The sequence below is a fragment of the Kribbella sp. NPDC049227 genome, assembly GCF_043197265.1.
Taxonomy (GTDB): domain Bacteria; phylum Actinomycetota; class Actinomycetes; order Propionibacteriales; family Kribbellaceae; genus Kribbella.
In genome coordinates this window covers 357,520-414,464 of record NZ_JBICST010000007.1, presented here as the reverse complement: position 1 = coordinate 414,464, position 56,945 = coordinate 357,520, and the positions used below count along the sequence as shown (strand labels likewise).

The 56,945-nt window shown below is 69.0% G+C and carries 51 protein-coding genes (2 of these 51 only partly in view); 17 read left to right on the top strand and 34 right to left on the bottom strand.

Going from position 1 to position 56,945, the window contains the following annotated elements:
* The 4 genes from ACGFH6_RS31490 to ACGFH6_RS31475 form a co-directional block, all read right to left on the bottom strand.
* Positions 1 to 1,229 carry the 5' portion of a ribonuclease E/G gene (locus ACGFH6_RS31490; RefSeq protein WP_393391200.1) on the bottom strand. Its footprint begins 2,053 nt before the window's first position, so only the first 1,229 of its 3,282 coding nucleotides appear in the window; its start codon is at positions 1,227 to 1,229; its stop codon lies off the left edge, out of view.
* Between the two features lie 150 nt (positions 1,230 to 1,379).
* Positions 1,380 to 2,207, bottom strand: a complete 828-nt coding sequence (locus ACGFH6_RS31485; protein WP_393391198.1) for a TIGR03936 family radical SAM-associated protein — start codon at positions 2,205 to 2,207, stop codon at positions 1,380 to 1,382.
* A 109-nt stretch (positions 2,208 to 2,316) separates the two neighbouring features.
* A complete protein-coding gene (locus ACGFH6_RS31480; RefSeq protein ID WP_393391196.1) occupies positions 2,317 to 2,817 on the bottom strand; it encodes a DUF1772 domain-containing protein in 501 nt (166 codons plus the stop codon).
* 100 nt (positions 2,818 to 2,917) lie between these two features.
* Entirely contained in the window at positions 2,918 to 5,179 is a 2,262-nt protein-coding gene (locus tag ACGFH6_RS31475) for a M64 family metallopeptidase (protein ID WP_393391194.1), read from the bottom strand.
* A gap of 148 nt (positions 5,180 to 5,327) precedes the next feature.
* Between ACGFH6_RS31475 and ACGFH6_RS31470 the strand changes: the two genes are divergently transcribed.
* Genes ACGFH6_RS31470 through ACGFH6_RS31460 form a run of 3 tightly spaced genes read left to right on the top strand, consistent with a single transcriptional unit; the run spans position 5,328 to position 8,083 of the window.
* The gene (locus ACGFH6_RS31470; protein WP_393391192.1) at positions 5,328 to 6,131 is read left to right on the top strand and encodes a lysophospholipid acyltransferase family protein; all 804 of its coding nucleotides are present in this window, start codon (positions 5,328 to 5,330) and stop codon (positions 6,129 to 6,131) included.
* A 39-nt stretch (positions 6,132 to 6,170) separates the two neighbouring features.
* Positions 6,171 to 7,049 (top strand): prephenate dehydratase, encoded by an 879-nt coding sequence (locus ACGFH6_RS31465; protein ID WP_393391190.1) that lies wholly within the window; start codon positions 6,171 to 6,173, stop codon positions 7,047 to 7,049.
* A 41-nt stretch (positions 7,050 to 7,090) separates the two neighbouring features.
* Positions 7,091 to 8,083: a GNAT family N-acetyltransferase gene (locus ACGFH6_RS31460; protein ID WP_393391188.1), complete on the top strand. Its 993-nt coding sequence runs from the start codon at positions 7,091 to 7,093 to the stop codon at positions 8,081 to 8,083.
* A 149-nt stretch (positions 8,084 to 8,232) separates the two neighbouring features.
* Here the strand turns inward: ACGFH6_RS31460 and ACGFH6_RS31455 are convergent, their stop codons facing one another.
* A complete protein-coding gene (locus tag ACGFH6_RS31455) occupies positions 8,233 to 11,784 on the bottom strand; it encodes an alpha-glucuronidase family glycosyl hydrolase (RefSeq protein ID WP_393391186.1) in 3,552 nt (1,183 codons plus the stop codon).
* 184 nt (positions 11,785 to 11,968) lie between these two features.
* Between ACGFH6_RS31455 and ACGFH6_RS31450 the strand changes: the two genes are divergently transcribed.
* Positions 11,969 to 12,970 carry a LacI family DNA-binding transcriptional regulator gene (locus ACGFH6_RS31450; RefSeq protein WP_393391184.1) on the top strand — a complete coding sequence of 334 codons (1,002 nt, stop codon included), beginning with the start codon at positions 11,969 to 11,971 and terminating at the stop codon, positions 12,968 to 12,970.
* 53 nt (positions 12,971 to 13,023) lie between these two features.
* Positions 13,024 to 14,955: a TIGR03960 family B12-binding radical SAM protein gene (locus ACGFH6_RS31445; protein WP_393391182.1), complete on the top strand. Its 1,932-nt coding sequence runs from the start codon at positions 13,024 to 13,026 to the stop codon at positions 14,953 to 14,955.
* Positions 14,956 to 14,967: 12 nt separating this feature from the next.
* On the opposite strand, the gene ACGFH6_RS31440 is transcribed toward ACGFH6_RS31445, so the two are convergent.
* A complete protein-coding gene (locus tag ACGFH6_RS31440) occupies positions 14,968 to 15,420 on the bottom strand; it encodes an Lrp/AsnC family transcriptional regulator (RefSeq protein WP_393391180.1) in 453 nt (150 codons plus the stop codon).
* Positions 15,421 to 15,499: 79 nt separating this feature from the next.
* On the opposite strand from ACGFH6_RS31440, the gene ACGFH6_RS31435 reads away from it, so the two are divergent.
* A complete protein-coding gene (locus ACGFH6_RS31435) occupies positions 15,500 to 15,910 on the top strand; it encodes a DUF2000 domain-containing protein (RefSeq protein ID WP_393391178.1) in 411 nt (136 codons plus the stop codon).
* 88 nt (positions 15,911 to 15,998) lie between these two features.
* Entirely contained in the window at positions 15,999 to 16,742 is a 744-nt protein-coding gene (locus tag ACGFH6_RS31430) for an alpha/beta fold hydrolase (RefSeq protein ID WP_393391177.1), read from the top strand.
* 37 nt (positions 16,743 to 16,779) lie between these two features.
* Here the strand turns inward: ACGFH6_RS31430 and ACGFH6_RS31425 are convergent, their stop codons facing one another.
* From ACGFH6_RS31425 to ACGFH6_RS31405, 5 genes are all read right to left on the bottom strand, one after another.
* Entirely contained in the window at positions 16,780 to 17,157 is a 378-nt protein-coding gene (locus ACGFH6_RS31425; RefSeq protein WP_393391175.1) for a hypothetical protein, read from the bottom strand.
* Positions 17,158 to 17,203: 46 nt separating this feature from the next.
* Positions 17,204 to 18,544 carry an HAD-IA family hydrolase gene (locus ACGFH6_RS31420; protein WP_393391173.1) on the bottom strand — a complete coding sequence of 447 codons (1,341 nt, stop codon included), beginning with the start codon at positions 18,542 to 18,544 and terminating at the stop codon, positions 17,204 to 17,206.
* A 4-nt stretch (positions 18,545 to 18,548) separates the two neighbouring features.
* Positions 18,549 to 19,871 (bottom strand): M20/M25/M40 family metallo-hydrolase, encoded by a 1,323-nt coding sequence (locus ACGFH6_RS31415; RefSeq protein WP_393391172.1) that lies wholly within the window; start codon positions 19,869 to 19,871, stop codon positions 18,549 to 18,551.
* Between the two features lies 1 nt (position 19,872).
* Positions 19,873 to 20,049, bottom strand: a complete 177-nt coding sequence (locus tag ACGFH6_RS31410) for a hypothetical protein (protein WP_393391170.1) — start codon at positions 20,047 to 20,049, stop codon at positions 19,873 to 19,875.
* 110 nt (positions 20,050 to 20,159) lie between these two features.
* The gene (locus ACGFH6_RS31405) at positions 20,160 to 22,511 is read right to left on the bottom strand and encodes a M43 family zinc metalloprotease (RefSeq protein WP_393391169.1); all 2,352 of its coding nucleotides are present in this window, start codon (positions 22,509 to 22,511) and stop codon (positions 20,160 to 20,162) included.
* A 263-nt stretch (positions 22,512 to 22,774) separates the two neighbouring features.
* Between ACGFH6_RS31405 and ACGFH6_RS31400 the strand changes: the two genes are divergently transcribed.
* Positions 22,775 to 23,323 carry a hypothetical protein gene (locus tag ACGFH6_RS31400; RefSeq protein WP_393391167.1) on the top strand — a complete coding sequence of 183 codons (549 nt, stop codon included), beginning with the start codon at positions 22,775 to 22,777 and terminating at the stop codon, positions 23,321 to 23,323.
* 147 nt (positions 23,324 to 23,470) lie between these two features.
* Here ACGFH6_RS31400 and ACGFH6_RS31395 read toward each other — a convergent pair whose 3' ends face one another.
* The 9 genes from ACGFH6_RS31395 to ACGFH6_RS31355 form a co-directional block, all read right to left on the bottom strand.
* Entirely contained in the window at positions 23,471 to 24,214 is a 744-nt protein-coding gene (locus ACGFH6_RS31395) for a hypothetical protein (protein ID WP_393391165.1), read from the bottom strand.
* Between the two features lie 123 nt (positions 24,215 to 24,337).
* Positions 24,338 to 25,504: a rod shape-determining protein RodA gene (gene rodA / locus ACGFH6_RS31390; protein WP_393391164.1), complete on the bottom strand. Its 1,167-nt coding sequence runs from the start codon at positions 25,502 to 25,504 to the stop codon at positions 24,338 to 24,340.
* 10 nt (positions 25,505 to 25,514) lie between these two features.
* Complete coding sequence (mrdA, locus tag ACGFH6_RS31385) at positions 25,515 to 27,569, bottom strand: penicillin-binding protein 2 (RefSeq protein WP_393391162.1); 2,055 nt, start codon at positions 27,567 to 27,569, stop codon at positions 25,515 to 25,517.
* The gene (gene mreD / locus ACGFH6_RS31380) at positions 27,566 to 28,099 is read right to left on the bottom strand and encodes a rod shape-determining protein MreD (RefSeq protein ID WP_393391160.1); all 534 of its coding nucleotides are present in this window, start codon (positions 28,097 to 28,099) and stop codon (positions 27,566 to 27,568) included. Before mreD ends, mrdA begins: the two co-directional genes overlap by 4 nt.
* Before the next feature lies 1 nt (position 28,100).
* Positions 28,101 to 29,051 (bottom strand): rod shape-determining protein MreC, encoded by a 951-nt coding sequence (gene mreC / locus ACGFH6_RS31375; protein WP_393391158.1) that lies wholly within the window; start codon positions 29,049 to 29,051, stop codon positions 28,101 to 28,103.
* 20 nt (positions 29,052 to 29,071) lie between these two features.
* The gene (locus tag ACGFH6_RS31370) at positions 29,072 to 30,088 is read right to left on the bottom strand and encodes a rod shape-determining protein (RefSeq protein WP_131352455.1); all 1,017 of its coding nucleotides are present in this window, start codon (positions 30,086 to 30,088) and stop codon (positions 29,072 to 29,074) included.
* 203 nt (positions 30,089 to 30,291) lie between these two features.
* Positions 30,292 to 30,702, bottom strand: a complete 411-nt coding sequence (gene ndk / locus ACGFH6_RS31365) for a nucleoside-diphosphate kinase (RefSeq protein ID WP_393391156.1) — start codon at positions 30,700 to 30,702, stop codon at positions 30,292 to 30,294.
* Between the two features lie 47 nt (positions 30,703 to 30,749).
* Positions 30,750 to 31,082: a DUF4233 domain-containing protein gene (locus ACGFH6_RS31360; protein WP_393391154.1), complete on the bottom strand. Its 333-nt coding sequence runs from the start codon at positions 31,080 to 31,082 to the stop codon at positions 30,750 to 30,752.
* Positions 31,079 to 32,440 carry a bifunctional folylpolyglutamate synthase/dihydrofolate synthase gene (locus tag ACGFH6_RS31355; RefSeq protein WP_393391153.1) on the bottom strand — a complete coding sequence of 454 codons (1,362 nt, stop codon included), beginning with the start codon at positions 32,438 to 32,440 and terminating at the stop codon, positions 31,079 to 31,081. The genes ACGFH6_RS31360 and ACGFH6_RS31355 overlap by 4 nt, the downstream gene beginning before the upstream one ends.
* 50 nt (positions 32,441 to 32,490) lie before the next feature.
* Between ACGFH6_RS31355 and valS the strand changes: the two genes are divergently transcribed.
* Entirely contained in the window at positions 32,491 to 35,055 is a 2,565-nt protein-coding gene (gene valS, locus ACGFH6_RS31350) for a valine--tRNA ligase (RefSeq protein ID WP_393391151.1), read from the top strand.
* 143 nt (positions 35,056 to 35,198) lie between these two features.
* Positions 35,199 to 35,942 carry a hypothetical protein gene (locus tag ACGFH6_RS31345; RefSeq protein WP_393391149.1) on the top strand — a complete coding sequence of 248 codons (744 nt, stop codon included), beginning with the start codon at positions 35,199 to 35,201 and terminating at the stop codon, positions 35,940 to 35,942.
* Between the two features lie 4 nt (positions 35,943 to 35,946).
* On the opposite strand, the gene ACGFH6_RS31340 is transcribed toward ACGFH6_RS31345, so the two are convergent.
* Positions 35,947 to 36,873 (bottom strand): AEC family transporter, encoded by a 927-nt coding sequence (locus ACGFH6_RS31340; RefSeq protein ID WP_393391147.1) that lies wholly within the window; start codon positions 36,871 to 36,873, stop codon positions 35,947 to 35,949.
* Between the two features lie 171 nt (positions 36,874 to 37,044).
* On the opposite strand from ACGFH6_RS31340, the gene ACGFH6_RS31335 reads away from it, so the two are divergent.
* Together ACGFH6_RS31335 and ACGFH6_RS31330 are read left to right on the top strand one after the other, a co-directional pair.
* Positions 37,045 to 38,343, top strand: coding sequence for a phosphodiester glycosidase family protein (locus ACGFH6_RS31335; protein ID WP_393391145.1), 1,299 nt, complete (start codon positions 37,045 to 37,047; stop codon positions 38,341 to 38,343).
* 64 nt (positions 38,344 to 38,407) lie between these two features.
* Positions 38,408 to 38,944 (top strand): YbhB/YbcL family Raf kinase inhibitor-like protein, encoded by a 537-nt coding sequence (locus tag ACGFH6_RS31330; RefSeq protein WP_393391143.1) that lies wholly within the window; start codon positions 38,408 to 38,410, stop codon positions 38,942 to 38,944.
* A 6-nt stretch (positions 38,945 to 38,950) separates the two neighbouring features.
* Here ACGFH6_RS31330 and ACGFH6_RS31325 read toward each other — a convergent pair whose 3' ends face one another.
* The gene (locus tag ACGFH6_RS31325; protein ID WP_393391141.1) at positions 38,951 to 42,970 is read right to left on the bottom strand and encodes a S8 family serine peptidase; all 4,020 of its coding nucleotides are present in this window, start codon (positions 42,968 to 42,970) and stop codon (positions 38,951 to 38,953) included.
* A 155-nt stretch (positions 42,971 to 43,125) separates the two neighbouring features.
* Between ACGFH6_RS31325 and ACGFH6_RS31320 the strand changes: the two genes are divergently transcribed.
* Positions 43,126 to 43,902: a TrmB family transcriptional regulator gene (locus ACGFH6_RS31320; protein ID WP_393391140.1), complete on the top strand. Its 777-nt coding sequence runs from the start codon at positions 43,126 to 43,128 to the stop codon at positions 43,900 to 43,902.
* Complete coding sequence (locus ACGFH6_RS31315) at positions 43,902 to 44,405, top strand: winged helix-turn-helix domain-containing protein (RefSeq protein WP_393391139.1); 504 nt, start codon at positions 43,902 to 43,904, stop codon at positions 44,403 to 44,405. The genes ACGFH6_RS31320 and ACGFH6_RS31315 overlap by 1 nt, the downstream gene beginning before the upstream one ends.
* Here ACGFH6_RS31315 and ACGFH6_RS31310 read toward each other — a convergent pair.
* The gene (locus ACGFH6_RS31310; RefSeq protein ID WP_393391137.1) at positions 44,399 to 44,929 is read right to left on the bottom strand and encodes a hypothetical protein; all 531 of its coding nucleotides are present in this window, start codon (positions 44,927 to 44,929) and stop codon (positions 44,399 to 44,401) included. The two genes, ACGFH6_RS31315 and ACGFH6_RS31310, sit on opposite strands and share 7 nt — an antisense overlap.
* 88 nt (positions 44,930 to 45,017) lie before the next feature.
* Between ACGFH6_RS31310 and ACGFH6_RS31305 the strand changes: the two genes are divergently transcribed.
* Both ACGFH6_RS31305 and ACGFH6_RS31300 read left to right on the top strand, forming a co-directional pair.
* Complete coding sequence (locus tag ACGFH6_RS31305; RefSeq protein ID WP_393391135.1) at positions 45,018 to 45,524, top strand: sigma-70 family RNA polymerase sigma factor; 507 nt, start codon at positions 45,018 to 45,020, stop codon at positions 45,522 to 45,524.
* Positions 45,521 to 46,135 (top strand): anti-sigma factor family protein, encoded by a 615-nt coding sequence (locus ACGFH6_RS31300; protein ID WP_393391133.1) that lies wholly within the window; start codon positions 45,521 to 45,523, stop codon positions 46,133 to 46,135. The genes ACGFH6_RS31305 and ACGFH6_RS31300 overlap by 4 nt, the downstream gene beginning before the upstream one ends.
* A gap of 1 nt (position 46,136) precedes the next feature.
* Here the strand turns inward: ACGFH6_RS31300 and ACGFH6_RS31295 are convergent, their stop codons facing one another.
* The 4 genes from ACGFH6_RS31295 to ACGFH6_RS31280 all read right to left on the bottom strand — a co-directional run bounded on the left by ACGFH6_RS31295 (position 46,137) and on the right by ACGFH6_RS31280 (position 49,830).
* Complete coding sequence (locus ACGFH6_RS31295; RefSeq protein ID WP_393391131.1) at positions 46,137 to 47,396, bottom strand: hypothetical protein; 1,260 nt, start codon at positions 47,394 to 47,396, stop codon at positions 46,137 to 46,139.
* 7 nt (positions 47,397 to 47,403) lie between these two features.
* On the bottom strand, positions 47,404 to 48,939 hold the full coding sequence (locus ACGFH6_RS31290; protein WP_393391129.1) for an alkaline phosphatase D family protein: 1,536 nt from the start codon (positions 48,937 to 48,939) through the stop codon (positions 47,404 to 47,406).
* 145 nt (positions 48,940 to 49,084) lie between these two features.
* The gene (locus ACGFH6_RS31285) at positions 49,085 to 49,459 is read right to left on the bottom strand and encodes a DUF1304 family protein (protein WP_393391128.1); all 375 of its coding nucleotides are present in this window, start codon (positions 49,457 to 49,459) and stop codon (positions 49,085 to 49,087) included.
* Positions 49,456 to 49,830, bottom strand: a complete 375-nt coding sequence (locus ACGFH6_RS31280) for a cupin domain-containing protein (RefSeq protein ID WP_393391126.1) — start codon at positions 49,828 to 49,830, stop codon at positions 49,456 to 49,458. Before ACGFH6_RS31280 ends, ACGFH6_RS31285 begins: the two co-directional genes overlap by 4 nt.
* A 149-nt stretch (positions 49,831 to 49,979) precedes the next feature.
* Here ACGFH6_RS31280 and ACGFH6_RS31275 point away from each other — a divergent pair, with 149 nt between their 5' ends.
* A complete protein-coding gene (locus ACGFH6_RS31275; protein WP_393391124.1) occupies positions 49,980 to 51,020 on the top strand; it encodes a helix-turn-helix transcriptional regulator in 1,041 nt (346 codons plus the stop codon).
* On the opposite strand, the gene ACGFH6_RS31270 is transcribed toward ACGFH6_RS31275, so the two are convergent.
* The 7 genes from ACGFH6_RS31270 to ACGFH6_RS31240 form a co-directional block, all read right to left on the bottom strand.
* Entirely contained in the window at positions 51,021 to 52,133 is a 1,113-nt protein-coding gene (locus ACGFH6_RS31270; protein ID WP_393391122.1) for an N-acetylglucosamine-6-phosphate deacetylase, read from the bottom strand. It abuts the gene before it with no gap.
* On the bottom strand, positions 52,124 to 52,867 hold the full coding sequence (locus ACGFH6_RS31265; protein WP_393391121.1) for a sugar isomerase domain-containing protein: 744 nt from the start codon (positions 52,865 to 52,867) through the stop codon (positions 52,124 to 52,126). Before ACGFH6_RS31265 ends, ACGFH6_RS31270 begins: the two co-directional genes overlap by 10 nt.
* On the bottom strand, positions 52,860 to 53,600 hold the full coding sequence (locus ACGFH6_RS31260; protein ID WP_393391734.1) for a 6-phosphogluconolactonase: 741 nt from the start codon (positions 53,598 to 53,600) through the stop codon (positions 52,860 to 52,862). Before ACGFH6_RS31260 ends, ACGFH6_RS31265 begins: the two co-directional genes overlap by 8 nt.
* A complete protein-coding gene (locus ACGFH6_RS31255) occupies positions 53,600 to 54,436 on the bottom strand; it encodes a fumarylacetoacetate hydrolase family protein (RefSeq protein ID WP_393391120.1) in 837 nt (278 codons plus the stop codon). Before ACGFH6_RS31255 ends, ACGFH6_RS31260 begins: the two co-directional genes overlap by 1 nt.
* A complete protein-coding gene (locus ACGFH6_RS31250) occupies positions 54,433 to 55,962 on the bottom strand; it encodes a hypothetical protein (protein ID WP_393391118.1) in 1,530 nt (509 codons plus the stop codon). The genes ACGFH6_RS31255 and ACGFH6_RS31250 overlap by 4 nt, the downstream gene beginning before the upstream one ends.
* Positions 55,963 to 56,023: 61 nt before the next feature.
* A complete protein-coding gene (locus tag ACGFH6_RS31245) occupies positions 56,024 to 56,932 on the bottom strand; it encodes a carbohydrate ABC transporter permease (protein ID WP_393391116.1) in 909 nt (302 codons plus the stop codon).
* Positions 56,932 to 56,945, bottom strand: the 3' portion of a protein-coding gene (locus ACGFH6_RS31240; protein ID WP_393391114.1) for a carbohydrate ABC transporter permease. The gene runs 868 nt beyond the window's last position; only the last 14 of its 882 coding nucleotides appear in the window; its start codon lies off the right edge, out of view; its stop codon occupies positions 56,932 to 56,934. The genes ACGFH6_RS31245 and ACGFH6_RS31240 overlap by 1 nt, the downstream gene beginning before the upstream one ends.

The window sequence follows — 56,945 nt, the reverse complement described above, 5'->3', positions numbered from 1 at the left end:
TCGTCGGAGTCGGCCGACGCGTCCTGCTCGTCGTCGGAGCCGGACTCGGCGTCCTGCTCGTCGGCTTCGTCGTCGTCGGCGTGCTCGTCCGAGCTGTCCTCGGCGCCATCGGCGTCACCGGACTTGCGGCGGCGACGGCCACCGCGGCGACGACGGCGACGACGTGTGCCCTCGCCACCTTCCTCGCCGTCCTCGGACTGCGCGTCCGGCTCCGGCTGGGCGTCCGCGGACTCGTCCTCGGCTGCCTTGTCCACCGGGACAGCGGTCTGCTCGGTGCTGGTCTCTTCGGCGGTGGCCTCACGGGCCTCCGCGTCACGACCGCGACGACTGCGGCGGCGCCGCGTGGTCGTCGGCTGCTCGTCGGCACCCGGCTCCGGAGTCGCCTCCGGGGTCGCCTTGGCAATCTCCGGGGTCGCCTTGGCAGTCTCCGGAGTGGTCTCAGGGGTCGTCGTGGCGGTCGCCTCGACCGGGCTGGTCGCCGCCGCCTGGGCGGGAGCCTGGGTCGGTACGTCGGTGGGCGCCTGGAACAGGACTGCGGCAGCAGCCGGAGCACGCCGGCGGGTACGACGCGTGGTCGGCTCCTCAGCCGGGGTCTCGGCCTCTTCCTCAGCCTTCGGGAAGATCGTGCTGGGCGCCTCGTCGGAGGCGGTGGTCGGCGTCGTGGTCTTGGCACCGCGGCGGCGAGACGACCGCTTCGCGGCCGGCGCAGCATCGGCCGCGGCGCCGGACGGGTCCACGGCGTCGGCGACGGGCCCGTCGGTGACGGGCGAATCCGTGCTGGTCAGGTCGGTCGCGGCAGCCTTCCTCGAGGTGCGCTTCCGGGTGGTCTTCTTCGCCGGCGCCGGAGCGTTCTCCACGACCGGGCCGCCGTCGGCGGGGGTCGTGTCGGGCGCGGCGTTCTCGCTCAGCTCCGGGAACGTGTCCTGGGCGGCGGTCTTCTTCGCCGGGCGCTTGGCGGTGGTCTTCTTCGCGGCGGTCTTGGCCGCGGCCTTCTTCACCGGGGTCTTCTTGGCGGCAGCCTTCTTGGCGGCCGTCTTCTTCACCGGAGCCGGGTCGGCGGCCTCGCCGTCGGACTGGGTGGGGACCTCCTCGGCGGCGGCCGTCTTGGCCGTGCGCTTGCGGGTGGTCGTCTTCTTGGCGGCAGCCTTCTTCGCGGTCCTGCCGGTGCTGGGCTGCTGGGCGGTGGCAGCCGTCTCGGCTGCCTCGGTAGTCGGCTCGTTGTCGAGCATGCGGTACGGGTCTCCTCAAGCCTTCCGGTGCAGCCTGCGACCCCTGTCACGGGTCCGGCGCAGCCACTCCGAAAGACGGTCACGGTTCGCCGTGCGGCACATCGTCGGTGCCGGCGCGGCGGAAGCCTGCTGGATCCGCTCCGCCCGCGCTCAGGGCACAGAGGGAGCGGCGGCGTCGCCCTCCGCTGAATGCGTCTGGTGGGGACCTACCTGGCCGGTCGCGGTCGCCTGGGTGGCGTCGCGGTCACGAGCGAGCGGGTCGTCCACCGTGCCGGTGGCCGCGATGAGCGGGCCCTGGGCGAGCCTGGTCAGAAGAGCCGGGCCCGTCACCGGGAGCGTCGCTACCTCTAGCACGCCGGCGAGAACGTCGTCGGGTCTCACGGCCGGGGTTCCGTGCCGTAACACCACTTGCAGTATCGCACACGTCGCAACCGGCGCCGGTTCGTGCGCGACGGTGAGTCGCAGAACGGCACCCCGACAGTCGAACGAGCGAAGACCCCGTTTGGTCATGCGCTCGACCAGAATTTCCTCCCGGGCCAGGAACGCCTCCACCGCCGCGGCGGCCACCTCGGGATCCACCCCAGGCAACGCGATCCGCCACTCGCTCGCCTCCAGCCGCTCGGCCAGCGCTCCGGGGCCTGCGACAACCACCTCGAGTACGTCGAGCCCGGGCGGCAGCGCCTCGTCCAGCGCGGCCCGGACCTGCTCGGCGTCCCGCTCGTGTGTGAGCGAAATCTCCAGGTACTCCGCCTCGGACGCGGCTCCGGTCGGCGCGGCACCGGCGTACGAGATCTTCGGGTGCGGGCTGAAGCCGTGCGAGAACGCCACCGGGAGTTCGGCGCGGCGGACGGCGCGCTCGAACGCCCGCTGGAAGTCGCGGTGTGAGGTGAATCGCAGCCGCCCACGCTTGGCGAACCGGACCCGCAGTTTCTGGACCGCGGGAAGTTGCTGCGACGGCGGAGCTTGAACAGGTGCCACGCCGCCATCCTCTCAGGATCCGATGGCGGGTTGTTTCACCGCTGACGGGTTCTAACCGGTCAGCGGTGAAACAACTCGCCAGGGAGCATCCGGGAATGCGCTTTCCGGGTTAGGGCTGGGCGGCGGACTTGCCGGTGAGGTAGAGGGCCCAGCCGAGGAGGCCGAAGGAGACCAGCATCAGCAGGGTGCGGAGGAGGTTGAACGCGCGCCACCGGGCCTCGTCGAAGGCGGCTCGGGCGGCGGCGACGTCGATGGTGGCCGGGTCACCGGCCGCCTTGAGGGCGTCGTTGAGCGGGACGTTGACCGCGATCGTCACGATGATCGTGATCAGGTTGAAGGCGAAGGCCACCGCGAGCCACGGCAGCGCCGGCTCCTTCAGGCTGAGCAGACCGGCCAGCAGCGCGAACACCGCCGAGCCGACGAAGCCGAGGAGCAGGAAGACCGGGTTGAGGATGGCCCGGTCGACCGCCTGGAACGCGCCGACGAAGGTTTTGTCGTCGGTCGTGGCCAGGCCGGGCATGAAGGCGTTCGAGTAGATCGCGTACACGCCCGCCATCAGCCCGGTGGTGATCGTGGCCGCCATCAGCGCCGCCACCCGCAGTCCGTTCATCTCTCTCCTCCAGCACGGCGGGAACGCCCCGCACCGGAAAGCTATGGCACCGCGGAGCCCACGGACATGTCAGCGAATCTCACGTCCATGTCCGCGCAACTCACAACCGCGCGCACTGCCCGGAACGCGGCCCCGAGACCTGGTTGGGCGCCTGCAGGTTCACCGGCGCCGGCGCGTTCCCCGAGCAACTCAGCGGCCCCTCGACCGTGTTCCCAGCCAGTACGGCGGCCTCCGTCGTACGTCCCCTGGTCACGGACACCGGCCCGTCGACCGAGGACCCGACCGCAACCATGCTCCGGGTCACGCCATCGGCGGTCACCGGTCCGCCGACTGTGCTCCGCAGCAACTGGAGATCGGCTGCCCTGTCGGCCCGGACCGGTCCCGCGATGCGAGTGCCGGTGGCAACCAACGACGCGCCTGACTGGACCTGCACCGGGCCGTTGATCGTGGCATCGACCAGGCAGGTGACGCCGGATCCCACCACCAGTGGACCGTTGTGGACTCCGGTCACGGTCGACGTACAGGCCGGAGCCGGCCGCAGCAGGGTCACCGCGAACCGCCGCGGTGTCCCGATGTTGCCGGTGGCATCGATGGCCCGGTACTCGACCTGGTGCCGACCGTACCCCGGCGGTACGTCGTCCCAAGGCACCACTCGCGGCACCCCGAGCTTGCCGTAGACGAGCTGGTCGATCTCGGTCCCCTCGGCCGTGAACCGGAACGGCGCGGATGCGTCCGTCGGCCAGCCGAAGTAGTTGTACCAACCGTCCCCGTCGACCCGGAACTCCGGAACGACGTACCCGGCGCTGTCGTCGGTCGCGGCCAGACCCATGGTGAACGCGTCGTTGTAGATGTACTCCGGGCCGGTCGGCTTCTGAACGGTCAGCAACGGCTTCGACAGCGTGGACTTAACCACCGGCTCGACCCCGTCGACCGACCAGGTCAGCGTCTGGTCGCCGACGCTCGCGGTCAGCGTGTGCCGCCCGGTCAGGTGTAGCGGCTCGAGGTCGAAGTCCCGGTCATTGCCCGGGTTGGCGACCGGCGCACCGTCCAGCCGCCACGTGATCGAGGGCTGCTCGGTCGAAGACTGCGTCGTCTCGGCGTACACCACCTCGTCGGCGCTCACCGGATGCTCTGTCGAGGTCGACCCGGTGAACGTCACCGGCTCCGCCGCCGGGGACGCCGTCATCGTCGTGTTCACGGTCCAGGAGCGGCTCGCAGTCGGACGTACGGCGGGATCCCGGATGTACTCGGTGGGGTCGACGACCTTCGCGGTCAGCGTGTGTTGCCCGGGCGTGAGGTCGAGGGCCGCGAGGTCCACGGCGCGGGCGTTCGCGGTCGGGAGCGCCGTACCGTCCAAGGTCCAGGTCACGTCGAGCTCGTGGCTCAGCGGGTGCAGGGTCTGCAGCCAGACGACCTGGTCTCCGGCCACCTGACCGACCGGCGTGCTGTCCTGGAAGAGGTTGGTCCGGGACGAGATCCGCTGCGTCATCCGCTCGCGGGACACCTGGTCGAAGTAGTAGCCGAGCGCCTTCATCATCGAGTGCCGGCTGGGTCGCCAGACCCCGGACCCGGCGTACATGCCGCCCTCGTACCGGCCGATCGTGCCGCCGGACTCTGACGGCTCACCGAGCCAGCGGTACCACTTCTTCTGCTGGTCCCGCATCTGCTGCTCGGTCAGCATGGTGTGGTGGATCGAGGACGGCTCCGGCCCTTCGTACGGCGCTCCACGCTCACCGCGGGCGTAGTAGTCGTACTCGTCCTGGAGGCCACCGAGCGAGTGGCCGAGCTCGTGCGGGGTGATCAGTGCGGAGAGCGCGTTGCCGCCGGACGCGGTCGCGTAGGTGCCACCGGCGCCGCCGTACGTGTCGCTGTTGCCGATAGCAAGGATCTGGCGGTTGGCGCCAGTCGTGCCGGGGACCAGGTCGGCGTACTGGGTGGCGGCGTCGGAGTCGACGGTGAGCAGGCGCTGGACGCTGCCCGGGTTGCAGCCACCCCAGAAGCCCATCTGCAGTGGGGTTTCGACCTGCGGCGAGGTGAGGTCCGGGTCGCAGTCGACGCCGCTCTCCGGCGAGGTGATCTCGACGGCGTACACATTGAAGTAGTCGCGGTACGACTTGAACGGCTCGATGCTCCACAGGATGTTGAGGTGCTTGTCCACCTGTTCGCGGAACTTCGGTAGTTCGGCGGCGGTGTAGCCGTCGCCCATCACCACCAGGTTGAACCGGGACGCCGCTGGACCGGTGACCTGGATCGGGACGACGGTCGCCGAGGCCTCCGTCGTACTGGCTCCGGCCGCCGTGGGCAGGCCCGCGAACACCGCCGCGACCACCCCGAGAACCGCCACGAGTCGTCTGGTCCGCATGACCCCTCCCAGTGTGGGCGACACTGCCGTCAGCAGCTTACGAAGCGGCGGCGATCCGTGTCAGGAGTTCCCGCGCGGCGACTTGCGGGCCAACCGGGCCGCGGTGCGGCATCATGAGGGGTCGGGGAACTGTGAGGAAAGGACATCGATGACGGAACCGGCGCAGGCGCCGCGGTCCGAGCCGGACCGCGGACCACACGCGGTCGACGCCGGTGACGGTGACGGCAAGGGCATCTACTGGGTGCTGAAGAACGTGCTGGTCGGTCCGCCGGTCAAGCGGATCTTCCGGCCGATCGTCGTCGGCGCCGAGAACATCCCGGACCTCGGTCCGGCGATCATCGCCAGCAACCACCTCTCGTACTCCGACTGGATCTTCATGCCGCTGGTGCTGCGCCGGCGGGTCACGTTCGTGGCGAAGTCCGACTACTTCACCGGCGCCGGGATCAAGGGCCGGTTCCAGCGCGGCTTCTTCAAGGGCACCGGCCAGGTGCCGATCGACCGGTCCGGCGGGTCCGCGTCCGAGGGCGCGATGCGGGCCGGGATGAAGGTGCTGGAGCGCGGCGAGCTGTTCGGCATCTACCCCGAGGGCACCCGCTCCCACGACGGCCGGCTGTACAAGGGCCGCACCGGCGTCGCCCGGCTGGCGCTGGAGGCCAAGGTCCCGGTGATCCCGTGTGGCGTGATCGGCACCGACGTGGTCGCCCCGCCCGGCAAGGTGGTCGCCTCGTTCGCCTCCCCCACGGTCAAGTTCGGCCATCCGCTGGACTTCTCCCGCTACGAGGGGATGGAGAGCGACCGGCTGATCCTGCGCGCGGTCACCGACGAGATCATGTACAAGATCATGGAGTTGTCCGGCCAGGAGTACATCGACATGTACGCCACCAAGGCCAAGCAACTGGAGGGCCGCGCGACCACCGGCGCACCGAAGAAGGTCCGCAAGTCGGACACCTGATCCGCGACGTGAGACAGCAGGGGTCTAGGCTGGTAGACCGTGGACGGACCGATCGCTTACCAGGGTGAGCCAGGCGCCAACTCGGCGATGGCGTGCACCGAGATGTTCCCCGACCGCGAGCAGCTGCCCTGTACGACGTTCGAGGACGCGCTCGAGGCGGTCAGCAGCGGCCGGGCCGGGCTGGCGATGATCCCGGTGGACAATTCGATCGCCGGCCGGGTGGCGGACATCCACCACCTGCTGCCGGAGTCCGGGCTGCACATCGTCGGCGAGCACTTCCTCCCGATCCACTTCCAGTTGCTCGCGGTCCCCGGGGCGTCGATCGACGGGATCCGGACGGTTCGCAGCCACGTGCACGCGCTCGGCCAGTGCCGCAAGATCATCCGCGAGCACGGCTGGTCCACTGTGGTCGCCGACGACACCGCGGGCGCCGCCCGCGAGGTCGCCGAACTGGCCGACCCGACGGTCGCCGCGCTGTCCCCGCGAGCCGCGGCCGAGCTCTACGACCTCGAGACCTTGGCGAGCGACGTCGAGGACGAGCACCACAACACCACCCGGTTCCTGGTGCTCTCCCGGGAGCCCGACGTACCTCCGGTCGGTTCCGGGCCGATCATCACCAGCTTCGTCTACCGGGTCCGGAACGTCTCGGCCGCGCTCTACAAGGCGCTCGGCGGGTTCGCCACCAACAACGTCAACATGACGAAGCTGGAGTCCTATCAGCTCGGTGGGATGTTCTTCGCGACCCAGTTCTACGCCGACATCGAGGGCCACCCGGACGACCCGAACGTCGCTCTGGCGCTCGAGGAGCTCGCGTTCTTCTCGGTCGAGGTCCGCATCCTCGGCGTCTACCCCTCGCACCCGTTCCGCGCCCAGATCGCCGAACCGGCCGCGAACCGGGCACTGCGTCCGCACCACTAAATTGGAGCGCGGCCGCCAGGTGGTGGCCGTAGGGTTCCCGGGTGCACATCGTGACGGTCGACGGCCGGGATCCAGACATCTTCCAGCAGTTCTTCGCGGTGAAGGACGCCGTACGCCGCGAGGAACTCGAGTTCCCCGTGGGTCTCGCGATGGAGGAGGCCCGGGTCCTGATGACCGGCGACCACTCCGACCTGCGGGCCGACGGTCTGGGGCTGGTGGACGGTGACGCCTGGCTGGGGATCGCGTGGCTCGACTGGTGGCTGCTCGACAACACCGACACGGTCGACGTGGAGTTCGCGGTCGATCCGGCGTACCGGCGGCGCGGGGTCGCGTCGCGCCTGTTGGAGGCAGTGATCGAACGGGCCCGGGCCGAGGGCCGGCGGATGATGACCGGGATCAACGTGGCCGGCGATCCGGTGACGGGCGAGAGCCCCGGTACGGCGTTCGCCTCGGCGCGCGGGTTCGTCCGCAAGCACGCGGAGCTGCACCAGGTCCTCGAACTGCCGCTATCCGAGGAGCAGTTGGCCTCGATGGGGCGGCCGGTCCCCGGTTACGAGATCGTGCAGTGGGGTGAGCACACGCCGGACGAGTGGCTCGACCAGTTCGCCGAGCTGATCACCGGGATGTACGCCGACGTACCGCATGGCGACCGTACGGTCGAGGCGACCCGGTGGACGCCCGAGCTCGTCCGCGAGGCCGAGGCGCGCCGTGTAGCTCAAGGCCGCTTCACCTACACCACTGCCGCCGTCCACACCGACTCAGGCGCGTTGGCGGCGTACACCCAGATGGGCGGCACGCCCGAGCGACCCGATCGCCTGAACCAGTACGACACGTACGTCCACCGGCCACACCGCGGCCGCCGCCTCGGCATCGCCGTCAAACTCCCCAACCTCCGCTCCCTCCAGTCCCGCCTCACCCACCCGGCCGTCCTGCACACCTGGAACGCCCCGGAGAACACCCCGATGATCGCCGTCAACGAGAAACTGGGCTTCCGCCCCACCGCCCAACGAACCGCCTGGGAACGCCGGCTCTAGCTGAACTCGGTCGGGAGTTGCGGACTTGGACCACTCACCAACCCTTGTGATCTGCGGATCTGCAAGCCATCACAATGGGAGGCCATGACGTCACTCCAGCCGGCGGACGTCCTCCGCCGAGCCATTGTGATGGCCTGGCGGTCCGCCATCTAGCTGATCACCAAGGCGTTCAGGTGCCAGTGCTTGGCGGCGTCGCCTGACAGTTCCAGATCGGTGACGCCACCTGGCACGGTGAAGTGCAGCCACGTGAACTCGCCGGTGCCGAGCGAGGGACTCGCCGCCAGACGGGTGGAGCCGGCGCCGACGTACGTCGGATCGGACGGTTGGGTGGCGTCGCCGACGAGCAGCCAGATGTCGTGGTCGCCGTCGGGTACGGCGATCCGGAGGACCCGGGGATTCGTGTCGTTGACGAAGTCGCGGCGCAGGTCGTCGAGGACGGCACGATCGCGGGACATCGGGCCCGTGCCGACCCAGCCGAATCCGGCCGTTGCATCCCAGGCCGAGGCTTGGGACAGACGGTGATATCCAGGCTGCAACGGACTCGCATCCGTCCCCGCATCGAGCGCCAGCACCGCGGCGTCGCCTGGTGGTGCGGTCAACACCACCTCGGTGCGGCTGCGGTCGGTCACCTCACCATCCACAGCGGCCTCGACGTCCAGCGCGAGTACGGCGGGGTCCGGGCCGGGGACAACGGTCACGGCGAGTTGCTCGATGGTGCCGGCCGCCAGGGACGTAGTGGTCTCCCGGGCGGTCCATCCGGCTGGGACCGCCACTCTTGCGGTCGCCTCGACGGGTGCATCGGTGGTGTTGGCCAGCGTGACCGTCACGGTGGTCTCCTGGCCGCAGAGCATCGGTGAAGGAGCGGCGACGTCTGTCACCACCACCGGCGGCAACTCGGCTGCCGGGTCCGGGATCACCAAGGCGACCAGATGCCAGTGCTGGTTGGGTACGCCGCTCAGCTCGAGGTCGACGTCTCGCCCGGCCGACCCACCGTCGAGGGTCACGCGAACCCAGCCGTACAGCCCGCCCAGCAGGAACTCGCTCTGCGCCAGCAGCTTGCCCTCAGAGCGGACGAACGTCGGCCAGCAGTCCGCGCTCGCGTCACCGATCAGCAGGTAGGCATCCGACTGGCCGGGCGGGACGCTCAGCCGAAGCACCCGAGCCGCGGTGTCGTTGACGAAATCGCGTCGGAGTACATCGAGCCGAGCACGATCACGCGATTGCGGCGCCGTACCGACCCAGCCGAAACCTTTGCCCGGATCCCACAGGTCCGAAGGCGACAACCGCTGGTAGCCCGCGAGGACCGGACTCGACGCCGCGCCCGCATCCAGCGCGAGCCGGCACCGAGCCCCGACCGGTGCCACCAGTACCTGCGTCGTCGTCCCGAGCACCGGCATACTCCCACCCGAGGCTTCGAGATCGATCGTTGCGATCTGCGGCGTCAGCGGCGGAGTGACGGGCACCGAGAACGCCGCGAACTCGCGCGGAGGCAGCGCAACAGTCCCCTCGCTGCTGGTCCAGCCGCTCGCCGGGGCGACCCGAGCGGAGAGCTCCACCGAACAAGGCGACGCGTTGCCGGCACTCAGCGCCAGCAGATTGGGCCAGCCACCCAGCAGCAAACCGTCGCCGTCCTGCCGCAACTGCGCCCAGGACCGCGACTTGTCGAGCACTCGACCGGCCTCGAAGTAGTAGCTGACGATCGAGTCCCGCCACAGCCGGGCTTGCAGCACCTGCTGGTCGAACCGCTCCAGCGTCGTGGCGAACCGGCTCCGATCCACCCGCGACTGCAGCGACTGCCACGCCGTACGCAGGCGACCCGCGTCGTCCATCCCGTCGAAGTGCGAGTCGTAGATGTGCTGGATCACCGTCTTCCCGGAGTGCAGGCGGTGGCTGTACGGGACGTGGTGCAAGAACAGCAGCAGCTCATCAGGACACTCGGCCAGTGACTCGTACTGCTGCGACACCGGCGGGTGGTAAAGCCCGGTGAACCCGACCCCGGTCGCCACGGTCCGGTCGAATCCGGTCCCGTCGCGATCGGCCTTGTTCCATGGCGCATTCCCCGCCGGGCTGGGCGTGAAGTGATCACCGGCGATCATGAACCCGACCCCGAGCGGCGAGGTGTAGTCCTCGTAGATCTCGCGAGACCGCAGCAGCATCGAGGTCAGCGTGCGGACCACCCGATCGTCCGGCCCGAACGTCATCCGCACCCACTCCTCGGCGACGTCCTCCGCAGCGAGACCGGGATTCCACACCAGCCGCGCATAGCCGTGTGTGTTGGCCGCCGCCAGCGGATGCCTGGTCCAGTTGCGATCCGACCCGAAGTTCATCACCCCGGCCGCACCCTCGACGATGCGGGCGACCGTCGTACCGCGGCCGGCCGCGTAGGTGTCGAAGCCGTAGACCTCCTTCCACTCCGGCACCAGATAGCACAGATGTGTCGACTGCCCGGTGTACTCCTGCGTGATCTGCAACTCGGCCATCGTCCGCGTCCGCGGCATCGCACCGAACAACGGATGCACCGGCTCGCGCACCTGGAAGTCGATCGGCCCGTTCTTGATCTGTACGACGACATTGGCGGCGAACTGACCGTCGAGCGGCTGGAACGTCAGGTACGACTTGCTCGCCCACGTCACCGGGTCGAAGTCGTGGATGAACGCCCGCCACATCACGATCCCGCCGTACGGGCGAACGGCCTCGGCGAGCAGGTTGGCGCCGTCGGCATGGGTCCGGCCGTACGTGATCGGACCGGGCTGTCCCTCGGAGTCGGCCTTGACCAGGAAACCGCCGAGGTCCGGGATCACGTCGTAGATCTCGCGGGCCTTGTCCCGCCACCAGGCCTTCACGCCGTCGTCGAACGGATCCGCCGTGGCCAGGCCGCCGAGCACGATCGGGGCGGCGAAGTTCGCGGACAGGTAGAGGCTGACGCCCCACGACCGCAGCACGGCGGCCAGTCCGGCCAGCTTCGGCAGCATCTCGGTCGACAGGAACGCCGGGTCCGCGTTGACATTGTTGACCACGGTGCCGTTCAGCCCGACCGAGGCAAGGATCCGGGCGTAGTCGCGATCCCGCGGCCCGGTCCCGGGCAGCTTGTCCCATGCGAAGATCGACTGCCCGGCGTACCCGCGTTCCACGCTGCGGTCGAGGTTGTCCCAGTGATTGACCAGGCGCAGTGTGTTGACCGGGCGTTCGTGGATGTCGAGCTGGGTGATGCGGCGTTCGGTCTGCAGCAGTCGCAAGAGATGGAAGGCGCCGTACAGGACACCTCGCTCGCCCTCGCTCGCGACGATGGTGGCGTTGCCGCGGGTGCGCACGACGTATCCCTCAGGACCGAGGCGGCGGAGTTCGGCCCGATCGACGGACGCGGCGACGTACTTCGAGGTGCTGGGCGTGCCGATGATGACTGCGCCGTCGTGCTTCGGTGCCGCGAGGCGAGGGACTGCGCGCGCCGTGACGGCCGAAAGTCCCTGGACCAGCTCCGTTGCCGCCGAGTCGAGGACGTCGTGGCTGGGTGCCACGACATGAGTGAACATACGGCGGTACTCCGGCAGCCGGGACGGGCCTGCCTTGCGGTAGCGCAGCCAGAGCTCGTGGCCGTCCTCGTCGGGAAGGCCGGTGGCGGCCGACGCGATCGCCGGATCGATCAAGCCGCCGGCGACGAGTGCGCCGCCGGTCAGCAACACCTGCCGACGCGTGAACTTCATGTCGACGTCCTTCCTGTGGGCGGTCAGGAACCGGTTCCTGACCGTAAGTTCGGCATCGACCGCAGTCAAGGGCAAGGGATCGTGAAACACCTGTCATGGCAAGGATTCCTGGTCTGTGAGCTGTCCAATGTGCAGCCGGCGCGGTAGGTTTTCAGGAACCGGTTCCTGATCAGCTGGAGGATGTGTGCGCCGGACCAGGCAGGTGACGATCCTGAGCGTCGCGGCGGCTGCGGGCGTCTCGAAGTCGACCGTGTCCAGGGTCATGAACGGCACCCCCAGCGTCGATCCGGAGATCGTCACAAGGGTCCGCGACGTCGCCACCCGGCTGGGCTACCGCCCGAGCGGGACCGCGCAGAACCTCTCCCGCGGCCGGACCGGCATCGTCGGCGTCCTGGTCCCCGACCTGGCCAACCCACTGTTCGCCGCCATCCTCAAGGGCATCTCGGCCGAGGCCGAGAAGGACGGCTACCGCACCCTGGTCGCCGACGCCAACGAGCAGCCCGGCGAAGAGATCCGCCACCTGCACGAGCTCGCCCGGCAGAGCGACGGCCTGATCCTCTGCGGTCCCCGGATGAGTACGCCGGACTTGGCCGGACTGGCCGAGCTCGACGAACCGATCGTGGTCGTCAACCGCAAGCCGGCCCGCAGCCTGTTCCCCTCGGTCACCGTCGACAGCCACGCGGCGGTCGATGCGCTCTGCCGTCATCTCGACGCTCTCGGTCACACCCGGCTCTGCTACCTCGCCGGTCCCGCCGAGGCCGCGGCGGAGACCGATCGCTGGTCAGCCCTGCAGTCGTCGATCCGGAGCCGGACCAAACTCCTCCGGATCCCCGCCGGCGCAATGCTGGACGACGGCCACGCGGCCGCCGACGAGGCTCTCGCCACGGGTGCCACCTGCCTGATCGGCTTCAACGACCTGGTCGCGCTCGGCGCACTCGCCCGGCTGCAGGAGCTCGGGTTCGCGGTCCCTGACCGGGTGTCCGTGGCCGGTTTCGACGACATCGTCTACGCCCGCTACACCTCCCCCGGCCTGACCACGATCGCGATGCCCCAGACCGAGTTCGGCCAGGAGGCGTGGCGCCTGCTCTCCCCCTTCCTCCAGGGCCGCAAAGGCCGTCGTACCCGGACCCTCCAGGCCCGGCTGGTCATCCGGCCCAGCACAGGTCCCGCTCCGATGCGGGGATAGCCGGTCACCGGCGTTAGGCTGGTAGGCGCTCTGACCCCGACCGGAAGTACTCGATGAGCGTCGAATCCCTGTTCCCGCGCCTGGAGGCGCTGCTGCCGAGCGTGCAGAAGCCGATCCAGTACGTCGGAGGCGAGCTGAACTCGGTCAGTAAGGACTGGGACTCGGTGAGCGTCCGCTGGGCCCTGATGTACCCGGACGCCTACGAGGTCGGCCTGCCCAACCAGGGCGTCCAGATCCTCTACGAGGTGCTGAACGAGCGCGACCACATCCTGGCCGAGCGGACGTACTCCGTCTGGCCGGACATGGAGCAGGTGATGCGGGACAACGCGATCCCGCAGTTCACCCTCGACAGCCACCGGCCGGTCCGGGCCTTCGACGTCTTCGGGCTGTCGTTCTCCACCGAGCTCGGCTACACCAACATGCTGACCGCGCTCGACCTGGCCGGGATCCCGCTGTACGCCGCGGACCGGACCGACGAGGACCCGATCGTGCTGGCCGGCGGGCACGCCGCGTTCAACCCGGAGCCGATCGCGGACTTCATCGACGCCGCCGTACTCGGTGACGGCGAGGAGATCGTGCTGGCGATCTCGGACGTGATCCGGGAGTGGAAGGACGAGGGCAGCCCGGGCGGGCGCGACGAGGTGCTGATGCGCCTGGCCGCCTCCGGTGGCGTCTACATCCCGAAGTTCTTCACCGTCGAGTACCTCGCCGACGGCCGGATCAAGCGCGTCGCGCCGAACCGTCCGGGCGTCCCGTGGCGGACGGCCAAGCACACGGTGATGGATCTGGACGCCTGGCCGTACCCGAAGAAGCCGCTGGTCCCCCTGGCCGAGACCGTGCACGAGCGGTACTCCGTGGAGATCTTCCGCGGCTGCACCCGCGGGTGCCGGTTCTGCCAGGCGGGCATGATCACCCGGCCGGTGCGTGAGCGCAGCATCACCACGATCGGGGACATGGTCGAGAACGGGCTGAAGCAGTCCGGGTTCGAGGAGGTCGGGCTGCTCAGCCTGTCGTCGGCCGACCACAGCGAGATCGCCGACGTGGCCAAGGGCCTCGGCGACCGGTACGAGGGCAGCAACGTCTCGCTTTCGTTGCCGTCGACAAGGGTCGACGCGTTCAACATCACGCTGGCCAACGAGTTCTCCCGCAACGGCCGGCGCAGCGGCCTGACGTTCGCCCCCGAGGGCGGGTCGGACCGGATGCGCAAGGTGATCAACAAGATGGTCACCGAGGAGGACCTGATCCGCACCGTGGCGGCGGCGTACGGGCACGGCTGGCGGCAGGTGAAGCTGTACTTCATGTGCGGCCTGCCGACCGAGACCGACGAGGACGTGCTGGCGATCGCCGACCTGGCCAAGAAGGTGATCGCGACCGGTCGCGAGGTGTCCGGCCGGCGCGACATCCGGTGCACGGTGTCGATCGGCGGATTCGTGCCGAAGCCGCACACGCCGTTCCAATGGGCCTCGCAGCTGGGCGCCGAGGAGACCGACGCGCGGCTGTCCAAGCTGGCCGCCGCGATCCGCTCCGACAAGGGCTACGCCAAGGCGATCGGCTTCCGGTACCACGACGGCAAGCCCGGCATCATCGAGGGCCTGCTGTCCCGCGGCGACCGCCGGGTCGGCCGCATCATCGAGCAGGTCTGGCGCGACGGCGGCCGGTTCGACGGTTGGAGCGAGCACTTCTCCTACGACCGCTGGGTCGAGTCCGCCGACAAGGCGCTGGCCGGCGAGCCGGTCGACCTCGCCTGGTACACCACCCGCGAGCGCGAGTACGCCGAGGTCCTGCCCTGGGACCACCTGGACTCGGGCCTGGACCGCGACTGGCTGTGGGAGGACTGGCAGGACTCGCTCGAGGAGGACGGCGCGATCGAGGTCGAGGACTGCCGCTGGACCCCCTGCTTCGACTGCGGCGTCTGCCCCCAGATGGGCACCGAGATCCAGATCGGCCCAACCGGCAAGAAGCTCCTGCCGCTCTCGGTCGTCTAGCGCGCAGGAGCGTCAACGCAGCGGCATGATCGTCGTACGCCGGTGATGCTCGAAGACGACCGAACTGCGGATGTCGGCGATCTCCTGGCGCTTGGCCAGAGCGAGGACGAGGTCGCGCAGTGCCTGGGTGTCCTTGACGGCGACGTGAGCGAGGAAGTCGGAGCCGCCGGAGACCATGAACATCGCCAGAGTCTCGGGCAACTGGTTCACGTAGTCCTGGAAGGCGGTGGCTACGGCCATTGCCTGGGGACGGAGCTTGATCGAGATGATCGCCTGGGTGGAGCGGTCGATGGCCTTCAGGTCGACCTCTGCGTGGTAGCCGGTGATCACGCCGCGGTCGCGTAGGCCGCGGATCCGCTCCAGGCAGGTGGACGGTGCGATGCCGAGCTCGGCCGCCATGTCGCGGTTGGTCCGGCGGGCATCGTTCTGCAGCATCCGCAGGAGCGCCGTATCAAGTTCGTCCATGACAGGCAGTTTCGCAGATCTGCCGAACGACGTTCGGAACCGATCGCGAACGGCCGCGCACGCAGCTAGGTTTACCGCCGTGCTGACGAACAAGATGGTCGTGGTCATCGCGGCCGGGGCGCCGATCGGCGTCGCCCTGAACACTGCTGCCCTGCTCGGCGTCGGACTCGGCCACCACCACGATCAGGTGGTCGGCCCGGACACCGAGGATGCCGCCGGCAACCCGCACACAGGCATGTGCGCCTACCCGATCCCGGTACTGCGGTCCTCCGCCGAGCAACTGCACGACCTCCGGACCGCGGCGGCCGCGCGGGACGACGTCACCGTGCACGACATGCACCAGATCGCCCAGCGGGCACGGACCTACGAGCAGATGTCCACCACGCTCAGCGGCACCAAGCCCGACGACGTCGAGTACCTCGGCCTCGCCCTGTTCGGCCCCCGCCAAACCGTCGACTCGCTCACGGGCGCGCTCGCACTGTACCGCTAACCGCAGCACGAGCGACCACAGGCGACCCGCCGAGGTGTCGACCCGCGCACAAGGTCGCGTCATGCGGTCGCGTCCGTAGTGTGGGGGCATGCAACTCAACTACGAGGTGACGGGTCCCGACGACGCGCCGGTGGTCCTGCTCGGATCGTCGCTCGGGGCGACGCAGGCGATGTGGGCGCCGCAGCTCGAGGTGCTGGCGCAGCGGTTCCGGGTGGTGACCTTCGACCACCGCGGCCACGGCGGGTCCGACGTACCGCTCGGGCCGTACACGATCGACGACCTCGGCGGTGACGTGGTCGAGCTGCTCAACACGCTCCTCGTGGAGCAGGCGTCGTACGTCGGCATCTCGCTCGGCGGCGCGGTGGGGTTGTGGCTGGCGCAGAACGCGCCGGACCGGTTCAACCGCTTCGCGCTGATCTGCCCGCCGGCCAACCCGGCCGAGAACAAGCAGATGTGGGCCGACCGCGCGGCTCAGGTCCGTGCCGAAGGCACCCAGGCGATCGCCGACGCGACGCTCAGCCGCTGGTTCCTGCCGGAGTTCACCGCGACCGCGCCGGTCCGCCAGATGCTGCTCGACAGTCCTGACGAGGGCTACGCCGCCTGCTGCGAGGCACTCGGTAGCACCAATCTGCTCCCCGGCCTGTCGGACATCACCGCGCCGGTGCTCCTCGTCACCGCCGAGTCGGACACGTCGATCCCGCCGGAGACCGTCGTACCCCTGGCCGGTCAGATCCCCGGCGCGCACCTCGAAATCATCCAGAACGCGGCCCACCTGGTCACCTACTCCCACCCCGAGGTCATCAATCCCCTGCTGCTGACGCACCTGACCTGACGCCTGGGCTCATCGCCGAGCCCAGGCGCCGCTGGACTCAGTTGCAGTAGTACGCCGGGTTGGGCGACGTCTCGGTCTGGTCCTGCCAATGGGCGACACCGACGTAGTAGCCGCAGCCGGTGCCCTCGTCGAACCAGGCGCCTCCGCCGGAGTACGCGTACGTCTCGGCGACCGTGGTGAACGGTCCGGACGCGCTCGGACCCTTCTGCAGCTCGACCCTGACCTCGGTGACGCTGTTCGAGCAACCCTCCAGGCCGACGGCGACGTACAGCATCAGCGCGCTGTAGCCGACGCTCGGCGCGGTCACCAGGTCGCAAGCCTGCGTCCCACTGGTCGAGGCTTGGGCCGGCGTACCGACCATGAGACCTGCCACAACCGCCCCCGACATCACGGCAGCACCAAGAAGCTTCCGCATCTGCGTTCCCTCCGGTTGGAAATTTACAGAGGGTCAGCAGACTAGGTCACTCGGTTACCGAGGTCGACCCTTTCGACGCCGCTGAAAGAAGCAGCTCACTGAGCAGGAGTTGGTCAGCGCTGCCCAGAACGAGGTCCGCGGCCGCGACCGCGGCCGGCCTGACGTACGGATTGGGGATGGCGACCGCGAACATGCCGGCCAGCTGCGCCGCCGCGACGCCGTGCGCGGTGTCCTCGACCGCGATCGCCTCGGCTCCCCGTACGCCGAGACGCCGCAGCGCCAACTCGTAGATCGCCGGATCGGGCTTGTGGGTGCTGACCTCGTCGCCGGTGACGATCTGGTCGAAGAGGTCGATCGCGCCGACCCGCTCCAGATGACCGCGCACCCACGGGCTCGGTGAGCTGCTGGCGATCGCCACCTGCAGACCGAGCTCGCGCGCTGCACCGAGCCAGTCCCGGATACCCGGCCGGAAGTCCATATCGGCGTGCAGCCGCGCGCGGTGTGCCATCCGCCGGGCATGGCTGGCGTCGCGGTCGAAGCCGGCGCCGACGGCGGCGGCGAGCCGCCCGTACCGGATCTCGGAGGTATCGCCACCGTGGCCCGGCCAGAAGTTCTCGAGATCCAGCTCGAGCCCGTGGTACGCCCACTCGGCCCGCCAGCTCTGCACCGACGTGGACTCGGTGTCCATCAGCAGCCCGTCGAAGTCGAACACCACGGCTTGCACGCCGACCGGCACCAGCCGCGCCGCCAGGCGGTGGATCTCTGCCTGGGTCAGGCCGCAGTGCGCAAGGTAGCCGCGAGCGCCGCCGTAGGTGTGGTCGAGGTGTTTGAGGGACCTCAGGATCGTCTCTGGCCGCGTGCGTGAGAAGTCCGCGGCCTCCTGCAGGCCGAGCCGCACCTCGCTCTCCGCGTAGTCAGCCGCGATCGCGTCCCGCGGCACGCCTGCCAGCTCGAGCAGCAGCGCGATCAGCATGCCGGTCCGATCCTTGCCGGCCCGGCAATGCACCACGACCGGCCGATCCGCCGGTGCGTCCGCGATCGCCCTGCACGCCTTGGCAATCTGCGCCGTGTTGCGATCCAGGCTCCCGCGATACATGTCAGCGAGCACCACCTCGCTGGCCGGATCGCGCCGTACGTCCGCCGCCAAGTCGATCCACGGGATCCGCTGGTACGACGCCGCCTCCTCGAACGGATGCGGTTGGGTCAGTTCGAAGTCCGAGCGCAGATCGAGGATCAACCCGGCATCGACGGCGGCGAAGTCCGTCCGTCCCAGGTCGTCCAGGTTGTCGAGCGTGTCGGCGCGATACACGGATCGCGCGCCCGTCGGCACGCCGTACGTCGTCGGAAGATTGCCGAGGTCGCGAACGTTCAGGCACCGGCTCCACACAGGGTCAGCTTAGGACAACGCCTCCTAGGGACTCGAAGTCGTGCCAGGTGCTGTCGAAAGCCTTGTGGTGCAGGGCGGAGTCCATGCCGACCGCGAAGACGTCCAGCCGGCCAGGGCCCCATGAGACCACCGAACCGGCTGGTCTTGGCCGGGCGAGCGTAGCCGCGGGTTCGAGCCACCCGGCCAGGGCGGCGATGTTCATGCGGAGGATCTCGGCCGCCAACGACCAGTTGAGGAAGTTGAGCGTGTCGTTCGCCGAGTGGATGTGGCCGTTCGCGCTGTCCGCGCCCTCGATCGACAACACCGCCGGGATCCCGGCGTCGATGAACGGCACGTGGTCGCTGGCGAACGGGTTGAGCGACGTCTCCACCTTCAAACCGGTGTACGTCGCGGCCGCCGTCGACAGGTCCGCGATCTGGCTCGACGAGACCGGTGCACCTTCCAGCAGGACTGTCGGCACGACCGTGTTCTTGCTCGCGATCATGTCCATATTGAGCACAGCCCGGATCCGGGCACGTTCGGCCGGCGGCAGCGCGGCGACGTACTGCTTGCTGCCGAACAGCCCCTCCTCCTCACCGCCGAACAGGATCAGCCGTACGTCGTGCCGCCAGGACCGGGTCGACAGCAACCGGCCGAGTTCGAGCACGCCCGCGGAGCCACTCCCGTTGTCGTCCGCACCGGGCGCGGCGGCGGCCGGCCCGCCGGCGATGTTGATCGAGTCGAGGTGGGCCGTGATCAGGACGAGGCCACCACCGCCGGTGCCGGGCCGGTCGCCGATCAGGTTCTGCGAGTGTCCGGCGCCGACCGTGATCTGGGTCCGGGTCACTCCGTAGCCGAGGGCAATCATTTTGGCGGCGGCGAAGTCCACCGCGGTGGCGAACGACGTACTCAGCGAGTGCCGCGTCGGCAGACTCGCCAGCCAGGTCAGATCGTCCTGGTACGACGCCGGCGACAGTTGCGCGACCAGGCCCGCGATCGACGGATCCACCCTCGCCGCAGCCGGTGCCGGATTGTCGACAACCGTCGTACCGGCACGGAGTGGTTCGATCCGCCAGCAGTTGTTGGACCGGCGGCGCGGTTTGTCGGCGGACGAGATCACCAGGTGCCGGCCGTGGTCGAGCAACGGCGTGACGTCCGGGTAGTCGTCCTGGAAGCTGCGGCCCACCTGGGTGACGAGCAGCAGGCCGGGTGCGGTCCGAGAGGCCCGGCCGAGGCGTTGGCCGGCCGGGACCCACAGGAGGGTCTTGTCGCCGAACCGGGCCGAGTGCGCGCCATCGGCGGCATCGACGGTCGGTACGACGAGATAACGCACGGGTGCAGTGGTCATGTCAGTCCTGCCAGATGATCTCGAGACGATCGGGCTCGGCCGCGATGATCCGGGCGGTCCCGCCGGTGGAGCGGGTGATCAGTCCGTCGGCGCTCCAGTGCCCGCCCGGTCTGGGCTCGGGCGCGTCGCCGCGGCCGAACGCGTACTCCACCAACGTGCCGTCCGGCCGGAACTCCACCCCCCGCCGGCCGCGGGCCGGCGGGAAGGCGAAGTCGTCCCGGCGGTAGACGCTGATCCCGTCGTGGTCCTCCTCGAACGAGTGCGTCCACCGCCCCTTGCTGTGTCCGGTCAGCGCAGCACCGCCTGTTCGATGGTTGCCCCTGGCATCGTTCCGGACGCCGGCATCGACTCGGGCACGGTCGAAGGGACCGTCACCCTGAAGTCGCTGATCACGCCGCCGAGCGGCTCGTAGCCGGTGAGGCCCGGTCCCCAGCTCGAGCCGTCCCACCACTTGTGGTATAGCTGCTTGTCGGTGCCGGTGACGAACACGTCGAGCCGGTTCGGGGCCCACGAGACGACGCGCGGCGCGTCGGTGCACAGGCCGCCCATGTACTCGTAGCCGGTGACCGACGGTCCCCAGGCGGACCCGTCCCACCACTTGTGGTAGAGCGCGGAGTCCGTACCGAGCACGAACACGTCCAGCCGGTTCGCGTCCCACGAGACCACGGTCGGGGCCGTCGTACAGACGCCGCCCATGTACTCCCAGCCCGACCAGGCCGAGCCGTCCCACCACTTGTGGTACAGCGCGGAATCGGTGCTGATGACGAACATGTCGAGGCGGTTCTCGCCCCAGGCGACGACCCGCGGCGGTGAAGCGCAGACACCACCGAGGTACTCGTAGTCGGTGGCCGACGGCCCCCAGTTCGAGCCGTCCCACCACTTGTGGTAGACCGCGTTGTCGGTGCCGAGCACGAACACGTCCAGCCGATCGCTGCCCCAGGCAACGACTTCGGGCGGGCTCATGCAGATGCCGCCGAGATACTCGTAATCGGTGACACTCGGTCCCCAGTTCGAGCCGTCCCACCACTTGTGGTAGAGCCCGCGGTCGGTGCCGAGGACGAAGGCATCGAGACGGTTCGGCCCCCAGGTCGCCAGCCGCGGCGGGCTCATGCAGACGCCGCCGAGATACTCGTAACCGGTGACACTCGGTCCCCAGTTCGAGCCGTCCCACCACTTGTGGTACAGCGCGTGATCGGTACTGAGGACGAACGCGTCCAGCCGGTCCGGGCCCCAGGACGCGACTTCAGGAGCACTCATGCAGACACCACCCATGTATTCGTAACCGGCGACGGACGGTCCCCAGGACGAGCCGTCCCACCACTTGTGATACATCGCCAGATCGGTGCCGAGCACGAACGCGTCCAGCCGGTTCGCGCCCCACGACACCACCGAGCCGGCGGGTTCCGGCGTACCGGAGGCGCCGGCATAGACCGGCAGGTTCGTCCGGACGGTGTCCAGGCAGGCTTCCATCCGGGTGGCCTGGTCGTTGGTGAACATGACCATGCCGCGGTCGTCGGTGTAGTCCATGTAGTCGTAGAACAGATCCCCGTTCGGACCGTTGCTGCACGTCACGTGCGGGAACGTCGGTACGCCGAAGTTCGGGCCGGCCGCGTTCGGGGTGTCGGCGCACTCGTCGCTGCCGCTGCAGCCGCTGCCGTCGTCGCCCCAGATGTGGAACAGGTTCAGGTAGTGCCCGACTTCGTGGGTCGTGGTCCGGCCCAGGTCGAACGGTGCGGCCGCCGTACCGTTCGTGCCGAACCCGCTGTGCAGGATGACCACGCCGTCGGTGTTCGCCGGGCCGCCCGGGAACTGGGCGTACCCGAGCAGACCGCCGCCGAGCTGGCAGACCCAGATGTTCATGTACCGGTCCGTCGGCCACGGGTCGATGCCGCCGGTCGACGACTTCTTCACCTTGTCGTCGGTGCCGAAGGACGCCGTACTCGTCTGGGTCCGGGTGACACCGGTGGTCGGGTTGCCGTTCGGGTCCACGGTGGCGAGGTAGAACTCGATCCGGGAATCCGCGATCAGGCCGGTGAACGCGGCCGGAACGATGCCGAGGTCGGAGTTCGTCGCCCGGAAGTCCCGGTTCAGTACGTCGATCTGGCTGTCGATCTGGGCCTGCGAAATGTTCTGCGCGGCGGTGTTCCAGACCACGTGCACCACGCACGGGATCCGCGCTATACCGGTGAAACGCTGCGGACCGGCGGCGTACAGCGCCGTCGCGTTCTCGATCGCCGACCGTGCAGCGGCGTACTCGGGTGAGGTCGACAGCAGCCGCCGGTGCACGTCCATCACACCGCACTGCCGTCGACTCGGGGACTCGGTCCGCCCGTCCGTGCCGCTCATACCTGCACCACCGGCTGAACCGCCACCACTCATGCCCGCGCCACCGGGTGCACCGGTGCCGCCGCTCATGCCCACCCCACCGGCCTGGCCGCCGCCGCTCATACCGGCACCGCCCGCCGATCCGCCACTGCCCATGCCGCCGGCTCCCGCCGAACCCGGCGCAGAGTCCATGCCCGTCATCGGCATTCCGCTCGCCGGCTGGCCGTTCGCACCCTGACCGGGCGCCGCGTCACCCGGCATCCGGTAGTCGTCGTCGCGGTGCTTGCCCGCTCGACCGTTGGCCTTCCTCGGCATCTCTCCCCCTTCCAACGGGGGCACACGAGCAGGTCGGGACCGCGCACGATCCCGGACCGAGAAGGTCTTCCCCCAGCCCGCCCTTCGATCGAAGGCGGTACGTCCCGCCTTCCCCCACCGAACAGTCGGCCCCCAAGTCTCTGTTCTGGATTCACCTTGCTCCCCTCACCGCCCGCGCACAAGCCCTCGCCCGCCGGTAGTGAACTCCACCGGAAACCCAGCGTTTGTTGGAGAATTGCTTGAAGCCTCAAGAGGGGAACACCATGCGCCGAGAGCTGTCCATCCCGTTCGACGTCCGGGGTCACCGCGGCCTGATCTCGGTCCGCATCGTGCCCAACGACGACCCGTGGGCCTCCGGCCATCAACTCGTCGTGCCGGACCTGAACGCCGACGCGTTCCGCGGCTTTCCTTTGTGTACGGCGAGTCTGCGGTACCACGGCTCCGGCATCAAAGCGATCATGGGCTGGATCCAGCTGATCACCCGGGACTTCGACGGCGACATCTCGGTCGACCGCGCCCCGAACCTGAGCCCGGCCGATCCGTTCTACGCCTACGGCTACCTGCCGACGTTCTTCGATGCCCCGGCCAATCCGGATCACCCGGACGGCACGTGGCGCGCCGACACCTTCCTCGTCGTCGTGCCCGACGTGATCCGCTCGCGCACCGTCGCGCCGGTCGCCGCGTTCACCTGGGGCTACCGGCTCGAATCCGGTCGCCCGACGCTGCTCGATGTCACTCCACTCGCCTCGGCGAGATGGTCAGGCCATCAGTCCGTCCTCGAGGCCGCCCACCCGACCTGGACCTTCGGCTGAGCCCACCGTCCGGCCCTGCGAGTCAACCGGCTTCCAGGTCCGCCGGCTTCCAGGTCCGCGGGCCTGGGGTCCGCCGGCTTCCAGGTCCGCGGGCCTGGGGTCCGCCGGCTTTCAGGTCCGCCGGCCTAGGGTCAGCCGGCTTTGAGGTCAGCCGGCTTTGAGGACCTGCTGGGCTTTGGTGACGGCGGCTTCGGTGGCGGCCTCGAACTCCGAGCCCTGTCCGGCCAGCACACCGACCGAGACGATGACGTCGTTCACGCCGGTGATCGCGGCCGTGTACTCCAGGCCGCGCTTCGGGCCGCTCGTGCCGGTCAGGCGGAATGCGAACGGGCCGGTGCCGGCCTTCGGCGCGGAGATCTCCTCGACCTTCATCGACGTGCTGCTCTCGCCCTCGACCTTGAGGGAGATCTTCGAGCAGGACGAGACCGCGTCGTCGTAGGTCTCGCGCAGGTCCGCGACCTTCGCCGCCGTACCCATCGAGTCCAGGCCGAAGTCGATGTACGGACCCTCCTGGCCGCCGGAGAACGACCGGGTCACGCTGGCCTTCGCACCGGGCGCCTCGGTGGCGTTGAGGTACTTCACCAGCGTCTTGCATCTGCTCGTCGGCGACGAGAACGGCTTCGAGGTGTCCTCGGGGTCTGCCTTCTCCTGCGAGAACCCGGTCGGCAGGTCGCTCAGCGCGAGCAGGGCCCGGGTCAGCTCGGCGGACGAGCGGATGACCGGACCGGTCGGTTTCTCACTCGGTGCCGATGGAGTCACGCTCGGTGCCGGTGTGGTTCCGGCGGGAGTCGAGGGTGCCGCCGCGTTCTTCTTGTCGTCCCCACCGCAGGCGGTGAGCGACAGGCTGAGGGCAGCGGCGAGGGCAAGCGGGAGCGACACGAACCTGGTCATGGACCTTCCAAACCCTGGTCAGAACCGTGGGCCGAGCGCGCCCACCGGTGGCCGAGCAGGCAGCAGCGTACCTGACGCGTCAGCCCAGTCGATGCCGTGTCAGGTCGTGTCCGGTCAGGTCGGTCAGAACCGGTGCGAGCGGAGGTGAATGTTCTGCAGCAGCCCGACCGCGAGCAGGCAGGCGAACATCGACGAACCGCCGTACGAGACGAACGGCAGCGGCAGGCCCGTGACCGGCATGATCCCGAGCGTCATCCCGATGTTCTCGAACGCCTGGAACGCGAACCAGCAGACGATGCCGGTCGCCACCAGCCGGCCGAACGCGTCCCGCGCGTTGATCGCGATCCGCAGCCCGCGGAACAGCACCAGCGCGAACAGCGCGATGATCGCACCGGCCCCGATCAGGCCGAGCTCCTCCCCTGCCACGGTGAAGACGAAGTCGGTGTGCTGCTCGGGCACGAACGCGTTCTGGGTCTGGCTGCCGTGGAACAACCCTTGGCCGAAGATCCCGCCGTTGCCGATCGCGATCCGGGCCTGGTTGACGTTGTAGCCGATGCCCTGCGGATCCTGTGACGGGTCCGCGAACGCGACGAACCGGGCCAGCTGGTACTCCTTCAGAACCTGCAGCTTGATCGCCAGCGCGGCCACCACGACGCCCGCGGTGATCAGCCCGAGCATCCAGCGCTTCGGTACGCCGGACACCGCGATGATCCCGAACACGATCGCCCCCAGCACCATCACCGTGCCGAGGTCGGGCTGCAGCATCACCAGGATCACCGGTATGCACGCGACCGCGATCGCCTGCGCGACGTCGACGGTCCGGGCCGTCTCGTTGTGGTCGGTCTCGCCCTTCTCCGCGATCAGCAGCGCCATCCCGACGATCACCGCGAGCTTGGCGAACTCGCTCGGCTGGATCGACATCCAGGGCAGCTGGATCCACGAGCGCGAGCCGTTGATCACCGCGCCGACCCCGGGCACCAGGACCAGGATCAGCCCGACGATCGAGGCGGCGTACAAGACCGGGGCGAGGATGCGGACTCGGCGGTGATCGGTGACAGCGGCACCGACCGCGAGCACCAGGCCGATGGCGAAGTTCAGCGCGTGCCGGGCGAGGAACGCGTACTGGTTGCCGTCGGTGAGCGAGGTGCGGGCGTGCGTCGCGGACCAGATCAGTACGGCGCCGATCGCCGACAGCGCGACGACACCGAGGACAAGGATCCAGTCGACCTGCCACACCGTCGACCGGCGGTCCATCCGCGGCCGGGTCCGGATCGGGCTCAGCAGTGCCATGTCGAGGCCCTCACTGTTCCGGATCCTGCTTGCCGGCCGGCGGGGCGGGCTTGATGTTGTAGAGGGTCTCGTAGATCTTGCGGACCGCGTCACCACCGGCGCCCGAACCGGTACCCGCCTGGCTCAGCATCATCACCACGGCATAGCGATCCGTGTACGACGCGAGCCACGAGGTCGTCTGCTTGCCGTAGACCTCGGCCGTACCGGTCTTGGCCCGGACCGGGATCTGGTCGACCGGGAACCCGTTGAACTTCCAGGCCGCCGTACCGGACTTGACCGTCTCCTGGAGGGCCTTGTCGATGTAGCGCAGGGTCGACGACGGCACCGGCAGCTTCGCCTTCACCGTGGGCTTGATCTCGTGCTTCTTGCCGTTCGCACCGATCCACGACTGCACGACCCGCGGCTCGTACAGCGTGCCGCCGTTGGACAGCGCCGCGTAGACCGAGGCCAACTGCAGTGGCGTGACGGTGGTGTCGCCCTGGCCGATCGCGAAGTTCACCGCGTCACCGGCACGGTACTTGTAGCCGTCGACGCAGAACTCGCGGGAGAACTGCTTCAGGAACGCCGACGTCCCGGCCGGCGGGTTCTGCGCCAGCTTGCAGTAGTAGTCCTTCTGCGAGTCGTAGTACTGCTTCTTCCACTTGCGGTCGGCGATCCGGCCGCTGACCTCACCGGGCAGGTCGACGCCGGTCGGCGTACCGAGGCCGAACTTCTGAGCCATCTCCACCAGCGGGTCGTGGGTGTTCACGTCGGTGGAGTTGCCGCCCTCCTTCTGCCAGAGCGCGTAGGCGATCCGGTAGAAGAACGTGTCGCAGGACAGCGCCAGCGCCTGGTCGAAGCCGATCATCCCGTACGACGCGGACTCGTAGTTCTTGAACCGGCGGTTGCCGACCTCGAAGTACGAGGAGCAGTCGAGCCGGGTCTTCGGACTGTACCCGGCACCCATCGCGGCGGCGGTGGTGATCGGCTTGAACGTCGAGCCCGGTGCGAGCTGGCCCTGCAGGGCGCGGGAGACGAGCGGGGTGCCGGACTTCGTCGAGTACAGCGCGTCCAGCTCGCGCTGGGTGATGCCGCCGACCCAGACACCCGGGTCGTAGGTCGGGTAGCTGGCCATCGCGACGACCCGGCCGGTCTTGGTATCCAGCACGACCGCGGCACCGGAGTCGGCGACGTACTTGCGCTTGGTGACCGGGTCGGTCTGCTTGCGCGCGGTCATGATCGCGCTCTTCAGCTGCGCCTCGACAGAGGCCTGGATCCGCGCGTCGATGCTGGTCACCAGCGTGGCGCCAGGGACCGGCGCGGTCTGCTTCTGGATGCCGGTCGTGTACCCGACGGCGTCGACGATGACGTCCTTGACGCCCGGAGTGCCGCGCAGGAGCTTGTCGTAGGTGCGCTCGACGCCGGCCCGGCCGACGAGGTCCGACCGGTGCGGGACCGAGTCCTGACCGGCCTTGTCCAGCGTCTCCAGCTCCTCGGTCGTGATCGGCGACAGGTAGCCGAGGAGGTGGGCCGCGTTCACCTTGAACGGCTCGGGGTACGCGCGCAGGGTCTGCGACTCGGCGGCGACACCGGGGAAGTCCTCGCGGCGCTCCATCACCTCGATCGCGACCTGCTCGCTGACGTCCTTCGCCACCGGGATCGGCTGGTACGGCGTGCCGTTCCAGCAGGCGGGTGGCTTGGACGCGCCAGGCTCGCCGCAGAGCATCGTGCGTGCCTTGAGGTCCTTCGGCTTCTGCCGGAGCACCTTCGCCAGGCGGGCGAGCACCGCGTTCTGCTGACTGTCCGGCAGCTTGGCGAGCACCGACCGGTCGACCGTGATCACCAGCGAGACCCGGTTGCCGACGAGAGTGCGGCCCGCGGCGTCCACGATGGTGCCGCGCGGTGCCGGCACCAGGACCTGACGGGTGTGGTTCTGCGTCGCGGCCTGGGTGTAGTCCTCGTTGGACATCACCTGCATGTACCAGAGCCGCGCGAACAACGTGCACAGCAAGGAGAAGACCAGCACCCCGATCACGAACAGCCGCAACCGGGCCTTCAGCGGTGCCTCGAAACCGTCGAAGCTCATGGCAGGACCCGGCGACGCTCGCGGGCGGGCACCACGCGGCCCATGATCCACATGACCAAGGGAATGACCACGATCGCTCCGACGACGTCGTACCCGGCGGCGATGCCGAGGCGGACGCCGAACTCACCCCAGTCGACCGACGGATCGTGCAGCAGCGAGCCGGTGGCGCAGTAGATGAACAGCGACACGGCAGTGCCTAGCACCACGGTCAGCGCGACCAGGAGCGGACCGACCGGACCGGTCGACGTCTCGCGACGGATCAGACCGGCCATGTACCCGGCGATCGCGAACGCCAGCGCCCACCGCCCGGCGGTGTGATCAGCGGGAGGTACGACATCGAGCAGCAGACCACCGGCGAACCCGGTGATCGCTCCCCACTCCGGCCCGCGGGACAGAGCGAGCGCGATCACCACGATCAGCACGAGGTCGCAGGTCACGCCGGCGACCGCGATGTTCGTCAGCACTGAGGTCTGCACGGTGACGGCCACCATCAGGAACAGGGCGGCCAACCCGATGCGCAGTGCGATCACGTCAGTTCACCTTCCCTTCTGTGGTCGACACCTTCGGCGAAGGCGTGGGTTTGAGCTGGCCGCGAGGCGGCCGGGCCGGTGGTCCGGTCACCACGCCGACCGTGTCGATCCGGGTCGGATCGACGTACGGCCTGATCGTCGCGGTGGACCCGAGAGCGCCCTCGTTCTCCGTCACTTCGGTGACGACGCCGATCGGCACCCCCGGCACGTACGGCGCGTTGTCGCTGGAGCCCCAGGTGACGATCTTGTCCCCCGCCTTGGGCCGCGCCTTCAGGTCGACGAGGTGGTAGTCGAGCAGGCCCGCGACGTCGCCGCGGCCGGAGACGAAGCCGAGCGCCATCGAGGCGTTCAGCCGGCCGCCCACGGTCGACTTCCGGTCGCCGATCAGCAGCACGGTCGCGGTCGCCTGGGTGGTCCGCACCACCCTGCCGACCAGACCGTTCCCGTTCAGCACGGTCATGTCGACGTGCACGCCATCCGCCGTGCCGGCGTCGATCGTGACCGTGTGGTTGAAGCTCTGCGCGCTGCCGATCCCGATCACCCGGGCAGGTGTCATGGTGAACGCGGGCGCGAGCTTGAGCAGTTTGTCCAGCTCGGCGGCCCGGTTGCGGGCGTAGTCGGAGGAGTTCAGATCCCGGGTGAGCGACTCGTTGTCCTTCTTCAGTTTTTCGTTCTCGTCCCTCAACCTATCCATTTCGGCGAACCGGTCGCGGAGGTTGTCCACAGGCTGCCGGGCCGAACTGGCGGTCGACTCGAGCGGGCCGAACACGCCGGCCGCGGCCTCCCGCAACGGCTCCACCGGGGAACCGGCCGAGCGTCGGGCGTCGAGCACGATCAGCGTGAAGCAGGCCAGGATGACCAGGGCCAGCACGGTCCGGCGCCGGCGGATCTCCCGCGGCATGCCGGCCGAACGGACCAGGCCCCTGGCGGGGGTGCCGAGGTCTTTGAGCATGGGTCAGCGTCCCTCGGGCGTCAGCGCCTGTTGTCGGTGACCAGGATGCGGTTCAGGGTCTCGATGTTGTCGACACACTTGCCGGCGCCGAGCACGACGGCGTCCAGCGGGTTCTCGGCGACGTGGATCGGGATGCCGGTCTCGTGCCGCAGCCGCTCGTCCATCCCCTTCAGCAGCGCACCGCCACCGGTGAGCACGATGCCGCGGTCGACGATGTCGCCGGCCAGCTCCGGCGGGGTCTTGTCCAGGGTGGCCTTGACCGCGTCCACGATCGCGGTGATCGGCTCCTCGATCGCCTGCCGGATGTTCGACGACGAGACCTTCACGGTCCGCGGCAGGCCGGAGACCATGTCCCGGCCGCGGATCTCGCTGTCCGGCCCGTCGGTGGTCGGGAACGCCGATCCGATCGTCATCTTGATCTGCTCGGAGGTGGCCTCGCCGAGCAGCAGCGAGTACTCCTTCTTGCAGTAGTTCACGACCGCTTTGTCGATGGCGTCGCCGGCCACCCGGATCGACTGGCTGGTGACGATGCCGCCGAACGAGATGACCGCGACCTCCGTCGTACCGCCGCCGATGTCGACGACCATGTTGCCGGTGGCGTCGCGGACCTCGAGGTTGGAGCCGAGCGCGGCCGCCATCGGCTCCTCGATGATGTACACCTTGCGGGCTCCGGCCATGTACCCGGCGTCGCGGACCGCGCGCTGCTCGACCGCGGTGATCCCGGACGGCACGCAGACCACGATCCGCGGCTTCGCGAAGTACCGGCGCCGGTGCACGCGCTGGATGAAGTACCGCAGCATCTGTTCGGCGGCGTCGAAGTCGGCGATGACGCCGTCCTTGAGCGGCCGGATCGCGGTGATGTTGCCGGGGGTCCGGCCGATCATCTTCTTCGCCTCGTGGCCGAACGCGACCGCCTCGCGCGGTTCGTCGGTCCTGGTCGCCACCACCGATGGCTCGTTCAGCACCACGCCGCGTCCGCGGACGTAGACCAGAGTGTTCGCCGTTCCCAGATCGACCGCCATGTCGCGGCCGAGCATGCTGTTCGCCACCGCGGCACCTCCCACTCGGTCCCCGATCAGGCTAAGCGCCGCCCGCGCTCACCCCGTGGACCGACACGTTCCGTCCGCCCAGGCACGTATCGTATCCATTCCTGCACTACCTGTCCGCAGCGGCCTCCAACCCCGCTCTCTCTTCTCTGCCGCCAGCCTCGCCGAACGGCGGAGAAGAAAGAAAGCAAGGGTCAGGGCAGGTCGGGGAACCAGAGTTTGATCTCGCGGTCGGCGGATTCCGGGGAGTCGGAGCCGTGGACGAGGTTCTCGCGGTTGGAGAGGGAGAAGTCGCCGCGGATGGTGCCGGGAGCGGCCTTGCGGCCGTCGGTGGCGCCGTTCAGGGCACGGACGACCTCGACCGCCTCGTCACCCTCGAGCACCAGGGCGACCAGCGGGCCGCTGGTGACGAAATCGCGCAGGGGCGGGTAGAAGTCGCGCTCGACGTGCTCGGCGTAGTGCTGGTCCGCCTGCTCGCCGTCGATCGTGCGCTGGTCCATCGCGACGATCCGGAGCCCCTTGGCCTCGAATCGGCCGAGGATCTCGCCGACCAGGCCACGGCGAACCGTGTCGGGCTTCAGCAGGACCAGGGTGCGCTGCGACATCTGTCAACTCTCTCTCGAAATAGTTCGGGCCGCTGAGCCTAGCTGTTTTACCCCTGCTGTGCCTGCTGGGCTTTCGCTTCGTCGATCCGGCGGCCGAGCACGAACGCCGCCACCCAGAAGGCCGCGAACGCCAGTCCGAGCACGAACATCACCGGTACGACGAAGCCGAGGCCGACCGCGCCGACCTGGACCACTGAGCCGAGGATGTAGCCCACCTGGTTGCGCAGCAGCCCGGCCGCGACGATCGCGAGGACGGCCAGACCAAGACAGACGGACAGGGCCACCGCGGGCCGGACGTCGGCGACGGAGATCATCACCGGCGTGGCCAGCGCCAGTACCAGGGACTCGAACCCGAGCACGATCGAGGCGAGTGACCTCATCGGTCGGCCTGCTTCGGCTTGCGGACCAGCAGGGTGCGCGCCTCGCCCGCGGTGATGACGGACCCGGTGATCAGTACGCCGCCCGTCCCCATGGCGATCGCGTTCTCCTCGGCCAGCCGGATCGCGTCGTCGATCGCGTCGATCAGGTGCGGCCGGACCAGCACCCGGTCCTCGCCGAACACCTCGATCGCCAACTCACCCAGTTCCTCGGCCGGCATCGAGCGCTCGACGAAGCTGTTCCGGGTGCACACGACCGTCTCCATGATCGGCTCGTACGCCTCCAGCAGGCCGTACACGTCCTTGTCCTTCATGCAGCCCAGTACGCCGATCAGCGGCTGGAACGCGAACGCCTCGGAGACGGTGGCCGCGGTCGCCTCCGCGCCGTGCGGGTTGTGCGCGGCGTCGACGATGATCGTCGGGCTGGTCCGGACGACCTCCATCCGGCCCGGGCTGGTGACCTGTGCGAAACCGGCCTGCAGCAGTTCGGTGGTGACGCGGTCCTCGTGCTCCGGCCCGGCGCCGAGCAGCGCCTCGACGGCAGCGACCGCGGTGGCCGCGTTGTGCGCCTGGTACTCGCCGTGCAGCGGGACGAAGATCTCCTCGTACTCGCCGCCGAGTCCCTTGATCGAGATCACCTGCCCGCCGACCGCGAGCGAGCGGCTGGTGATGCCGAACTCGATCCCCTCCCGGGCGACCTGCGAGCCGACCTCGGAAGCCTTGGTCAGCAGCACCTCGAAGACCTCCAGGCTCTGCTGCGACATCACCGTCGTACCGCCGGGCTTGATGATGCCGGCCTTGTCCCGGGCGATGGTGACCGGATCCGCGCCGAGGATGTGCGCGTGGTCGACCGCGACCGGGGTGATCACCGAGACGGTCCCGTCGGCGACGTTGGTCGAGTCCCAGGTGCCGCCCAGGCCGACCTCGATCACGGCCACGTCGACCGGGGCGTCGGCGAACACCGCGAACGCCATCGCGGTCATCGCCTCGAAGAACGACAGCGGGTGCTCCTGCTCGGCGTCGACCACGTCCAGGTACGGCGCGATCTCGGCGTACGCCTGGGTGAAGCGCTCCTCGCTGATCGGCTCGCCGTCCAGGGTGATCCGCTCCCGGACCGACTCCAGGTGCGGGCTGGTGAACCGGCCGGTCCGCAGCCCCGCCTCGCGGAGCAGGGTGTCGATCATCCGGGCGGTGGAGGTCTTGCCGTTGGTCCCGGTCAGGTGCACCACGGGATAGGACTTCTGCGGGTCGCCGAGCAGCTCGACGAGCCGCTGGACCCGGTCCAGCGTGGGCTCGATCTTGTGCTCCGGCCAGCGCTGCTGGAGCCGTGCCGACACATCGGCGTAGGTGAGGTCGCTCATCAGGAGACCGAGTCTAGTGAGCCCTGTGGATAAAGCGGTCGGAGCACCCCTTGACAACCACTACGATTGTGCGCATGACCGATACGTCCCGCGTTCCTGACAAACCGACCCTCGAAGGCCTGGAGGCGAAGTGGGTAGCGGTATGGAAGGACGAGCAGACGTACGCGTTCGACCGTACGGCGGAGCGGGCCGACGTCTACTCGATCGACACCCCGCCACCCACCGTGTCCGGGAAGCTGCACGTCGGCCACATCTTCAGCTACACCCACACCGACCTGATCGCCCGGTTCCAGCGGATGCGGGGCAAGAAGGTCTTCTACCCGATCGGCTGGGACGACAACGGCCTGCCGACCGAGCGCCGGGTGCAGAACTATTACGGCGTGCGCTGTGACCCGACCCTGCCCTACGACCCGTCGTTCGTCCCGCCGGACAAGCCCGACCCGAAGAAGCAGCTCCCGGTCTCCCGGCAGAACTTCGTCGAGCTGTGCGGCGAGCTGACCCACATCGACGAGCAGGCGTTCGAGAACATGTGGCGGCACGTCGGCCTGAGCGTCGACTGGTCGTACCTCTACACGACGATCTCCGAGGACAGCCGCCGGACGTCGCAGCGTGCCTTCCTGCGCAACTTCGCCCGCGGTGAGGCGTATCTCTCCGAGGCGCCGACGCTCTGGGACGTCACGTTCCAGACCGCCGTCGCGCAGGCCGAGCTGGAGGCCAGGCCGTACGCCGGCGCCTACCACCGGATCGCCTTCCACGGCCAGACCGGACCGATCTACATCGAGACCACCCGTCCCGAGCTGATCCCGGCCTGCGTCGCGCTGATCGCGCACCCGTCCGACGAGCGCTACAAGGACCTGTTCGGTACGACGGTCCGCTCGCCGCTGTTCGACGTGGAGCTCCCGGTCCTCGCCCACGAGGCGGCCGAGCCGGACAAGGGCGCCGGTATCGCCATGTGCTGCACGTTCGGTGACCTCACCGACGTCCAGTGGTGGCGCGAGCTGCAACTGCCGGTCCGCACGGTCATCGGCCGCGACGGAAGGCTGCTGCGCGACACCCCGGCCTGGCTGGAGGGCTCCGAGCTGTACGCCGAGCTGGCCGGCAAGACCGTGTTCAGCGCGCGCGAGCTGATCGTGGCCAAGCTGCGCGAGAGCGGCGACCTGGACGGTGAGCCGAAGCCGACCGAGCGGATGGCGAACTTCTTCGAGAAGGGCGACAAGCCGCTCGAGATCGTCTCCACCCGGCAGTGGTACATCGCCAACGGCGGCCGCGACGAGCACCTGCGCGAGGAGTTCGTCGAGCTCGGCCAGGAGGAGGAGTGGGTGCCGGAGCACATGCGGCACCGCTACCAGAACTGGGTCGAGGGGCTGAACGGCGACTGGCTGATCTCCCGCCAGCGCTTCTTCGGCGTCCCGTTCCCGGTCTGGTACCCGATCGGCACGGACGGCGAGCCGGACTACGACCACCCGCTGGTCCCGCGGGAGGAAGACCTGCCGATCGACCCGACCGCCCAGGCTCCGTCGGGGTACGACGAGTCGCAGCGGGGCAAGCCGGGTGGTTTCCAGGCGGATCCGGACGTGATGGACACCTGGGCCACGTCGTCGCTGACGCCGCAGATCGTCTGTGGCTGGGAGCGGGACGAGGACCTGTTCGCCCGGACCTTCCCGATGGACCTCAACACGCACGCGCACGACATCATCCGGACCTGGCTGTTCTCCCGGGTGGTCCGGGCGAAGTTCGAGAACGAGACGCTGCCGTGGCGGCGTTCGATGATCTCCGGCTTCGTCGTCGACCCGGACCGGAAGAAGTTCAGCAAGTCCAAGGGCAACGCCGCGCTGCCGGACGACATCCTGAACAAGTTCGGCTCGGACGCGGTCCGGTGGCGGGCCGCGATGGCACGGCCGGGGCTGGACTCGCCGTTCGACGAGTCGCAGATGAAGGTCGGCCGCCGGCTGGCGATCAAGGTCCTGAACGCGTCGAAGTTCGTGCTCGGCTTCGGCGCGTCGACGGTCGACCCGGCGGCGGTCACCGAGCCGATCGACCTCGCGATGCTGCAGCGGCTGCGGTCGGTTGTCACCGACGCGACCGCCGCCTTCGAGCGGTACGACTACACCGGTGCGCTCGAGGTCACCGAGCGGTTCTTCTGGACGTTCTGCGACGACTACGTCGAGTTGGTGAAGGAGCGCGCGTACGGCGGTCAGGGTGACGCCGGCGCGGCCTCGGCGAAGGCGGCGCTGGCTGTCGCGTTGTCGGTCCAGTTGCGGCTGCTCGCGCCGTACCTGCCGTTCGCGACCGAAGAGGTGTGGTCGTGGTGGCAGGAGGGTTCGATCCACCTGACCCGCTGGCCGGAGCTGGATGTCGACCTGACGGTGGCGGCGCAGGAGCCTGAGGTGCTGGATGCGGTCTCCGAGGTGCTTGCGGGCATCCGCGGGGCCAAGTCCGCCGCGCAGGTCTCGATGAAGACCGAGGTCAGCAAGGTCGAGGTCAGCGGCCCGGCCGCCCGGCTCACGCTGGCGGAGCGGGCGGAGCCCGATCTGCGGGCCGCGGGCCGGATCACCGGTGAGATTGTCTGGCATGCGGACGAATCCGACTCGGTCACCGTGGTCGCGACGCTCTGAGCTGTACTGGACGGTGCCCGTCTCCCCCGTCGGGGAGGCGGGCACCCTTCGTTTGCAGGCAACGACTACGCTGCGAAATCAGGTTGTCCCGATATGACACCATCAGCCCGAACCGTGCGTCCTGCCAGTCCTGAGGAGCCCGTATGAGCGACCGCACCACCCCGGACCCCACGTCCAAGGCTTCTACCACCACGGCCGCCGACCTGGCGGACACCCCAGAACTGGCCAAGGTCCAGGACCCGAAGCCCACGAAGGCCGATGCGGAGACGGCTGCTGCGAGTGAGAAGGCTGCGACAGGCGAGAAGGGTGATGCGCCTGCGAAGGCTGCGGCTGGGGAGAAAGTCGCGAAGAAGAAGTGGTGGCGGCGGATTCGCCGGGGTCCCTGGGTGACTGTGGGCGGGATGCTGGTCGTGCTGCTGGTGCTGGCGCTGCTGGGCTACATCTGGGGCCTCGGGCCGCTCAACAGGCTGAACACGGCGCGCGGGATCACCCCGCCGGCCAAGCTCGCCGGTCTTGACCGGATCACGGATCAGGAGATCCGCGGACAACTCCAACTGGACCAGACCCGCGAGGCGCTGAGCCGCATCAACGACGGGAAGCAGGCAACGGTCGAGGCGTACGGGAACCTCGACGGCAACCGGATGTTCGTGGTGATCGCCCTGCGCGGCAAGGTCGACATCGACAAGACCCTCGCCGACTCCGGTGCCGCCCCCGACCAGATCAAGCGAGTCGGCGGCGCCACCTGCGTCGAGTCGGCCGGCAATCTGCCGACCCAGTGCTACCGCGGTTCCAACACGCTGACCGTGATCGCCCAATCGGGCAACGATGGCGTGGCCGTGGACGCAGTAGCGCCTGTCGCCGAAGAAGCCTTCAACGCGATGAAGTGACCGGTCAGCTGAGCAGGCCGGCGATCGCGGTCATGATCGGAATCGACAGCAGCGTGCTCATCAGCACCGCACTCCGCGCGAGAGTCCGGCTGCTGCGGTAGTGAACGGCGTACACGTAGACGTTCTGCGCCGTCGGTAGTGCGGCCAGCAGGGTCGGCGCGAGGAGCGCGATCCCGTGCAGATCGAGCACCCACCGTCCGAAGACATACGCGGCGATCGGTTGCAGGACCGTCTTGAGCACCACGGCGAGTACGACGTCCCGCCGCAAGCTGATCGAGTCCTTGGTACCGCCACTCAGGCTGAGCCCGTACGCCACCAACGCGACCGGCACCGCAGCAGCCGCCACGAGGTCGATCGGCCGCATCAGCAACGAAGGCAGCTGCACACCGAGCGCAGCCACCAGCAGCCCGAGCAGCGACGCCACAGTCAACGGATTCCGCAGCGGCCGCGTCACCACAGCCCGCAGTGACACCCGCCGCCCAGACCCCTGCCGATCACCATCCAGTACGGCGAACGCCACCGGAGCCATCACCAGCAACTGGAACAACACGATCGGCGCAACCAACGCACCATCCCCCAGAACGTACGCCGCCACCGGTACGCCGAGGTTCCCCGCGTTCACGTACGACGACGCGAGGACACCGATCGTCGCCTGAGATCTCGTCCGCCGCCAGATCACTGCAGCGACCAGGAGAAACACCAACTGCACCACGAACAGACTGGCCACGTTGGTGAGCAGGACGACTGAGAAGATCGCGTGCAGATCCGCCCGCGCCACGGTGGTGAACAACAGCGCCGGCGTAGCCACGAAGAACGCCATCCGCGAGAGCACCAACTCGTCCTGCGCCCGCAGTACGCCGATCAAGCCGACGACGTACCCAAGCACCGCGACAGACACCAACGCGACGAAGGCACCGACGACAGCGGACATGACGGTCAGGCACTCGAGGACGTTGGCACGTGCGGATCGTAGACGAAAACGCATCGCCCGCCCTTTCCCGCTCAGCCCTCGGACAGGTGACGAAACCGTTAACCTGTCAGATGCTGACGAGACAGCGCCTTGAGCGGAAAGATTCCACCACCGACGAACAGGATGGTGACCATGACTCTTTCCCCTCGAACTGTGCGTGCTGCGCTGGCGACCGTGGTCGCGGCGGCCGCCACGATCGGCGTCGCACTCCCCCTCAACGCGACCGCCGCGACCGCCGGCGGCAGTGGCAGTGGCGGCGGCGGCGGACTGCCGCTCGGCGACCCTGATCTGGCCGAGACCCGCAGCAGCCAGGAGCTGGCGCGCGGCGTGACGCTGACCCGGATCGTGCGCGGGACCGAACCAGCGCCCGCTGACCAGATCAACACGACGACCCGGGGACCGTGGGTCGTCAGCGTGCTGACGATCGATCCCCGGAAGGCGAACGGCCACCTGCAGACGACGTACGGGCCGGATCTTGCGAGGGTCGAGAAGACCTCGGACCTGGTCCGGTCGGCGGGGGCGGTGGCCGGCGTCAACGCGTCGTTCTTCACCTTCACCGCCGATCCGCTGTACCCGGGCGACCCGGTCGGCCTCGGCATCTCCGACGGCAAACTGCTGAGCGAGCCGCTGACCGACCCGGCCGAGGCCAACCTGCTGATCGATGCCAAGAGCAACAAGGTGGTCGCCGGGCACCTGCAGTGGTCGGGCGAGGTGCGGAACCGCGCGACGCACGCCGAACTGCCGCTCGAGTTCGTGAACCACCGGCCGGTGGTCCCGGCTGACTGCGCGAGCCTGCCGGACCAGACGACCTGCGCGTCCCCGGGTGACGTCGTACTGTTCACGCCCGAGTTCGCGGCGGCGACTCCGTCCGGCGCGGGCGTCGAGGTCGTACTCGACCGGCGTGGCTGCGTGGTCAGCACCGCGACGACGCGGGGCACGAGCCTGAAGGCCGGCCAGATGTCGCTGCAGGCGACCGGGCAGGACACCGTCGCGCTCCTGAACGTGGCGTCGGGCGGATGCCTCGACCGCGATCTCAAGGTGTCGAACGAGGACGGCGACAAGGTCTCGCTGCGCAGCGGCCTGTACGGCGTGACCGGTCGCTACCGGCTGACGGCCAACGGAGAGATCGTCGTACCGGACGGGACCGGGAGCTTCTTCGACCGGAACCCCCGGACGATCGCGGGCACGACGCCGGACGGCAAGATCGTGCTGGCGACGCTCGACGGACGGCAGACCACGAGTGTCGGGACCACGATGGACGAGACGGCCGCGGTCGCGCAGTCGCTCGGGTTGCGGAACTCGATCAACCTGGACGGCGGCGGGTCGACCGCGATGGCGCTGCAGGACGGCACCCTGGTCAACCACCCGAGCGGTACCGGCGGCGCCGAGCGCGCGGTCGGCGACGCGGTCGTCTTCGTCCCCGGCCACTGAGCACCCTGACCACTGAGCACCCTGACCACTGAGAAGCCTCGCAGGTTCGTGAGACGCTGAGCGGGTGCGACTGCGGCTGCTGCTGTGCACGACCGTCCTGCTCGGGGCGGCCGGATGCGGCGGCGGCCAGGCCGAGGAACCGGCCACAACCGCACCCGCCAGCATCTCCGTGACCAGCCAGGCGTTCCGCGAGGGCGGTCCGATCCCGCGCAAGTACACCTGCGACGGCGACGACGTCTCACCGCCGCTCGCGTGGAAGAACGTGCCGCAGAACGCCGGCGCCCTCGCCGTTGTGGTCGACGACCCGGACGCACCCCGAGGCACGTTCACCCACTGGGTCCTGCTCGACCTCGAGCCGACCACAACCTCTCTCACAGAAGGCGAAACGCCACCCGGCGCCAGACAAGCGAAGAACTCGGCGGGCGGGGCCAAGTACTACGGCCCCTGCCCGCCGAGCGGCACACACCACTACCGCTTCACCGTCTACGCCCTCTCCGAGGCAACCGCCCTCCCCAACGGCGCCGACCTCGAAGAAGCCCTCAACGCCATCGACGACAGAACCCTCACCCGCGGCCGCCTCACCGGACTGTTCTCCCGCTGAGCACCATCAGCGGACCCGCAGCGTGACGTCCACCGGCTTCGCCAGGTACGGCGTGTTCTCCCCGACCCAAACGCCCGCCGAGTAGACACCGGCCTTCAGACCAGCGGCATTCACCCGCACCGTCACCGTGACGCTCCGGCCCGGAGCCACTGTCGTCGATGGACCGGTGACCGACATCCAGGGCACATCCGTCTCGCCACACGCGCCGTACGTCGGCAACTGTTCCGCAGTGTCGACCGGGACGAACCCGGACCTGGCTGACCCGCCGATCCGGTTCAGCCCGCACGCGCTGCCACCGCGGTACAGGACATGCCCGGACGGAGCCAGCGCGGACCAGTGGTCGGTCGCCGGGTCGTAGGAGAACCCCTCGTTGGTGATGGCACCGGTCGTGCCGCCACCGGAGACCACGGTGGTGATGCCGCCGGAGACCAGCAGCCGCCCGTACGACTCGGTGTAGCCCATCCCCCACAGATCGATCGGCAGATCGGCCTTCTTCGTCCACACGTTCGTGGCCGGGTCGTACGCGAACGTGCTCTGCGAGATGGTCCCGCCGCGCCGGATCCCGCCGGCGCAGTACACCTTCCCCTCGAGCACCCCACAGGCCCGATGCCCGCCCGGCTCCGGGTAGTCCGCGAGTACGCTCCAGGTGTTGGTGACCGGGTCGTACCGCCGGACGTTCGTCGAGTCGCAGGCGTTCGAACATCCGCCGACCAGATACAGCTTCCCGTCCAGGACCGCCCGGCCCGCGGCCGCCTGAGCGTCCGGCGCGTCGGCCAACCGCGTCCAGGTATCGGTACGACGGTCGTAGCCGAATGTGATCTTCGACGGGACGAGGTCGGGACCCCAGCCACCGCTGACGTAGAAGGTGTCACCGATGAACGCCCCGGCCGCGTTCTCCCGGCCGTCGGGAAGATCCGCGATCGGCGACCACTCCGTGGTCGACGGGTTGTAGACATAGCCCTTCGCGGTGGTCAGCCGCCCGTCGACGCCGCCGACGGAGTACACCAGCCCGCCGACCTCACCAACGGTGTTGTCCATGATCCGGGTCGGGTAGTGAGTCAGATCGACCCACGGCCCGGCCGCCGGCGCCTCGGACCCGTGACCCTTCCCGTCCAAGGCATCGCGAGCCAGTGCCAGCGGCGAGTAGTCACCCGGCACCCGGGCCACACTGTTGCTGCCAGCAACCAAGGCGCTGTTGCCAGCGGCTACGACCTGCCGTTCACCGAAGCTGATCCTGGCCGGAGCGGTCCCGGTGTTCCGCACCGTGAACCGGGCTGTCGCGACGCCGCCTGCCTTGACGTCCAGGGTCACGGCACCAGGGTTCACAGACAGTTCCCCGGCCGACAGCCGGAGGTCGACCCGGCTGATCCGCCGGCTGTGCACCTGCACCCGCTCGGAGCCGTCCTGGTAGTCGACGAAGCTCGCGCCCACCGTCTGACGTCCGGCAGGCGAGAACATCCAGTAGAAGCCGTCGCCCACTCCGCCGTCGGCAGGCGTCGCCGCGGTCCGGACGGTCCGATCCGCAAGCTGAACCGATGCGCCGTTGAGCACCGCACCCGTGTTCCGGTCACTGACCTGGCCGAGCACCAGACCACCGTTCACCGGACCGCAGGTCAGGTCACCGACGAACACGTCGTCGACCTGCCAGAAGTAGGTGTTGTACTTCGCGTCCCAGTAGTGGAACCGCACCCGGACGCCGTTCTTGCCGGCTGCCTGCGGGATCGGTACGACGGTCCGCTCCGGCTGTACGCCGTCGGTCTGGTGAAGGACCGTCTGCCAGTTCGCGCCACCGTCCAGACTCAGATCGACGTCGCTGTTCTCGCTGAGTGAATGGAGGTTCTGCCGGAACGTGATCGCGGGCGACTTCCGGCCGCGCAGATCCAGCGCCGGCGACACCAGACTCGCGTCGAGCACGACCGGGCTACCCGGAGTCTGCCCGACGGCGAACCCGCCGGTGCCGCCGGTCCGGTTCCTCGTCCGGTACGGATCGTCGAACCGCCAACCGTTGTTGGTCCAACCAGCCGGCTGACCGTCGTCGAAGTCCGTCGAGACTCCGGCATAGCTGTAGCCAGGGGCAACACACGAGTCCGGATCCACCGTCAGCGACACATCCCGCCGGACATCCTGTCCGCGGACATCGATCGCCACGGAACCGGCCCGGTACCCCGGAGAGACCCCCTCGATCTTGTAGCTGTACGACGCGTTGGCCGGCAACTCGAAGCTGTAGCGACCGTTCTCCGGCTTGGTGTAGAAGACTCCGCCCGGCACGTCGTCGACCGTGATCTTCGCGTACAGCGGCCAGCCTTGACCGGATCCGTCCTCGACCGTTCCCGACACCGTGACCCGCGGCAGCGAGCGCAGCCGCACCGCCAGCTGACTCGTCTTCCCCGCGGTGACAGTCACCTGCGCGGTCCCGCCGTCGTACCCGAACGAGGACGCCGCGACGCTGTACGTGCCGACCGGAAGCGGCAGCGAGTACTTCCCGTCGTCACCGGCCGTGCGCTCCCGGCTGACTGGCCCGGTGATCTTCAACCCCGCTGACGGAATCGCCTTGCCGGTCCGTGAGTCCGTCACCGCGACGGCCAGCGTTCCGGTGTCGCCCACCGGTGCGGAGTCCACCAACGCCAACGCGTTCAACCGGCCCTCGCCGTACACGTTGTTGTCGGCATCTGTCCCGCCGCACTGTCCGTCCGGCGTATCCACGCTGCTCCCGTCGAGCAGGGCGCGCGTCGCGTCGACATCACCCACCAGCCCAGGGGCCGCCGACCACAGCAGTGCTACCGAGCCGGCCACGTGCGGCGCGGCCATCGACGTACCACTGGCATAGGCGTAGCCGCCCGGGACGGACGACCGGACGTCGACACCAGGTGCGGACAGGTTCGGCTTGGTGACACCGTCCTGGCCGCTGCCGCGGCTGGAGAACTCCGCGATCGTGTTGTTCACGTCGTACGCGCCGGTCGAGTAGTTCGACGCCAGACTGCCCGGTGAGCCGCTGGTGTGGCAGCTGAGGCCGTTGTTCCCGTTGGACCACACCGCGAAGATGCCGGACGCCGCCCACGCCTTGGTGATGTCCTCCATGAACGGATCGTTCGACGGAGCCTCGCTGCCCCAGGAGTTGTTGATGATCTGCGGGCGACGGCCGGCGTCGGGGTTCTTCCCGGCCAGGTCGGTCGGCTGCAGCATCCACTGGCCCGACGCGATCAGCGACGCGTCGCTCGGGCAGCACCCGTTCGCCGCGATCCAGTTCGCCTCGGGTGCGACTCCGATGCCATCCGCGCCGATCATCGTGCCCATCGTGTGGGTGCCGTGACCGTCGTGGTCGCACGGCACCGGTCCGCAGGTGCCGGCCGCGTCGAACCAGTTGTAGTTGTGGTCGAACGTCCCGTCCGGCTTCGTACCGCGGTACTGCTGGACCAGGGCGGGATGGTCGTACTGCACACCGCTGTCGATGCTGGCGACGGTGATCCCGGCGCCTCGATCGCCGTACTGGTTCCAGACGTCGTCGGCGTTGATGTTCGCGATACCCCACTCGACCGCCGCGGCCTCCTTCGCCGCCGCGGTCTTCTTGTCCAGCTTGGGCGGCTGGTACGACGTGGTGGCGTACAGCCCCTCGACGTCGGCCGACGCGGCGAGTTGCTCGGCCATCGCCAGGCTGCCGCCGGTGACGCGGATCGCGTTCGTCGCCCAGAACGACTGGTACGACGTCCCGGCCGCGTCGAGCTGGGCCCGGATGTCGTGTTGCGACGACTCGGCGGCGCGCTGCAGCGCCTCGGCGACCGCCGTGCCACGCGCCTTCCAGTCGTCGATGGCGGCGGCCTTGGACAGGTCCGGCTGCGCGCCGAACCGGACCCAGAAGGCGACGGGAGCGACCGACCTGCGGGTCAACTGGTCCCGCAGTGCCGGCTGGATCTTGTCCGCCCGTGGCGTCCCGGCCAGCGGTGCCGCCGGTGGATTCGCCCGGGCCGGGGCGCTGAGCAAGGTTGCTAGCAGTGCGATGCAGGCGATGACGGCCGCCCGGATTCTCATATGCCGACCTTCCGTGGAAATGGCAGGGTGGCCGGTGACTTTATGTCGCCTCGGCGGCAGAAAGCGGGGCAAACTGTCGGCACTTTGTGGGCAGATGTCGTCCAGCGACTGGAGAACTTGTTGACTGGAGCCAGGACGTCCGGGGAGGGAGCCAGATGGACACGGAGTCGTTGCTGGAAGAGCTGGGCCTGTCGAAGACCGAGGCCAAGGTCTACCTCTGTCTGCTCGGCGAGGCGCCACTGCCCGCCGCGACGATCGCCGACCGGACCGGGACCTCGCGCAGCAGCGTCTACCTGGTACTGCATTCTCTCGTCGACAAAGGACTCATCGACGCGGGCGCCGGCTACAGCAGCCGCTACCACGCCGCTCCCCCGGACCGGGCCTTGGCCGCGCTGCTGGAACGCGAGCGGCAGGAGCTCGAGAACCGCAAACAGCAGGTCGAGCAGGTGTTGCCCGACCTGTCCAAGTTGTTCGAGCAGAGCACCGGCGCGGACGGCGAACTCGTCGAGATCCTCCGCACCCCGAGCCTGGTCGGTCAGCGGTTCGACCGGCTCCAGTCCGAGGCACGCGAGAGCATCGACGTGGTCGTCCGCGGACCGCTCCAGGTCGGCGGCTCGAACGAGGCCGAGCTCGGTGCGCTCCGGCGGGGCGTCCGGGCCCGGGCGATCTACGACAACGCGATCCTCGCCGATCCGGTGGTCGCGAAGAACCTGCCGTCCTGGACGTCGGGAGGCGAGCAGGCGCGGGTGTATCCGGGCGCTTTGCCGATGAAGTTCGCCCTGTTCGACGCGCACACGGTGGTGATGCCGCTGGTCGCGCCGGGGGTCACCGGCGTGGTCGCGATCATCGTCCGCAACCACGAACTCGCGGCCGCACTCGAGTTCCTCTTCGACACGTTGTGGAGCGCCTCCGAACCACTGAAGCAGGCCTGATGGACGCCACCGCCGCTGTCCCGGTCGTCGTCTGTATCGCCACCAGTCCCGAGGAGCGCAGCCGGCTCGCCGCGCAGTTCGACGGCATTGGTGTGCTCGTCGTCGCGTCCGACCCCACCGTCGCCGGTCAGTTCCTCCGCCAGTTCCGCGGATCCGGCGGAGGCCATCCGGCCGGCGACGCGTCCGTCGTACGTGTAGGTGGCCTGCGCCTCGACGATCACGAGGCGACCTGGCACGGCGTGCCGTTGCCGTTGACACCGCACGAGTTGAAGGTCCTGGCATGCCTGGCGGAGCGGCCCGGCCGGATCTGGACGTACCAGCAACTGCACGACCGAGCCTGGGACGGCTCCTACTTCACCGGACCCGCGGCCGTGCAGTCGGTGATCAAGCGCCTGCGGGCCAAGCTGCGGCAGGCCGGCGTCCTGGTCCACATCGACGCCGCGCGCGGCCTCGGCTTCCGCCTGGTCGACGGGAAGGACCTCCGGCTGATCCGCGGTCAGTAGGCATAGCCCCCGTTACCGTTGCCGTTGCCGGACGAGGTCGACGGGGCCGGCGAGGGAGCCGCGGCCGTGGTGGTGGCGGCGTGCCAGGTGAAGCTGGCGCCGTCGAACTCGTCGGTCAGGTCCTGGCCCTTGTGCTGGCCCGCTGCGGTGTCGAGGCGGAACGTGTACAGCGGCTTGCCCTGGAAGGTGAGCTGGCTCTTGCCGGTGTCCGACCTCTGGACGACCCCGAGACCGTCCATGGCCTTCGCCGCGCTGTCCGTTCCCTCGACCGGCATCCAGAATTCCAGGCAGCCGGCCGTGCACTTGATCATGCCGCCCGCCTCCTGGTCCGCGAAGTAGACCGTCTTGCCGGCCGGATCGACCAGGGTCTGGCCGATACCGCTCACGTCCTTGACCGACACGGCGCCGTTCGCCGCAGGCGCAGGTTGATCCCCGGCCGCCTGCTGGTTGCTGCCACCGGCACCGCAGGCGGTCAGCGTCGCCAGCGCCGCGGTTGCCCCGAGCAACAGATTGAAAGCTCTCATGGGATGTTCTCCTCTCCCGGACAACTACGCACGGGCTCCGGCGATGGTTCAGTTGAACCTTTGACGGCTCTGGCGCGTATCTCCTTGTGTGGATGACGAAACGGTGATCCGCGCGCTGTACGACAGGTACCGGCGACCGTTGTTCGGCTACGTCCTGCGTTCGGTGGGCGGCGATCACCAGTACGCCGAGGACATCGTGCAGGAGACGATGGCCCGGGCCTGGACACATTCGGACCAGCTGGATCCGGAACGGGCCGGTCCGTGGCTGTTCACGGTGGCGCGCAACCTCGTCATCTCCGGGCGGCGCAAACGCGTGGCCCGCGTCACCGAGGTGCCGTTGGACGGGCGGCGTGACCCGGCCGCCGAGGCCGACGACATCGACCGGGTCCTGCAGGCCTGGCAGGTGGCCGAGGTTCTGCACGAGCTGAGTCACGACCACCTGCAGGTGATCGCCGAACTGTTCTACCGGCGGCGGACCGTCGCGGAAGCCGCCGTCGTCCTGGGAATCCCGCCCGGGACGGTGAAGTCGAGGAGCTATTACGCGCTGCACGCGCTGCGGGCCGCGCTGGAGGAACGGGGAGTGACCGGGACATGAAGTGTCCGGAGACCATCGCGATCGGGGCCTACGTCCTTGGCGCCCTGGACAGCGCGGAGCGCCACGCCACTGATCAGCACCTGCGCACGTGTGCGTCCTGCCGCGAGGCGTTGCTCCAGTTCGCACCACTCCCCGGCCTTTTGCACTCCGTTCCGCCCGAAGACATCGAGGTGGAGGATCCGGCGCCACTCCCGCTGCCCCCACGTCCGGTACGACGTACCCGTCGGTGGATCCTGGCCGCGGCGGCCACTGTCGCGGTGGTGGCGGCCGGCGGGGTGGTCGGCTGGCGAGCGATCGACACCCCGGACTCGGTGACCTGGACGGCGACGAACGGCGTGGGTGGGATCGACACGACGGCGGAGCTGACCAGCAAGGGCTGGGGTACCGACATCCAGTTGCGGATGAGCGATCTGAAGCCCGGAGAGCACTGCGAGCTCCTCGTCCACGGCCGGGACGGCAGCGTGGAGACCGCGGGCTGGTGGGCGACCACGAGCACCTACAAGGCCAACGTCCCGGCGAGTACGTCGATCCCGCTGAAGGACATCGAGCGGCTCGAGGTGGTGACCTCCGGGAACACAGTGCTGAGCACGGTGTCCCCGGAGACGCGTTGAATCACCAGCTGTTGTTGGAGATTCCGGTGCCCAGATAGATCTGGTCGTACGTGTTGCCGTCGTTGTCGTCGGTGTAGGCGACAGCGACCTCGGCGAACGGCGAGACGGCCACCGTCATCTGTTCCTGGCGCCCGCCCGGGACCGAGCTGAGCTGTTGCGCGGACAGCCGGCCGGTGTCCGTGCCTGTGGTGCCGAAGCCACGGACCCAGACATCGAGGTCGGTGGCCTGAACCGTCCAGCCGACGACCGTCTGGGCCTGGTCGTCGATGCCGATCGACGGTACCTTGGCGCCGGTCGCGACCTGGACGTCGGCGTACCGGGCCGTGCCGGTCGAGGTGAAGTTGCGCGTCCAGGACCCCGCGGTGCCGGTGTGGTCGGACTCCCACGCGACCGCGAAGTCACCGTTGAAGTTCGCCGCCACCGCTGGATGTGTCTGCTGGCCGGTGGTGTTGGAGTTCGCGACCCGGCGGGACAGGGTAGCCGCACCGTTGGTGCGGGCCAGCCGGATCAGCCCGATCTCGTACGACGCGTTGGCGTCGCCGTCGTCCTCCCAGACGACAACCGCGTCGCCGGAGGCCGACGCCGCGACGTCCGGGTTGTGGTGCTGGCCGGTCGTGGTCGAGGCGGTGACTTCCCACGCGCGTGTCGTCGGACCGGTGAACCCGGCCGCCTTGACCGTCGGCTGGGTGCCGGTCTGGATGTCCTCCCACACCACGGTGAACGCGACCGCCGCACTCGACGGTGCACCGTCCGGATCGACCGACACCCGCGGGTTGATCTGCTGGCCGTCGGCGCTGGTGTTGGCGTTGCCCGATGCGGTCACGGTGCCCGCGGTGTTCAGGACGCGGTACGGGATGTTGTAGAAGCCGTTGCCGTCCGGGTCGTCCTGCCACACCACGACCGCGTTGCCCTTGTCGTCCAGGCCGAGGTCCGGGTGCAGGTGGCGCCAGTTCGTCACGCCACTGCTGCCGGCGGCGGACACCTTCTTCTCGTACAGCGCGGTTCCGTTGTGGTACACCCGCACGAAGATCTCACTGTGCACGTTGTCGGTCGCGTTGTCGGTGTCGCGGTCGTCCTCCCACGCCACGGCCACGTAACCGTTGCGGTTGGTCGCGATCGACGGCGCGTCCTGGTCACCGGTCGACACACTGTTGGCGGTCTCCCAGGTCGGTGCGGCGATGTGCGCCTGCGCACTCGGAGCGGCGAGTACGGCGGGCGACAGCAGGGTGATGGCTGCGACAGCAGCTGCGGAAAGCTTCATGATCCCCTCACACAGCCTGCAGGCCGGGCTGGCCCTCTTGGACGACGAACGACTTGAGGGTCGTGGCAGCGGCACCGTGCTCCGACACCTTCGCCACCGCGCGGAAGTCGGTCCGCATCTGCGTCGGGCTGAGCGTCGCCCGGACGTACCCGCGCCGGTTGCTGTAGAACTTCAGCCACGGGTTGGTCCCGGCGTCAGGAACCGTGGTGGAGGCGTCGCCGTCACCGCTGGACGTGACCGAACTGGTGACGAGCTCGGTGCCGATGGTCGCCGAGTTCGCGTTGTTGTAGTCCGCCTTGAGGTCGTTCGCCCAGGCGCGGTGCACGTCGCCGGTCAGTACGACGGGGTTGCGCGTACCCCGGTCGACCCAGCCCTGCTGGATACGCGCCCGGGATGCGCGGTAGCCGTCCCATGAGTCCATGCTCGCGCCAGTCGAGTTGAACCGCCGAGCGAAGAACACCTGCTGACCGATGATGTCCCAGGTGCCCAGATGCTGGTTCAGACCGTCGAGCAGCCAGGTCTCCTGCGCATTGCCGGGCAGGCTGCGCGAGGCAAGGTCCGCGTCCGAGCAGATCTTCCAGCCGTCGCCGCAGGCCTGGTCGTTGCGGTACTGACGAGTGTCGAGCATGTGGAACGTTGCCAGACTCCCCCAACGCAGCCGCCGATACAGCGGGATGCTGTTGCCGCTGTTGGCCTGCGCCGGCCGCAGCGGCATGTTCTCGTAGTACGCCTGGTACGCCGCCGACCGTCGTGCGGTCCACTGCGCAGCCGTCAGCGCCGGGGTGTTGTTCTCGCGGATCGTGCCTGCGTAGTTGTTCTCCACCTCGTGGTCGTCCGGTACGACGATCCACGGCGCGACCGCATGCGCGGCCTGCAGATCCGGGTCGGTCTTGTACTGCGCGTACCGCCGCCGGTAGTCCGCGATCGTCACGATCTCGGCCCCCACGTGCAGCCGCGGCCGCCCGGAGGTGGCGCCGTACTCGTAGATGTAGTCGCCCAGGTGCAGGATGACACCCGGGTTCTCCTCGGCCATCCGGCGATAGACGGTGTAGTAGCCCTCCTCGTAGTGCGAGCAGGAGGTGAACGCCATCGTCAGGTCGCGTCCGGCCGCGCCGATCGCGGGCGTGGTCCGGGTGCGGCCGACCGGCGAGACGTGGCCCTGGGCACGGAATCGGTAGAAGTAGTCGGAGTCGGGGTTCAGATTGCCGGCGACGACGTGGACGGAGTGGGCGGTCGCGTAGGTCGCGGTGACCTGGCCGTTGGCGACCAGCGTGCTGAAGGTGTCGGTGGTGGACACCTGCCAGTCGACGACGATGTTCGTGTCGGTCATCCCGCCGTGACCGTCGGCGTTCAGCGGCGAGGGGGCCAGCCGGGTCCACAGCACGACGCTGTTCGCGTCGGGCTCACCGGACGCGATGCCGAGCTGGAACGGGTACGGGACGGCGGCGGTCGCCGCGATCACGGCCGAGCGGACCGGCAGAGCGCTGACGCCGGCCGCGGCGAGTCCGCCGAGGACAAGGGTTCTGCGACTGATTGGGCTCATGAGCCTCACCTTCACGGGTACTCAGGGCGGCAGGGTCCCCGGCTGGATGAAGCTGATGGTGACATCCGGAGAACCTTGAGTGATGGTGCTTGATGCCCATAGTTGCGCAAGACCCGTAAGTTTCCTACACCTCGCGCTGTACTGCTCAGTTGAGGGCGAGGATGAGCAGCACCGCCGCGGGGACTCCCTCGAGGAGCGCGTTGAACCACAGCTTCCGCTGTGACACCACCAGGACGACGGCCAGGAACGTGTGCTGCGCGGCGGTGAAGACGACCAGGGCCTGTCCTTGTGCGAGGTGATCGTTGCGCGCGAGCAGCACGCCGACTACCAGCGCGATCGCTGTGGTGAGGTTGTAGAAGCCCAGGTTCACAGTCCACAACCGGACCGCGTCGAAGTCGCGAGGCTTGGTCAGGAACAGCGGGTAGAGCCGCGGGTGGCGGTACAGGAACGACTCCATCACGAACACCACGGTCAGCATCACGGCGATGAAGATCGCCAGCACCTGCGCCGCCGTACTCATGACTGCAGCTCGGCGAGCTCGGCGAAGAGCACGCTCATCCGGCCGGTCTGGCTGATGGCAAGGAACTTGGCCGACGGCGTGAGCACGGAGAACGTGTTCAGCGTGCCGGCCGGGATGGTGATCGACGCGCCTGGGCCGAGGTCATAGCCCTGATCGCCTGCCTGCACGAGGATCCGGCCGGTCAGGACGTAGAACGCCTTGCTCCAGGACTCGCTGTGCGGTGGCGCGGCCGGGGCGCGCGGTGCGTCGACCTCGAACACCTCGTACTGCGCGCCGGTGTGCTCGCTGCCGACCTTGACCGTCACGATCGCATCCGGGGCGGCGTACTCCGCGCCTGTCCCGGCTGTGCTCAGGTGTACCGACTCAGTCATGATGCCTCCCTTGTGGCTGCGACTGTGTGGGTGCGACGGTAGGCAGCGGTGAGCGGCGGTTCCATCCCGTCCACCGGGGGTCCGGATCGCCCTGGATTCCCCACATTTCAGGGATAGGCGGGTCCGGTACGGCGGCGCATACTGAGCGCATGTGGGAGGGCCGGGCGCGAGCCGCGCGCCGGGACATCGCGGCACTGGCCACGTCCGGACTGGGCGTCGCGGAACTGCACGCCGCGGCGATCGAGGTGGTCGAGCAGGTCGTCGGCAGTGAGCTGACCTGCTGGGCCGCGATGGATCCGGGCACGCTGGTGATCAGCTCGATGACGAGCGGTCGTGACCACATCCCGCCCGAGTACGAACCCACGCTGGCCGAGACGGAGTACGCCGGCACCGTCCCGAACTCGTTCGCCGACCTGGCCCGCCGGCCGTACCCCGTGGCGCGACTGTCCGACCTGCCGTACCGCGAGGTCGTCGGGCACCGGCGGCTGAACGAGATCTGGCGGCCACTCGGGATCGAGCACGAGGTGCGGGCCGCGTTCACCGTCGACGGGGACTGCTGGGGCGCGGCCGGGTTCGTCCGGAGTGGTCCCGAGTTCAGCGACCGCGAGGTCGAGTTCCTCGGCTCGGTGGGGCCGGCGATCGGCGCGGCGACCCGGGTGGCGGTGCGGACCGATGCCCACGGCTACAGGGGCGGGGCCGGACCGTCCATCGTGGTGACCGGCCCGAGCGGTGAGCCGCGCGCGATCACCGCGGCCGCGCGGACCTGGCAGGACGAGCTGAACGAGATCGCGCCCGGGCGGTTCAGCACCCTCCTGCGTGCCGTGGTGACTGGGACTCGGGCAGCCGGGACGTTCCAGGCGCGGGTGCAGACCGCGCGCGGCGGCTGGGTGGTGCTGCAGGGTAGCCGGCTGATCAGCGACGACGACCAGTCAGAGGTCGTCGTCACGATCGAACCGGCCGGTGGGCACCACCTGGTCGGCATGCTGCTCGCGGCGTACGGACTGACCACTCGGGAGCGCGAGATCTGCCTCGAGGTCATCTCGGGCCACAGCACCACGGAGATCGCCGACCGGCTGTCGATCTCGCCGCACACGATCCAGGACCACCTGAAGTCGGCGTTCGCCAAGGTCGGTGTGCGGAGCCGCGGCGAACTCGTCGCCACCCTGCGCCCGGACGACCTGACGCTCTGATCAGAAGGCGAGAGTGCGGTCGCCGGGCTGCCAGCGGAACGTGATGACGTCCTCGACCGGAACGCCGGGCCCCAGCCGGCCGTTTGTCCCGTCGATGATCCGGCGGGGCGTCGCGACGGCCATGGTGAGGGCCTCGGGCAACGAGAAGGCGGCGGCCGCCCAGGCGACGCCGTCCGCGAGTGGCGCGGCCGCCCCAGCCAGGTACGGCGTACCGAGGACGAGCAGGCGTCCGTCATCGGTGAGTTCCACCTCGCCGCCGACGGGCGACGAGTAGGTGCCCGGTGGCCTGCCGCCGGTCGCCACCGAGTCGGAGACCAGGAAGGACCGATCCAGGCCCTTCGCGCGGACCATCGCCACGAACGTGTCCATCGGGAGATGGTGGCCATCGGCAATGAACCCGGCGCTCAGCCGGTCCTCGGCCAATTGTGCCCACAGGTAGTTCGGGTGGCGCGGCAACTGGGCGTGCGCGCCGTTGCCCAGGTGGGTGGACAGCGTCGCGCCGGCCTCGGCCGCGGCACGGATCTGCGCGCCGTCCGCGTGGGTGTGCCCGACCGCCACTCGGATGCCGGCGGCAACGACCTCCGCGATGAAGTCGGCACTGTCAGGCCAATGCGGAGACACGGTGATCAAGCCGACGAGTCCGTCCGACACGTCCTGGCAGAGCTCGAACTCGGCCAGATCGGGCGGACGGACGAAGGCCGCGTCATGGGCGCCGCGCGGACCGTCCTGGTCGGAGATGTGCGGACCCTCGAGGTGCACGAACGGAACGGCAGCCGCAACCTCGGCGTCCTGCCGCCTCGCTTCGGCCACGATCCCGAGAGCACGACGGTTCCGCTCCGGGCTCGCCGTGATCAAGGTGGGCACGAAGACCGTGACTCCGACCCGCCGCAACGCCTCCCGCAGACCGCGGACCGTGTCCACGGACAGATCGTCGCCGTTCAGGTCGTACCCGGCGTACCCGTTGACCTGCAGGTCGACGAGTCCACGGCTGATCCACGGCAGGTCCGCGTCTCCGGGCGCTCGCTCGATGCGGGAGATCAGGCCGTCGGCGTACTCGACGTGGAGGGTCTCCCCCGACCACGGGTCCCGGCCGGACATCCTGTCTAGAGCCACCGCACCCGCTCCCTGAATCTGCCGATGAAGGCCGCGTTCGCCTCGTCCCCTCCGGGTGCGTTGCCGCTGCGCCACACCGGCGGTACGACGTTCTGCTCGATCAGCCGCTCGATCGTGGCCAGCACCATCGTATTGAGCGTGAACGCGTTGGCGAAGGTGGAGACCGCGGCGACCCGTTCGGGCATCCCGGCGACCTCGATCACCGCATCGCCGATCGGGACCTTGGTGTCGACGGCAACGTCGACGACCTCGTGCAGGTTCGCACCGGACGGATGCCGCGCCGGATGCGACTTCGCCGTCTGCTCGGCGTGCTCACGGGAACTCACGCCGATCGTCCGCGCGCCCCGCTCGCGAGCGGTCAGGGCCGCGTCGATGAGCGCCGCGTTGATCCCGTAGGCGTTCACCAGCAACAGCAGATCGTCGGAGCCGAGCCCGGCGTTCTCGATCACTATCCGACCGTAACCCGGCGTGCGCTCCACGGCCATGGAGCGGAGCGCGCCGTTCGACAGCAAGGTGCCCTCGTCGAGGATCGCGGAGACGTGCATCAGGCCGCCGGCCCGGAAGAAGATCTCCTGGGCGGCCAGGTTCGAGTGCCCGCCCGGTCCGTACACCTGGATCAGCCGATCGGCGGCGACCTGCTCGGCCATCAACCGGGCAGCGGCCGCGATGGACTCGCCCTCCTCCGCCTCGATCCGCCCGAGTAACGCCGTGATCGCGGTCAGGTACTCACTCATCGGGGCTGGCCTCCTGATCGAGATACAGCCGGGCCCGCGGATGCGTCCGCAGCGCACTCGCCGGTATGCCGGGATCCACCGGACCGTGCAACGTTCGCCGCACGGCGTCGGCCTTGGCCGGACCGGACACCATGCAGAAGATCTCGCGCGCCGACAGCAGGAACGGAACCGTCAGCGTCCAGGCATGGGTGGGTACGTCGTTCAGCGACGCGAACAGCCCTTCGTCCACCTGCTGCCGGCGGCTGGTCTCGTCGAGTGCGACCACCTGCACGACGTCCGTGGTGGTGAAGTCGGCCGGCGGTTCGTTGAACGCGAGGTGCCCGTTGACACCGATCCCGGCCAGCACGACGTCGATCGGCGCGGCCGCGACCAGCGCTGCGTAGCGAGCCGCCTCGGCCACCGGATCCGCGCCGCCGGCCGGGTCGAAGACAGCCAGCGGCGCCGGAGCGGTGAAATGCCGGCCCAGCCACCGGCCGAAGCGTTGCTCCGCAGCGACCGGGAGCCCGACGTACTCGTCCATCTGGAACGCCTCGACCTGTGACCAGTCGATGCCCTCGGCAACGGACAGCGCCGCCAGCGTGTGCTGCTGGCTCGGCGCCGCCGCGAGGACCAGCCGGGCCGAGCCCTGCGAATGGATGATCCGGCGCAGGGACTCGGCCGCGGCCGCCGCTGCCGCCGCCCCGACGGCTGCGGGATCCGGAAGCCTCTCGACCTCCAGCTTGTCGACGATCATCAAGACGCGGAGACCAGCCGGTTGTGCTGTTCACCCAGGCCGTCGGCCCACACGCGCACGACATCGCCCTTGCGCAGGAACCGCGGCGGCTTCTGTCCCGCACCGACGCCGGCCGGCGTGCCGGTGCTGATCACGTCGCCCGGGTAGAGCGTCATGTACTGCGAGATGTAGTGCACCAGGTGCGCAACGCCGAAGATCATGTTCCCCGTCGAGCCGTCCTGCAGCACGTCGCCGTTGACGTCCAGGCCCAGCTTGATCGCCTGCGGATCGGGGACCTCGTCGGCGGTCAGGATCCACGGACCCAGCGGGCAGAAGGTCGCCGCGTTCTTGCCCTTGTCCCACTGGCCGCCGCGCTCCAGCTGGAAGTGCCGCTCCGACACGTCGTTGGCCAGCACGTAGCCGGCGACGTACTCCAGCGCATCCGCCTCGCTGTCCAGGTAGGCCGCCGTACGCCCGATCACGACGCCGAGCTCGACCTCCCAGTCGGTCTTCTCGCTGCCGCGCGGGATGACGATGTCGTCGCGGGCGCCGATGACGGTGTCCGGTGCCTTCATGAACAGGATCGGCTCGGCCGGTGCGGCCTGGCCGCCCTCGGCCGCGTGGTCGGCGTAGTTCAGCCCCACGCAGACGATCTTGCCGGGGCTGAGCGGTGCGGCGAGCCGTACGTCGTCCAATGCGGCAGCCGTCCCCACGTCGGCGAGGGCCGCGGTGGCGCGCTCCCGGAGCCCGGCCGGGTCGAACGCCCCGGGCTCCCCCGCCAGCGTCACCACCCGGTCGTCCTCGGTCAGTACGGCGTCACGCAGACCGTCGTCGGTGTGGACACGTAGCAATCTCACTGATTCCTCCATGCGGCTTGTTTGGCCCAGTTCAGATACGCGATACCCAATGCGTGCGAGCCTTGCACCGGATCGAGCTGCACGGCGTCGTACACGCGGAGGGCCTGCTGGTAGACAAGGAGATCCTGCTCAGCGTACGCACCCCATCGTGCACACTGCACCGCGTTCGCGGGCACCGCGGTCCCGGTCCCGTCCACCCGGAACCAGACCTCGGTCTCGGACCGGACCACCCGCTGCGTGAACGTCTTGGTGAACCGCAGCACGTCCGTGGCCACGTCGGTCTCGATCTTCGCGTCGTACGCCGCGTGCACGAACTCGGTACTGATCGCCGCATGACTGATGTCCTCGATCTGCGTGGACGCGGAGTACCCCGGCGTGTACTCCGAGATCCCGGCGGTCTTCGGGAAACCGGCGTACATCTGGCTGTACGGCGGCCAGTAGGGCCAGACGTAGGCGCCGTCGGCAGCGAGGGTCAGACCTGCGCGGTACGCCTTCAGCATCTCGACGACCCGCGTCCGGTAGCGCTGCTGCCGTGTCACGCGGTAAAGCTCGACCAGCACCTGGCCGAGACCCTGGCTCTGGTTGTACGGCTGGATCGTGCCGTCGAACGGGATCGGCGCACCCTTGGGCCAGACGTAGTCACCGGTCCCGTCCGCGTGGGAGACCCACTCCGGGTCGTGGAACGCCACAGCCGCGGTGGCCGCGTCAAGCAGGTCCTTGGCCACCTTCTGCCTCGGGCCACGCCGCAACTTCGGCGACTGCAGCACCATCCGGGCATAGCGGGCGAGCGGGAACGCAATCATCCCGGTGTGGACGGCGAACACGTAGTACTGCGACTGGAAGGCGATCGTGGTCGCCGCCGGGGCGGGGCCGGCGGCGTGCGCGGTCCGACGGTCGACAGCAGTCCAGCGGAGCCCTGTGGTGTACGCGTTGTTGACCGCCGTCACGACGTACGACGTGGCAGCCGGATCGAGGGAGACACCGCGCAACGTCACGACACCGGTAGTGGCCGGGTTGCGCAGGATCAGGTCAAAGGTGTCGCCGCTGACGTTCGACACCTCGGCCGTCGACTCGGCCGCCCTGCTGCCGGCCCAGCGCAGCTGCACGGCCGGCTTGCCGTCGCCGTCCGGGAGCACGCCATGGCCCGCGGTGTAGTTGCCGGCCGTGCGCCACACCTTGCCGGACCGGCCGGCGTAGTCCTTCACGTGGCGGGCGTGGTCGGTGGTCGCCATCACGTGTTTGGCGCGCTGCTCGAAGGTGTTCAGGTAGCTCTCGTCCTCGTACGCCTCGTACATCCGGAGAAGGCTGAGCAGGAAGTAGGACTCCCCCCACGCGTACACCCCAGCCTCGTTGTTCTGCGGGTCGGACGCGAGATACCCGGCCCGGGCCACGTCGAAGGCCTCGGGCGAATCGTAGACGAGTGGAGCGGCGGACGCCTGGAGAGCCGGAAGCCCGGTCCAGGCGACGGCTCCGCCGGCGGCGGAGCCCAGGAGCAGGGTACGGCGACTGAGCTGCGGGTTCGACATGATGCCTCACTGGGGTGGACGGGAAAGGCGGGAACCACACGGGGCGGGCGGACGTGGCGACTTAGCCTTTGACCGCACCGCCCATGCTGTTGAGGATGCGTTTCTGCAGGAACAGGAAGACCAGGACGACCGGGACCAGCGAGATCACCGTGCCCGCGGCCAGACCGCGGACATCGGTCCCGCTGACTCCGCTCAGGTAGGCGATGCCGAGCGCGATCGGGAACTTGGACTGACTGGTCAGCGTGACCAGCGGCCAGATGAAGCTGTTCCAGACCGAGACGAAACCGAGGATCGCCAGCACGGCCAGCGTCGGAGCGACGATCGGCACCGCGATCCGCCAGAAGATGGCGAACTCGTTCGCCCCGTCCATCCGGGCCGCCTCGACGATCTCGTCGGGGATCTGCGAGAACGCCTGGCGGAGCAGGAAGATCCCGAGCGAGGAGAGGATGGCCGGCAGGATCACCGAGGCGAACGTGTCGGTCAGTCCCAACTGGCTCATCACCAGGAAGCGCGGGATCAGCATCAGCTCACCCGGCAGGAACATGATCGACAGGAACAACATGAAGAACAGGCCGCGGCCGCGGAACGCGATCCGGGCCAGCGGGTAGGCGGTGAGCGCGGAGACCACCAGGTAGATCGGGACCGTGATCCCCACGTAGATCACCGAGTTCACCAGGAACCGGGCGTACGGGATCGTCGTCCACGCCTCCCGGAACCAGTCGGCCACAGGTGGGCGCGGGATCAGATCCGGTGGGAAGCCGAACACGTCCTGGCTGGCCGGCTTGGTGGCCGAGCTCAGCAGGATCAGGAAGGGGCCGATGAAGAGGGCCGCCACCGCGATCAGCAGGACGTAGAGACCGATCCGCCGTACCTTGCGCCGGGAGGCCCCGGCCGGTGTCGGTTGCGACGTCGGCGGACCGACGCGTGGCAACTGCCCGGCACGCCGGGCCAGCCGGCTCCGGGTCGCCATCAGCCGTCCCTCC

Coding starts and splice junctions, on each gene's coding strand:
- ACGFH6_RS31480 (WP_393391196.1), bottom strand. CDS start 2,817: ATGAACGGACTGCGGGTGGCGGCGCTGATGGCGGCCACGATCACCACC.
- ACGFH6_RS31475 (WP_393391194.1), bottom strand. CDS start 5,179: ATGCGGACCAGACGACTCGTGGCGGTTCTCGGGGTGGTCGCGGCGGTG.
- ACGFH6_RS31470 (WP_393391192.1), top strand. CDS start 5,328: ATGACGGAACCGGCGCAGGCGCCGCGGTCCGAGCCGGACCGCGGACCA.
- ACGFH6_RS31455 (WP_393391186.1), bottom strand. CDS start 11,784: ATGAAGTTCACGCGTCGGCAGGTGTTGCTGACCGGCGGCGCACTCGTC.
- ACGFH6_RS31445 (WP_393391182.1), top strand. CDS start 13,024: ATGAGCGTCGAATCCCTGTTCCCGCGCCTGGAGGCGCTGCTGCCGAGC.
- ACGFH6_RS31440 (WP_393391180.1), bottom strand. CDS start 15,420: ATGGACGAACTTGATACGGCGCTCCTGCGGATGCTGCAGAACGATGCC.
- ACGFH6_RS31430 (WP_393391177.1), top strand. CDS start 15,999: ATGCAACTCAACTACGAGGTGACGGGTCCCGACGACGCGCCGGTGGTC.
- ACGFH6_RS31425 (WP_393391175.1), bottom strand. CDS start 17,157: ATGCGGAAGCTTCTTGGTGCTGCCGTGATGTCGGGGGCGGTTGTGGCA.
- ACGFH6_RS31415 (WP_393391172.1), bottom strand. CDS start 19,871: ATGACCACTGCACCCGTGCGTTATCTCGTCGTACCGACCGTCGATGCC.
- ACGFH6_RS31405 (WP_393391169.1), bottom strand. CDS start 22,511: ATGCCGAGGAAGGCCAACGGTCGAGCGGGCAAGCACCGCGACGACGAC.
- ACGFH6_RS31400 (WP_393391167.1), top strand. CDS start 22,775: ATGCGCCGAGAGCTGTCCATCCCGTTCGACGTCCGGGGTCACCGCGGC.
- ACGFH6_RS31395 (WP_393391165.1), bottom strand. CDS start 24,214: ATGACCAGGTTCGTGTCGCTCCCGCTTGCCCTCGCCGCTGCCCTCAGC.
- rodA (WP_393391164.1), bottom strand. CDS start 25,504: ATGGCACTGCTGAGCCCGATCCGGACCCGGCCGCGGATGGACCGCCGG.
- mrdA (WP_393391162.1), bottom strand. CDS start 27,569: ATGAGCTTCGACGGTTTCGAGGCACCGCTGAAGGCCCGGTTGCGGCTG.
- mreC (WP_393391158.1), bottom strand. CDS start 29,051: ATGCTCAAAGACCTCGGCACCCCCGCCAGGGGCCTGGTCCGTTCGGCC.
- ACGFH6_RS31370 (WP_131352455.1), bottom strand. CDS start 30,088: ATGCTCGGCCGCGACATGGCGGTCGATCTGGGAACGGCGAACACTCTG.
- ndk (WP_393391156.1), bottom strand. CDS start 30,702: ATGTCGCAGCGCACCCTGGTCCTGCTGAAGCCCGACACGGTTCGCCGT.
- ACGFH6_RS31360 (WP_393391154.1), bottom strand. CDS start 31,082: ATGAGGTCACTCGCCTCGATCGTGCTCGGGTTCGAGTCCCTGGTACTG.
- ACGFH6_RS31355 (WP_393391153.1), bottom strand. CDS start 32,440: ATGAGCGACCTCACCTACGCCGATGTGTCGGCACGGCTCCAGCAGCGC.
- ACGFH6_RS31345 (WP_393391149.1), top strand. CDS start 35,199: ATGAGCGACCGCACCACCCCGGACCCCACGTCCAAGGCTTCTACCACC.
- ACGFH6_RS31340 (WP_393391147.1), bottom strand. CDS start 36,873: ATGTCCGCTGTCGTCGGTGCCTTCGTCGCGTTGGTGTCTGTCGCGGTG.
- ACGFH6_RS31335 (WP_393391145.1), top strand. CDS start 37,045: ATGACTCTTTCCCCTCGAACTGTGCGTGCTGCGCTGGCGACCGTGGTC.
- ACGFH6_RS31325 (WP_393391141.1), bottom strand. CDS start 42,970: ATGAGAATCCGGGCGGCCGTCATCGCCTGCATCGCACTGCTAGCAACC.
- ACGFH6_RS31320 (WP_393391140.1), top strand. CDS start 43,126: ATGGACACGGAGTCGTTGCTGGAAGAGCTGGGCCTGTCGAAGACCGAG.
- ACGFH6_RS31315 (WP_393391139.1), top strand. CDS start 43,902: ATGGACGCCACCGCCGCTGTCCCGGTCGTCGTCTGTATCGCCACCAGT.
- ACGFH6_RS31310 (WP_393391137.1), bottom strand. CDS start 44,929: ATGAGAGCTTTCAATCTGTTGCTCGGGGCAACCGCGGCGCTGGCGACG.
- ACGFH6_RS31300 (WP_393391133.1), top strand. CDS start 45,521: ATGAAGTGTCCGGAGACCATCGCGATCGGGGCCTACGTCCTTGGCGCC.
- ACGFH6_RS31295 (WP_393391131.1), bottom strand. CDS start 47,396: ATGAAGCTTTCCGCAGCTGCTGTCGCAGCCATCACCCTGCTGTCGCCC.
- ACGFH6_RS31290 (WP_393391129.1), bottom strand. CDS start 48,939: ATGAGCCCAATCAGTCGCAGAACCCTTGTCCTCGGCGGACTCGCCGCG.
- ACGFH6_RS31285 (WP_393391128.1), bottom strand. CDS start 49,459: ATGAGTACGGCGGCGCAGGTGCTGGCGATCTTCATCGCCGTGATGCTG.
- ACGFH6_RS31280 (WP_393391126.1), bottom strand. CDS start 49,830: ATGACTGAGTCGGTACACCTGAGCACAGCCGGGACAGGCGCGGAGTAC.
- ACGFH6_RS31275 (WP_393391124.1), top strand. CDS start 49,980: ATGTGGGAGGGCCGGGCGCGAGCCGCGCGCCGGGACATCGCGGCACTG.
- ACGFH6_RS31265 (WP_393391121.1), bottom strand. CDS start 52,867: ATGAGTGAGTACCTGACCGCGATCACGGCGTTACTCGGGCGGATCGAG.
- ACGFH6_RS31260 (WP_393391734.1), bottom strand. CDS start 53,600: ATGATCGTCGACAAGCTGGAGGTCGAGAGGCTTCCGGATCCCGCAGCC.
- ACGFH6_RS31250 (WP_393391118.1), bottom strand. CDS start 55,962: ATGTCGAACCCGCAGCTCAGTCGCCGTACCCTGCTCCTGGGCTCCGCC.
- ACGFH6_RS31245 (WP_393391116.1), bottom strand. CDS start 56,932: ATGGCGACCCGGAGCCGGCTGGCCCGGCGTGCCGGGCAGTTGCCACGC.